The sequence below is a fragment of the Micromonospora sp. WMMD736 genome (assembly GCF_049179015.1).
Taxonomy (GTDB): domain Bacteria; phylum Actinomycetota; class Actinomycetes; order Mycobacteriales; family Micromonosporaceae; genus Micromonospora.
This window is the reverse complement of record NZ_JBMHMI010000001.1, coordinates 6,897,051-6,954,485: the sequence shown is the minus strand read 5'-3', so window position 1 is coordinate 6,954,485 and position 57,435 is coordinate 6,897,051. Positions and strand designations below refer to the sequence as shown.

General features: G+C 72.8%; 53 protein-coding genes and 1 riboswitch (2 of these 54 running past the window's edge). Of the genes, 6 read left to right on the top strand and 47 right to left on the bottom strand.

Annotation, left to right across the window (positions count from 1 at the left end; genetic code table 11):
• A protein-coding gene (locus ACN269_RS31620; RefSeq protein WP_421476001.1) for an amino acid ABC transporter ATP-binding protein crosses the window boundary here: on the top strand, positions 1-719 show its 3' portion. It extends 25 nt beyond the left edge of the window; 719 of the gene's 744 nt are visible here — the last part of the coding sequence; its start codon lies off the left edge, out of view; its stop codon occupies positions 717-719.
• A gap of 88 nt (positions 720-807) precedes the next feature.
• On the opposite strand, the gene ribH is transcribed toward ACN269_RS31620, so the two are convergent.
• The 7 genes from ribH to rpe all read right to left on the bottom strand — a co-directional run bounded on the left by ribH (position 808) and on the right by rpe (position 6,980).
• On the bottom strand, positions 808-1,308 hold the full coding sequence (ribH, locus tag ACN269_RS31615; protein WP_421476684.1) for a 6,7-dimethyl-8-ribityllumazine synthase: 501 nt from the start codon (positions 1,306-1,308) through the stop codon (positions 808-810).
• Between the two features lie 2 nt (positions 1,309-1,310).
• On the bottom strand, positions 1,311-2,567 hold the full coding sequence (locus tag ACN269_RS31610) for a bifunctional 3,4-dihydroxy-2-butanone-4-phosphate synthase/GTP cyclohydrolase II (RefSeq protein ID WP_421475999.1): 1,257 nt from the start codon (positions 2,565-2,567) through the stop codon (positions 1,311-1,313).
• Positions 2,564-3,253: a nicotinamide riboside transporter PnuC gene (gene pnuC, locus ACN269_RS31605; RefSeq protein ID WP_421475998.1), complete on the bottom strand. Its 690-nt coding sequence runs from the start codon at positions 3,251-3,253 to the stop codon at positions 2,564-2,566. Before pnuC ends, ACN269_RS31610 begins: the two co-directional genes overlap by 4 nt.
• Positions 3,253-3,870: a riboflavin synthase gene (locus ACN269_RS31600; RefSeq protein WP_421475997.1), complete on the bottom strand. Its 618-nt coding sequence runs from the start codon at positions 3,868-3,870 to the stop codon at positions 3,253-3,255. Before ACN269_RS31600 ends, pnuC begins: the two co-directional genes overlap by 1 nt.
• Position 3,871: 1 nt before the next feature.
• Positions 3,872-4,933 (bottom strand): bifunctional diaminohydroxyphosphoribosylaminopyrimidine deaminase/5-amino-6-(5-phosphoribosylamino)uracil reductase RibD, encoded by a 1,062-nt coding sequence (gene ribD, locus ACN269_RS31595; protein ID WP_421475995.1) that lies wholly within the window; start codon positions 4,931-4,933, stop codon positions 3,872-3,874.
• 159 nt (positions 4,934-5,092) lie between these two features.
• Positions 5,093-5,263: riboswitch (FMN riboswitch) on the bottom strand.
• 78 nt (positions 5,264-5,341) lie between these two features.
• Entirely contained in the window at positions 5,342-6,298 is a 957-nt protein-coding gene (locus ACN269_RS31590) for a GGDEF domain-containing response regulator (RefSeq protein ID WP_421475993.1), read from the bottom strand.
• Position 6,299: 1 nt separating this feature from the next.
• Entirely contained in the window at positions 6,300-6,980 is a 681-nt protein-coding gene (gene rpe / locus ACN269_RS31585; RefSeq protein WP_421475991.1) for a ribulose-phosphate 3-epimerase, read from the bottom strand.
• A gap of 254 nt (positions 6,981-7,234) precedes the next feature.
• On the opposite strand from rpe, the gene ACN269_RS31580 reads away from it, so the two are divergent.
• Complete coding sequence (locus tag ACN269_RS31580) at positions 7,235-8,125, top strand: septum formation family protein (protein WP_421475989.1); 891 nt, start codon at positions 7,235-7,237, stop codon at positions 8,123-8,125.
• An 84-nt stretch (positions 8,126-8,209) separates the two neighbouring features.
• A complete protein-coding gene (locus ACN269_RS31575; protein WP_421475987.1) occupies positions 8,210-9,100 on the top strand; it encodes a septum formation family protein in 891 nt (296 codons plus the stop codon).
• Between the two features lie 54 nt (positions 9,101-9,154).
• On the opposite strand, the gene ACN269_RS31570 is transcribed toward ACN269_RS31575, so the two are convergent.
• The 5 genes from ACN269_RS31570 to ACN269_RS31550 all read right to left on the bottom strand — a co-directional run bounded on the left by ACN269_RS31570 (position 9,155) and on the right by ACN269_RS31550 (position 15,958).
• Positions 9,155-10,633, bottom strand: a complete 1,479-nt coding sequence (locus ACN269_RS31570) for an RsmB/NOP family class I SAM-dependent RNA methyltransferase (protein ID WP_421476682.1) — start codon at positions 10,631-10,633, stop codon at positions 9,155-9,157.
• Entirely contained in the window at positions 10,588-11,514 is a 927-nt protein-coding gene (gene fmt, locus ACN269_RS31565) for a methionyl-tRNA formyltransferase (protein WP_421475985.1), read from the bottom strand. The genes ACN269_RS31570 and fmt overlap by 46 nt, the downstream gene beginning before the upstream one ends.
• A gap of 5 nt (positions 11,515-11,519) precedes the next feature.
• Positions 11,520-12,080: a peptide deformylase gene (def, locus tag ACN269_RS31560; RefSeq protein ID WP_421475984.1), complete on the bottom strand. Its 561-nt coding sequence runs from the start codon at positions 12,078-12,080 to the stop codon at positions 11,520-11,522.
• A gap of 46 nt (positions 12,081-12,126) precedes the next feature.
• On the bottom strand, positions 12,127-13,395 hold the full coding sequence (locus tag ACN269_RS31555; protein WP_421475983.1) for a cytochrome P450: 1,269 nt from the start codon (positions 13,393-13,395) through the stop codon (positions 12,127-12,129).
• Between the two features lie 79 nt (positions 13,396-13,474).
• Positions 13,475-15,958 carry an ATP-binding protein gene (locus ACN269_RS31550; RefSeq protein ID WP_421475981.1) on the bottom strand — a complete coding sequence of 828 codons (2,484 nt, stop codon included), beginning with the start codon at positions 15,956-15,958 and terminating at the stop codon, positions 13,475-13,477.
• A 244-nt stretch (positions 15,959-16,202) separates the two neighbouring features.
• Between ACN269_RS31550 and ACN269_RS31545 the strand changes: the two genes are divergently transcribed.
• Complete coding sequence (locus ACN269_RS31545; RefSeq protein ID WP_421475979.1) at positions 16,203-17,483, top strand: hypothetical protein; 1,281 nt, start codon at positions 16,203-16,205, stop codon at positions 17,481-17,483.
• A gap of 85 nt (positions 17,484-17,568) precedes the next feature.
• Here the strand turns inward: ACN269_RS31545 and ACN269_RS31540 are convergent, their stop codons facing one another.
• From ACN269_RS31540 to pyrR, 15 genes are all read right to left on the bottom strand, one after another.
• Positions 17,569-18,552, bottom strand: a complete 984-nt coding sequence (locus ACN269_RS31540; protein ID WP_421475978.1) for an AAA family ATPase — start codon at positions 18,550-18,552, stop codon at positions 17,569-17,571.
• Positions 18,553-18,700: 148 nt separating this feature from the next.
• A complete protein-coding gene (locus tag ACN269_RS31535) occupies positions 18,701-20,614 on the bottom strand; it encodes a primosomal protein N' (protein ID WP_421475976.1) in 1,914 nt (637 codons plus the stop codon).
• Between the two features lie 59 nt (positions 20,615-20,673).
• Positions 20,674-21,867 (bottom strand): methionine adenosyltransferase, encoded by a 1,194-nt coding sequence (gene metK / locus ACN269_RS31530; RefSeq protein WP_355624166.1) that lies wholly within the window; start codon positions 21,865-21,867, stop codon positions 20,674-20,676.
• 87 nt (positions 21,868-21,954) lie between these two features.
• Complete coding sequence (gene coaBC / locus ACN269_RS31525) at positions 21,955-23,163, bottom strand: bifunctional phosphopantothenoylcysteine decarboxylase/phosphopantothenate--cysteine ligase CoaBC (protein ID WP_421475975.1); 1,209 nt, start codon at positions 23,161-23,163, stop codon at positions 21,955-21,957.
• 14 nt (positions 23,164-23,177) lie between these two features.
• Entirely contained in the window at positions 23,178-23,441 is a 264-nt protein-coding gene (rpoZ, locus tag ACN269_RS31520; protein ID WP_074318577.1) for a DNA-directed RNA polymerase subunit omega, read from the bottom strand.
• A 64-nt stretch (positions 23,442-23,505) separates the two neighbouring features.
• Entirely contained in the window at positions 23,506-24,039 is a 534-nt protein-coding gene (locus tag ACN269_RS31515) for a guanylate kinase (RefSeq protein ID WP_421475972.1), read from the bottom strand.
• Positions 24,040-24,064: 25 nt separating this feature from the next.
• The gene (gene mihF, locus ACN269_RS31510; protein WP_007458370.1) at positions 24,065-24,382 is read right to left on the bottom strand and encodes an integration host factor, actinobacterial type; all 318 of its coding nucleotides are present in this window, start codon (positions 24,380-24,382) and stop codon (positions 24,065-24,067) included.
• Between the two features lie 178 nt (positions 24,383-24,560).
• Positions 24,561-25,397 carry an orotidine-5'-phosphate decarboxylase gene (pyrF, locus tag ACN269_RS31505; RefSeq protein ID WP_421475971.1) on the bottom strand — a complete coding sequence of 279 codons (837 nt, stop codon included), beginning with the start codon at positions 25,395-25,397 and terminating at the stop codon, positions 24,561-24,563.
• Positions 25,398-25,462: 65 nt separating this feature from the next.
• A complete protein-coding gene (locus ACN269_RS31500) occupies positions 25,463-26,737 on the bottom strand; it encodes an adenosylmethionine--8-amino-7-oxononanoate transaminase (protein WP_421475969.1) in 1,275 nt (424 codons plus the stop codon).
• Positions 26,738-27,029: 292 nt separating this feature from the next.
• The gene (locus ACN269_RS31495; protein ID WP_421475967.1) at positions 27,030-28,076 is read right to left on the bottom strand and encodes a quinone-dependent dihydroorotate dehydrogenase; all 1,047 of its coding nucleotides are present in this window, start codon (positions 28,074-28,076) and stop codon (positions 27,030-27,032) included.
• Positions 28,073-31,420 carry a carbamoyl-phosphate synthase large subunit gene (carB, locus tag ACN269_RS31490; RefSeq protein WP_421475966.1) on the bottom strand — a complete coding sequence of 1,116 codons (3,348 nt, stop codon included), beginning with the start codon at positions 31,418-31,420 and terminating at the stop codon, positions 28,073-28,075. Before carB ends, ACN269_RS31495 begins: the two co-directional genes overlap by 4 nt.
• Complete coding sequence (carA, locus tag ACN269_RS31485; RefSeq protein WP_421475964.1) at positions 31,413-32,552, bottom strand: glutamine-hydrolyzing carbamoyl-phosphate synthase small subunit; 1,140 nt, start codon at positions 32,550-32,552, stop codon at positions 31,413-31,415. Before carA ends, carB begins: the two co-directional genes overlap by 8 nt.
• The gene (locus tag ACN269_RS31480) at positions 32,549-33,826 is read right to left on the bottom strand and encodes a dihydroorotase (RefSeq protein WP_421475962.1); all 1,278 of its coding nucleotides are present in this window, start codon (positions 33,824-33,826) and stop codon (positions 32,549-32,551) included. Before ACN269_RS31480 ends, carA begins: the two co-directional genes overlap by 4 nt.
• The gene (locus tag ACN269_RS31475) at positions 33,823-34,749 is read right to left on the bottom strand and encodes an aspartate carbamoyltransferase catalytic subunit (RefSeq protein ID WP_421475960.1); all 927 of its coding nucleotides are present in this window, start codon (positions 34,747-34,749) and stop codon (positions 33,823-33,825) included. The genes ACN269_RS31480 and ACN269_RS31475 overlap by 4 nt, the downstream gene beginning before the upstream one ends.
• Positions 34,746-35,330: a bifunctional pyr operon transcriptional regulator/uracil phosphoribosyltransferase PyrR gene (pyrR, locus tag ACN269_RS31470; protein WP_421475958.1), complete on the bottom strand. Its 585-nt coding sequence runs from the start codon at positions 35,328-35,330 to the stop codon at positions 34,746-34,748. The genes ACN269_RS31475 and pyrR overlap by 4 nt, the downstream gene beginning before the upstream one ends.
• A gap of 287 nt (positions 35,331-35,617) precedes the next feature.
• On the opposite strand from pyrR, the gene ACN269_RS31465 reads away from it, so the two are divergent.
• Positions 35,618-36,106: a transcriptional regulator gene (locus tag ACN269_RS31465; RefSeq protein ID WP_007458348.1), complete on the top strand. Its 489-nt coding sequence runs from the start codon at positions 35,618-35,620 to the stop codon at positions 36,104-36,106.
• A gap of 86 nt (positions 36,107-36,192) precedes the next feature.
• Here ACN269_RS31465 and nusB read toward each other — a convergent pair whose 3' ends face one another.
• From nusB to ACN269_RS31440, 5 genes are all read right to left on the bottom strand, one after another.
• The gene (gene nusB, locus ACN269_RS31460; protein ID WP_421476680.1) at positions 36,193-36,603 is read right to left on the bottom strand and encodes a transcription antitermination factor NusB; all 411 of its coding nucleotides are present in this window, start codon (positions 36,601-36,603) and stop codon (positions 36,193-36,195) included.
• 23 nt (positions 36,604-36,626) lie between these two features.
• Positions 36,627-37,184, bottom strand: a complete 558-nt coding sequence (efp, locus tag ACN269_RS31455) for an elongation factor P (RefSeq protein WP_355053076.1) — start codon at positions 37,182-37,184, stop codon at positions 36,627-36,629.
• A gap of 400 nt (positions 37,185-37,584) precedes the next feature.
• Positions 37,585-38,016, bottom strand: coding sequence for a type II 3-dehydroquinate dehydratase (gene aroQ, locus ACN269_RS31450; protein ID WP_421475956.1), 432 nt, complete (start codon positions 38,014-38,016; stop codon positions 37,585-37,587).
• A complete protein-coding gene (gene aroB, locus ACN269_RS31445; RefSeq protein WP_421475954.1) occupies positions 38,013-39,092 on the bottom strand; it encodes a 3-dehydroquinate synthase in 1,080 nt (359 codons plus the stop codon). The genes aroQ and aroB overlap by 4 nt, the downstream gene beginning before the upstream one ends.
• A 10-nt stretch (positions 39,093-39,102) precedes the next feature.
• Positions 39,103-40,101 (bottom strand): helix-turn-helix transcriptional regulator, encoded by a 999-nt coding sequence (locus ACN269_RS31440; RefSeq protein WP_421475952.1) that lies wholly within the window; start codon positions 40,099-40,101, stop codon positions 39,103-39,105.
• A gap of 80 nt (positions 40,102-40,181) precedes the next feature.
• On the opposite strand from ACN269_RS31440, the gene ACN269_RS31435 reads away from it, so the two are divergent.
• On the top strand, positions 40,182-40,910 hold the full coding sequence (locus ACN269_RS31435) for an alpha/beta fold hydrolase (protein WP_421475950.1): 729 nt from the start codon (positions 40,182-40,184) through the stop codon (positions 40,908-40,910).
• Positions 40,911-41,008: 98 nt separating this feature from the next.
• Here ACN269_RS31435 and ACN269_RS31430 read toward each other — a convergent pair whose 3' ends face one another.
• The 15 genes from ACN269_RS31430 to ACN269_RS31360 all read right to left on the bottom strand — a co-directional run.
• On the bottom strand, positions 41,009-41,512 hold the full coding sequence (locus ACN269_RS31430) for a shikimate kinase (RefSeq protein WP_421475948.1): 504 nt from the start codon (positions 41,510-41,512) through the stop codon (positions 41,009-41,011).
• Complete coding sequence (gene aroC, locus ACN269_RS31425; RefSeq protein WP_421475946.1) at positions 41,512-42,690, bottom strand: chorismate synthase; 1,179 nt, start codon at positions 42,688-42,690, stop codon at positions 41,512-41,514. The genes ACN269_RS31430 and aroC overlap by 1 nt, the downstream gene beginning before the upstream one ends.
• A 95-nt stretch (positions 42,691-42,785) precedes the next feature.
• Complete coding sequence (locus ACN269_RS31420) at positions 42,786-43,706, bottom strand: glycosyltransferase family 2 protein (protein WP_421475944.1); 921 nt, start codon at positions 43,704-43,706, stop codon at positions 42,786-42,788.
• Positions 43,703-44,311, bottom strand: a complete 609-nt coding sequence (locus tag ACN269_RS31415) for a glycosyltransferase (protein ID WP_421476678.1) — start codon at positions 44,309-44,311, stop codon at positions 43,703-43,705. The genes ACN269_RS31420 and ACN269_RS31415 overlap by 4 nt, the downstream gene beginning before the upstream one ends.
• A gap of 65 nt (positions 44,312-44,376) precedes the next feature.
• The gene (locus ACN269_RS31410; RefSeq protein ID WP_421475942.1) at positions 44,377-44,853 is read right to left on the bottom strand and encodes a UDP-N-acetylglucosamine--LPS N-acetylglucosamine transferase; all 477 of its coding nucleotides are present in this window, start codon (positions 44,851-44,853) and stop codon (positions 44,377-44,379) included.
• Positions 44,854-45,068: 215 nt separating this feature from the next.
• Positions 45,069-46,331 (bottom strand): hypothetical protein, encoded by a 1,263-nt coding sequence (locus ACN269_RS31405; RefSeq protein ID WP_421475940.1) that lies wholly within the window; start codon positions 46,329-46,331, stop codon positions 45,069-45,071.
• Entirely contained in the window at positions 46,328-47,230 is a 903-nt protein-coding gene (locus ACN269_RS31400) for a sulfotransferase domain-containing protein (protein WP_421476676.1), read from the bottom strand. The genes ACN269_RS31405 and ACN269_RS31400 overlap by 4 nt, the downstream gene beginning before the upstream one ends.
• An 8-nt stretch (positions 47,231-47,238) precedes the next feature.
• Positions 47,239-48,846 (bottom strand): lipopolysaccharide biosynthesis protein, encoded by a 1,608-nt coding sequence (locus ACN269_RS31395; protein ID WP_421475938.1) that lies wholly within the window; start codon positions 48,844-48,846, stop codon positions 47,239-47,241.
• On the bottom strand, positions 48,843-50,087 hold the full coding sequence (locus tag ACN269_RS31390; protein ID WP_421476674.1) for an O-antigen ligase family protein: 1,245 nt from the start codon (positions 50,085-50,087) through the stop codon (positions 48,843-48,845). Before ACN269_RS31390 ends, ACN269_RS31395 begins: the two co-directional genes overlap by 4 nt.
• A 120-nt stretch (positions 50,088-50,207) precedes the next feature.
• A complete protein-coding gene (locus ACN269_RS31385) occupies positions 50,208-51,809 on the bottom strand; it encodes a lipopolysaccharide biosynthesis protein (RefSeq protein WP_421475936.1) in 1,602 nt (533 codons plus the stop codon).
• Positions 51,802-52,353, bottom strand: coding sequence for an acyltransferase (locus ACN269_RS31380; RefSeq protein ID WP_421475934.1), 552 nt, complete (start codon positions 52,351-52,353; stop codon positions 51,802-51,804). The genes ACN269_RS31385 and ACN269_RS31380 overlap by 8 nt, the downstream gene beginning before the upstream one ends.
• Positions 52,354-52,447: 94 nt before the next feature.
• The gene (locus tag ACN269_RS31375) at positions 52,448-54,397 is read right to left on the bottom strand and encodes a hypothetical protein (RefSeq protein ID WP_421476672.1); all 1,950 of its coding nucleotides are present in this window, start codon (positions 54,395-54,397) and stop codon (positions 52,448-52,450) included.
• Between the two features lie 213 nt (positions 54,398-54,610).
• Entirely contained in the window at positions 54,611-56,311 is a 1,701-nt protein-coding gene (locus tag ACN269_RS31370; RefSeq protein ID WP_421475933.1) for a glycosyl hydrolase, read from the bottom strand.
• Positions 56,312-56,542: 231 nt separating this feature from the next.
• Positions 56,543-56,884, bottom strand: coding sequence for a hypothetical protein (locus ACN269_RS31365; RefSeq protein ID WP_421475931.1), 342 nt, complete (start codon positions 56,882-56,884; stop codon positions 56,543-56,545).
• A 24-nt stretch (positions 56,885-56,908) separates the two neighbouring features.
• Positions 56,909-57,435 carry the final stretch of an RHS repeat-associated core domain-containing protein gene (locus ACN269_RS31360; RefSeq protein ID WP_421475929.1) on the bottom strand. It continues 4,195 nt past the right edge of the window, so 527 of the gene's 4,722 nt are visible here — the last part of the coding sequence; its start codon lies off the right edge, out of view; it ends in the stop codon at positions 56,909-56,911.

Here is a 57,435-nt window from a genome sequence, read left to right as displayed (position 1 = left end):
TGCGCAAGGAGTTCGCCGGCCACGTCGTGCTGGACGGACTCGACCTGGCGGTCGCCGAGCACCGGGTGGTGGCGCTGATCGGGGCGTCCGGGTCGGGCAAGTCCACCCTCCTGCGGTGCGTGAACCTCCTCGACGAGCTGGACGACGGCACGATCGAGCTGGACGGGGAGGAGATTTCCGACCCCCGGGTCGACGCCGACCGGGTACGCCGGCGGATCGGCATGGTGTTCCAGGCGTACAACCTGTTTCCGCACCTGAGCGTGCTGGACAACATCACCCTCGCGCCCCGGCGCGTACATCGGCGGGCCCGTGCCCAGGCCGAGGCCGAGGCTCGCGACCTGCTCGACCGGGTGGGGCTGGGCGCGAAGGCGCACGCCTACCCGGACGCGCTCTCCGGCGGGCAGCAGCAGCGGGTGGCGATCGTCCGGGCGCTGGCGAACTCGCCCCGGCTGATGCTGCTCGACGAGGTCACCTCGGCGCTGGACCCGGAACTCGTCGGCGAGGTGTTGACGATGATCCGTGACCTGAAGGCCGACGGGATGACCATGGTGCTGGCCACCCACGAGATGGGCTTCGCCCGGGAGGTCGCCGACGAGCTGTGCTTCCTGGACGCGGGGCGCGTCGTCGAGAGCGGCCCGCCGGAGCAGGTGCTCGGCGAGCCGACGCAGCCGCGTACCCGACAGTTCCTCCGCCGGATCATCGAGGCCGGCCGGCTCTGAGACCGGCCGGCATCGGAGTCGGCCAGCACCGAGGCCGCGCAGGCCCGGCGCCGGCCGACACCGGAGCGGCGCGGCGTCGGAGGCGGCGTCAGCCGCCGAAGCCGACCCGCTGGCCGTTGCCGGCGGCGACGGTCCGCACGGCGAGCGCGGCGTCGAGCGCCGCGACGGTCGCCGCCCAGCCCTTGTCCTCCGCCGAGCCGGGCAGTCCGGCCCGGTCCCGGGCCTGCTCGATGGTCTCCACGGTGAGCACACCGTGCGCGACCGGCTTGCCCTCGTCCAGCGCCACCCGCGTCAGCCCGTCGGTGACCGACCGGCACACGTAGTCGAAGTGGGCGGTCGCGCCCCGGACGACCACGCCGAGCGCGACCACCACATCGCAGCGGCGGGCGAGGGCCTGGGCGACGACGGGCAGCTCGACCGAGCCGGCGACGCGGGCGACCACGGATCGCGCGCCGCACGCCTCGGCGGCGGCGACCGCGCGCTCCAGCATGTGGTCGGTCAGGTCGCCGTGCCACCGCGCGGCCACCACGCCGACGGTCAGCCCCGCGGCGTCCACCGCGTCGACTCCCGGCTCACCGAATCCCGCCATCGTCATGCTCCGATCTCGTCGTTGGCGACGGGACGCCCCAGCGGCGCCTCGTCCAACTCGTCCAGCAGGTGACCCATCCGGTCGCGCTTGGTACGCAGGTAGCGCAGGTTCTCCGGGTGCGCGCCGGCCGGCAGGCTCTCGCGGCCGGTGATGGTGAGCCCGTACCCCTCCAGCCCGGCCCGCTTGGCGGGGTTGTTGGTGAGCAGCCGCATCGAGCGCACGCCCAGGTCGTAGAGGATCTGCGCGCCGGTGCCGTAGTCGCGGGCGTCCGCCGGCAGACCCAGGTCGAGGTTGGCGTCCACGGTGTCGCGGCCCTGGTCCTGCAACTGGTACGCCTGGAGCTTGTGCAGCAGCCCGATGCCACGCCCCTCGTGCCCGCGCACGTAGAGCACGACACCCCGGCCCTCGCGGGCGACCCGGGCCAGCGCGGCGTCCAACTGCGGCCCGCAGTCGCAGCGCAGCGAGCCGAACACGTCGCCGGTTAGGCACTCGGAGTGCACCCGGACCAGCACGTCCCGACCGTCGCCGAGGTCTCCGATGACCATGGCGACGTGCTCGGCCGGGTCGTGCTCGGCGCGGTAACCCAGCGCGCGGAACACCCCGTGCCGGGTGGGCATCCGGGCCTCGGCCACCATCTCGACCTGCTTCTCGGTCCGCCGCCGGTAGGCGATCAGGTCGGCGATGGTGATCAGCACGAGACCGTGTTCGGCGGCGAACTTCTCCAGGTCCGGCAACCGCATCATGGTGCCGTCGTCGTTGACCAGCTCGCAGAGCACACCCGCCGGACGCAGCCCGGCGAGCCGGGTGAGGTCGATGGCCGCCTCGGTGTGCCCGGATCGGCGCAGCACCCCACCCTCGCGGGCGCGCAGCGGCACCACGTGCCCGGGGCGCGCAAGGTCGGTCGGGTCGGTGGCCGCGTCGGCGAGCAGTCGGATGGTGTGCGCGCGATCGGCCGCCGAGATACCGGTGGTGACCCCCTCCCGGGCGTCGACGGTCACCGTGTACGCGGTGCCACGCCGGTCCTGGTTGGTGTGGTGCATGGGCGGCAGGTCGAGCCGGTCGGCCTCACTCTCGGTCAACGGCACGCAGACGTACCCCGAGGTGTAGCGCACCATGAACGCCATCAGCTCCGGCGTGGCCAGCTCGGCCGCGAAGATCAGGTCGCCCTCGTTCTCCCGGTCGGCGTCGTCGACCACGACGACCGGCCGTCCGGCCGCGATCTCGGCGATCGCCTCGTCGATACTCCCGAAACTGGTCATGCGACGGCCTCCGTGTAGGTGGGCGGGAGCGCGGCGGCCGGACGGGTGGCGCGCGACGTGTGCCACCAGGCGGCGAAGCCCCAGGCGCACAGGGCGCCGTAGATCAGGTACATGGCCGCCGACGGGTAGAACCCGCCGCGCAGCAGCAGCGGCACGCCCACGGCGTCCACCGCGATCCACACCAGCCAGAACTCGACCCAACCGCGGGCCATGCCGTAGGTGGCGAGCAGACTGCCGGTGAGGATCCAGGCGTCCGCCAGCGGACCCCAGGAGCCCAACGCCTTGAGCAGCGGGTACGCCGCGGCGGTGCCGACGACGGCGGCCAGCAGCAGGGCGAGCCGTTCCCGTCCGGTGGCCCAGCGCGGCAGCACGGCGGCGTGTTGCGCGTCGGCCCGGCGGTTGCGCTGCCAACGCCACCAGCCGTAGACGCTCACCGCGAAGAAGAAGACCTGCCGCCCGGCCTGCCCGTACAGGTCGTGGGCCTGCGGGGTGGCGAACACCCCGCCGAGGAAGACGGTGAACAGCAGCGCGTTGCCGATCATGCCGACCGGCCAGGCCCAGACCAGCCGGCGCAGCCCGAGCAGCGCCGAGATCAGGCCGAACGCGTTGCCGACGATCTCCCGGACCAGCACCGGCGAGCCAGCCACCTGCACCTGGGCGTCGAGGAACCAGCCGAGGGCGCCCATCAGGCCACCTCGCCGGTCTCGGCGAGCCGACTGCCGAGCAGCCGCTCGACGTACTTGGCCACCACGTCGACCTCGAGGTTGACCGGGTCACCGACGCCCTTCGCGCCGAGGGTGGTCAGCTTCAGGGTGGTCGGGATCAGCCCGACGGCGAACTCGTCGACGCCGACGGCTGCCACGGTCAGCGACACGCCGTCGATGGTGATCGAGCCCTTCTCCACCACGTACCGCGACAGGTCGGCGGGGAGCCGGAACCGCACGGTCTCCCACTGCTCGGCCGGTTCGCGGGAGATCAGCTCGCCGACGCCGTCGACGTGACCCTGCACGAGGTGCCCACCGAGGCGGCTGCCCAGCGCGGCGGCCCGTTCCAGGTTGACCGGGTCACCCGCGCGCAGCGCGCCCAGCGCGGAGCGGCGCAGGGTCTCGCCCATGACGTCGGCGGTGAAGGCGCCGTCCGCCGTGTCCACGACGGTCAGGCAGACACCGTTGACGGCGATGGAGTCACCGTGGCGGGCGTCGGAGGTGACCAACGGGCCACGCACGGCGATCAGTGCCGAATCGCCCGCCGTGGCCGTGACGCGCACGATCTCGCCCAATTCCTCGACAATGCCGGTGAACATGTCAGCCCTCCCTCTTTCGGGGCAAAGCGGTGATCCGGAGATCCGGACCGACCTGCGTAACGTCGACGAACTCCAGATCGATGGCCTCAGCGATGGTCGTCACTCCCGCGTCGACCAGCGCGGTCGGGCCGGCGCCGAGCAGCCGCGGCGCGACGTACCCGACGATCTTGTCCACCAGGCCGGCGGCCAGGAACGCGCCGGCCAGCCGGGGCCCACCCTCCAGCAGCACCGCGCGGACGCCGCGTTGGTGCAGCGCCGCGAGCAGCGCCGGCAGGTCGACCCGGCCGTCCGGGCCCGCGCCGACCTCGGCGGCGGTCGCGATCCACGTCCGCGCTGCGCCGTCGCGGACCCGGGCGTCGCCGGGGGTACGCCCCGAGCTGTCCACCACGACCCGCAGCGGCTGCCGGATGGCCAGGCTGCCGTCGCGCAGGTTACGGGCGGTCAGCCGCGGATCGTCGGCGAGCACGGTGCCTACCCCGGCGATGACCGCGTCGACAGTGCCCCGCAGCGCGTGCACGTCGATCCGGGCCGCCTCCGAAGTGATCCACATGCTGGTGCCGTCCGCCGCGGCGGACCGGCCGTCGAGGGTGGCGGCGTACTTCCAGATGACGTACGGCCAGCCCCGGCGCATCGAGGTCAGCCAGGCCACGTTGCCGGCCTCGGCCTCCTCGCCGCGTACCCCCAGATCGACCTGGACCCCGGCGGAGCGCAACGTGGCGGCGCCGCCGGAGGCCACCGGATTCGGGTCCGGTACGGCGATGACCACCCGGGCCACGCCCGCCTGCACCAGCGCGGTGCTACAGGGGCCGGTGCGGCCGGTGTGGTCGCAGGGCTCCAGAGTGACCACCGCCGTGCCGCCCTTGGCGCGCCGGCCGGCCTGGGCCAGCGCGACGATCTCGGCGTGCGGTCCGCCCGCGTACGCGTGGAAGCCCTCGCCCACGACCTGGCCGTCCGCGTCGAGCAGCACGCAGCCGACCACCGGGTTGGGGCTGGTGGTGCCCAGACCGCGCGCCGCCAGCTCGATCGCACGCCGCATCGCCTCGTCGACGGAGACGCTGGCCATCGCCCTGTCCTGCCCTCTCACTCGCCTCATCGCGCGGGCGGTCAGGGAGGCGGCATCGGACCGCGGGCAGGCGGCGGCGGATTCCGGGTACGGCACAGCCGCCCCGGGAGGGCGGCACGGCACGCTGACGCCAGCGGCCGGCTCGGACCCGTCCGTCCCGCGCGCTGTCTCCCATCCGGACTGTCTGGGCGCGGACGAGCCGCCCCCAACCGTCGGCCCCGGATTTTCACCAGGTCCACCGGGCGGCAGAGCCGTCCGGGTCGCGGGCTGACCACGGTTGGACCGTGGATCACCGCCGGTTCGGAATTTCACCGAGTCCCGCCAGCGCGTGGTGGGTACTCCGCAGTCTTACACGCCGAACCCGGCGTGTCGTCATGCAGGCGAGCTACTTCACAGCGGGATCACGCGTCAGGTGACACCGCGCCGCCGGTCCACGGCGACGTACGACCCCGGTTGGCTCTTGGCGACCGTCTTCATCTCCGAGGCCACCGCGATCGCCTCGAGCGGGTCGGTGAACCGCTTGCCGGCGTCGGAGAGCGAGACGCCGATCGAGAGTGTGACCAGGGCCGCGCGGCGGATGTTGCCGCGCCGGTCCTTCAGCTCGACGAAGCCGCGCTCACGGTCGGTCGCGTCGTAGAGGGTGTCGGCGGACTTCTCGAAGTCGACCACCGCGCGGGAGGTGAGCGGGCGGACCTGGTCGGGCGCGCAGACGATCACGAAGTCGTCGCCACCGACGTGACCGAGGAAGGCCGGCGGCAGCCCCACCGCCACCACGGCCCGGTGCAGGCTGCGGGCCAGGGCGGAGATGAAGTCGTCGCCCCGGACGAAGCCGTACCGGTCGTTGACGCTCTTGAACCGGTCGATGTCGATGTAGCCGACCGCGTAGTCCACGCCCTGCCGGACCCGGTCGCTGATCTCCCGCCGGATGCGGCTGTTGCCGGGCAACCCGGTGAGCGGGGAGACCTCCCGGAACTCCTTGTTGCGCCGCAGCGTCGAGGAGACCCGGGCCACCAGCTCGGCGGTGTCGAACGGCTTGACCAGGTAGTCGTCCGCGCCCGCGCTGAGGCCGTGGACCTTGTCCACGGTCATCCCCTTGGCCGTCAGCATGATCACCGGCAGCGCGGAGGTCATCGGGTCGGCGCGCAGCCGCCGGGTCAGCTCCAGGCCGTCGATGCGGGGCATCATGAGGTCGACCACCGCCAGGTCCGGCCGCTGGCGCTCGATCACCTCCAGGGCCTCCTGGCCGTCGCTGGCGTGGATCACGTCGAAGCCGTGCAACCGCAGGTTGAACTCGACGAACCGGGCGATGTCCTCGTCGTCGTCGACGACGAGGATGACGTCCTTGCGGTCGGCGTCGGGCTCCACGTCAGGCCTCGGGCGCCGCGCGTTCCGCCAGCGCCCGCAGGTGCCGTACCGCCTCCGCCGGGTCGGCGGCGCCGTAGACGGCGGTGCCGGCCACGAACGCGTCGGCGCCGGCCGCGGCGGCCTGCTCGATGGTGTCGGCGGCGATCCCGCCGTCCACCTCGATGCGCAGCTCCAGGTGCCCGGCGTTCACGTGCCGGCGGGCCGCGCGGACCTTGTCCAGCAACTGCGGGATGAACCGCTGCCCGCCGAAGCCCGCCTTGATCGTCATGATCAACAGGGTGTCGAAGCTGGGCAGCAGGTCCAGGTACGGCTCGATCGGGGTGTCCCGGTCGATGGCCAGTCCGGCCTTCGCGCCGGCCGACCGCAGGTCCTTGGCCAGGGCCACCGGGTCGTCGGCCGCCTCGACGTGGAACGTGACGTTGTACGCCCCGGCGTCGGCGTACCCGGTGGCCCACCGGCGCGGGTCGGAGATCATCAGGTGCACGTCGAACGGCATCGTGGTGGCGGCCCGCAGGCTCTGCACCACGGGCAGCCCGATGGTCAGGTTGGGCACGAAATGGTTGTCCATCACGTCCACGTGCAACCAGTCCGCGGCGTCCTCGACGGCACGGACCTCTTCGGCGAGGCGAGCGAAATCGGCGGCCAGGATGCTCGGCGCGACGATCGGCGGCGGTACGGTCACGGGGCCAGTGTACGAACGCGGCCACCCTCCGCCCGCAGCACGGCACCAACTCCGACACGCTGTGATCCAGCAGTGACCACTAGTGCAGAATAAGCCGGCCCGGACCCTCGAATCCGGACGAACAGACATCAGCGACTGGCCGAAAGACCCAAACGCGACGACACTCCAAGCGGGACGGTGCCGTAGGCTGCACGCCCGCCGGGGTCGCGCCGCGGGGCGCGGCGACCGGTCGCCAGCTCCCGGGAGGGCGGACGATGCGACGGTGGCTTGCAGCGCTGGCGCTGGTCGGCGTCACGACGATGCTGCTGTCCGGCTGCGCGCCGGCACGCGGCGCGGACGGTGATCTCACCGACGACTGGCCGGAACTGCGGGATCCCCGACCCTTCACTCCGGCCACCGACACCTGCCTGCCCCGGATCACCGCGGTCGTGCAGGCCAGCACGTACGAGACCGTGGACTGCGCCCGCAGCCACCTCGCCGAGGCGATCCACGTCGGCACGTTCACCGGGCCGGCCACGCGGGCCGGCGCCCGGCCGGGCCCGGGTTCGACCGCGCTGCGCGCGGCCCGCGCCGAGTGCGACCAGCGGGCCCGCGACGTGCTCGGCGGCGACTGGCACACGGCCCGGCTCACCCTGACGCTGTCGCTGCCCACGGCGCCGGCGTGGACCGGCGGCGCACGCTGGTTCCGCTGCGACCTCAGCGAGACCGACAGCATCGACAACACCCGCCCGGTGAACCGCGTCGGCAGCCTGCGTGGCGCGTTGATCGGCGACAGCCCACTGACCCACCGCTGTTTCGACCCCAAGCTGATCGGCGACAACCTCAACTACATGGCCCCGGTGCTCTGCACCGAGCCGCACCGCGCCGAGTTCGTCGGCGTCTACGAGGAGAAGGACATGAGCTGGGCGTCCTTCACCCGGGCGGGCGAACTGGCCCACCGGCGCTGCATGGCGCTGATCGCCGCGTACGTGGCCGTGCCCAACAACAGCGAGCTGCCGTACCGGGCCGGTTCCATCTACTACCCACCGTCGCAACGGGAGTGGGAGGAGGGTGACCGCGGGGTGCGCTGTTTCCTGTGGAGCGACGACCGCAAACTCACCCGGTCGATGCGCGGCGCCGGCCCCGAAGGACTACCGGCGATCTGAGCTACGGTGCCGTATGCTGCTGCGCCGTGGCTTCACCGGCCGGCTGGAGGTCGACCGGGGGTCACCGGCGGCGGGAGGTCGAAGATGCGACGGTGGTTGACGGCGATTGCCGGGGGCGCGGCGGTGGCCCTGGCCCTCACCGCCTGTAGCGCGCCGGCCGGAGTGGACCGGGACCTCACCGACGACTGGCCGGCGCCCGTGGCGGCGCAGCAGTTCGTCCCCGAATCGGGAGTCTGCCACCACTCCTCCCAGCAGGTCGGTTTCCTCAGCGGCTACAACCCGATGGAGTGCAGCGAGGCGCACCGGGTGGAGACCATGCACGTCGGCACGCTCACCGGTGCCAGCGCCCAGCGCAGCACCACCCCGCTTCCCGGCTCGGAGTCGATGCGGGCCGCGCAGGCCGGCTGCGAGAAGGAGGTCACCAAGGCGGTCGGTGGCGACTGGCGCTCCGGACGCCTCGGACTGACCGTCGTGCTGCCGTCGCCACCCGCCTGGGCCGGCGGTGCCCGCTGGTACCGCTGCGACGTCACCGAGATCGCCAGCATCGACGACACCGCCGTCGACCTGCGCACCGGCAGTCTGCGGGGCGCACTGAGCGGCGCGGCCCCGCTGGCCTACCGCTGCTTCAACCCGAAGCTGGTCAAGGACGACATCGAGGCGATGGTGCCGGTGTCCTGCACGGCGAAGCACCACGCCGAGTTCGTCGGGATCTGGCAGGCCCCGGACATCAGCTACGCGGAGTTCAACCGCACCACCAAGCGCACCCACCGGGCGTGCCAGTCGGTCACCGCGAAGTACGCCAAGGTGCCGGACGACTCCAAGCTCGACTTCCGTGCCGGGACGATCTACTACCAGCCGTACGAGCAGGAGTGGAAGAACGGCAACCGTGGGGTGCAGTGCTTCCTGTGGATCAGCGACCGGAACCTGACCCGCTCGATGCGCAACGCCGGCGACAAGGGCCTCCCGGTCACCTGACCCCTCGCCGCCCCGGCCGCTCGACATTCCGAGCGGCCGGACAACGGTGTGCGGTCAGCCCTTGCGCAGGACGGCGAGGAACATCGCGTCGGTGCCGTGCCGGTGCGGCCACAGCTGCACGGTGGGGCCGTCACCCAGGCCGGGCATGCCGGCCGGCAGCAGCGGCCGGGCGTCGACGAAGTCCACCGCCACACCGCTGCGGCGGGCCGCCTCGGTGACCGTCACGTGGGTCTCCACGGTGTGCGGCGAGCAGGTCACGTAGGCCACCAACCCGCCCGGCCGGACCGCCCGCAGCGCGGCACCCAGCAGCTCACGTTGCAGCCGGGTCAGCGGCGGCAGATCCGACGGCTGCCGCCGCCAGCGCGACTCGGGACGCCGACGCAGCGAGCCCAGCCCGGTGCACGGCGCGTCCACCAGCACCCGGTCGAAGTGCCCCTCCGGCAGCTTCGGGTCCGCGCCGACCTCACGGCCGTCGGTGGCCAGCACGGTCACCGGCAGGCCCCGGGTCGCCTGGGACACCAGCCGGGCCCGGTGCTCGGCCACCTCAACGGCGGTCAGGCGGGCGCCCCGCTGCGCGGCCAGCGCGCCCAGCAGCCCGGCCTTTCCGCCGGGGCCCGCGCACAGGTCCAGCCAGCGCCCGTCCGGGCCGTCCAGCGGAGCGTCGGCGAGCGCGGCGGCCACCAGTTGGGAGCCCTCGTCCTGGACGTGGGCGCGACCGTCGGCCACCGCCGGCACGTCGCCGGGGGCGCCGCCAGGCAGGTAGACCGCGTACGGGGAGAAGGCGCCGGGCGCCCCGCCGACCGCGTCGGCCAGCTCGACCGGGTCGATCAACCCGGGTCGGGCGCACAGGTGCACCGGGGGACGCTCGTTGTCCTCGATCAGGAGCCGGGCCGTCTCGCCCAGGTCACCGCCGAGTGCCTCGGAGAAGGCCCGGACGATCCACTGCGGGTGGCTGTAGGCCAACGCCAGGTGCCCGACCGGGTCGGTCTCCATCGGCGGCGCGAGCTTGGCCACCCAGGCGTCGATGTCACGGGTCGACACCTCGCGCAGCACCGCGTTGGCGAACCCGGCCGCGCCCGGCGCGACCGAGCGGACCAGGTCCACGGTCGATGACACGGCCGCGTGCGGGGGCACCCGCGTGTGCAGGAGCTGGTACGCCCCGATCCGCAGCGCGTCGCGTGCCGGCGGGTCGATCCGGGCCACGTCCCGGCCGGCCGCGTCGCTGAGGATCGCATCCAGCGTGCCCAGGTGACGCAGCGTGCCGTAGGTCAACTCGGTGGCGAACGCGGCGTCCCGGCCGTACAGCCCCTCCTCGCGCAGGATGGTGGGCAACACCAGGTTCGCGAAGGCGTCGTCGCGGTGCACGGCGGCGACCGCCTCGTACGCCGCGCGTCGCGGCCGGTCCAGCGGCGGCCGGGCCGGGCGACGGTCGCCACCACGGCCGGTCGACGGACCGCCCCGGTACGGGCGCGTACCCTCCGGGGCCGTCACGCGAGGCCCTCGCCGGCACCGACGCGGACGCCCCGCGCCCAGTCGGTGGCCGCCATGGCCCGCTTGCCCGCGGCCCGGACCTCGCCCAGGCGCACCGGTCCGGTGGCCGTACCGGCCAACACCCGGGTCTTCTCCACCAGCAACTCCCCCGGTTTCAGGTCCGGGCCGTCGGGCACCGGTGCGACCGGACCGAGCTTCACCCGCTCGTCCCGGAAGGTCGTCCACGCGCCGGGCGCCGGGGTGCAGGCGCGGATGCGCCGGTCCACCGCGAAGGCCGGGTCGCCCCAGCGGACCCGGGCGTCCTCCACGGTCAGCTTCGGTGCCAGGGAGACCCCGTCGGCGGGCTGCGGCTCGGCGCGGGCGGTGCCGTCGGCGATCGCGTCGAGCACGGCCACGAGCAGCCCCGCGCCACTGTCGGCGAGACGTTCCAGCAGGTCGCCGGAGGTGTCACCGGGACGGATCTCGTCGGTCAGGGTGCCGTAGACGGGCCCGGTGTCCAGGCCCTGCTCCAACTCGAAGACGCTGGCCCCGGTCACCTCGTCGCCGTGCAGCACCGCGTGTTGCACGGGCGCGGCCCCCCGCCAGGCGGGAAGCAGCGAGAAGTGCAGGTTGATCCAGCCGTGGCGGGGGATCTCCAGCGCGGACGGCGGCACCAGCGCGCCGTAGGCCACCACCGGCACGCAGTCCGGGGAGAGCGCACGCAGCCGGTCGAGGAACTCCGGGTCGCGGGGACGGGCCGGCGTGAGCACCTCCACGCCGTGCTCGTCGGCCCACACCCCGACCGGGGAGCGGGACAGGCCCCTCCCCCGTCCGGCGGGCGCGTCGGGCCGGGTGACCACGGCGACCAGCTCGTGCCGGGAGGCCGCGACGGCGGCCAGGGCGGGTACGGCCACCGCCGGCGTACCAGCGAAGATCACACGCATCCGGGTCACCGCCCCAGGCCGAAGGGGCTGCCACCGGCGTGCGGGTTGACCTTGACCACCGGCGGGGCGGCCGGGTCGTACCACTCGGCCTGGCGGATCGCCTTCATGGCCTCCTTGCGACCGGCGGAGTCGAGCCGGTCGAGGAAGAGCACCCCGTCGAGGTGGTCGGTCTCGTGCTGCACGCAGCGGGCCATCAGCCCGGTGCCGACGATCTGCAGCGGGTCGCCGTAGCCGTTGAAGCCCTTGGCGACGACGTTCTGCCGACGCTTGGTGTCGAAGTAGAGCCCGGGGATGGACAGGCAGCCCTCGGGGCCGTCCTGCTCCTCCTCGTCGGGGAACTCCAGCACCGGGTTGACCAGGTGCCCGAGCACGTCGTCGACGTCGAAGGTGAACACCCGCAGGCTCACGCCGAGCTGCGGCGCGGCCAGGCCGGCGCCGTTCTGCCCCCGCATGGTGTCGGTGAGGTCGGCGATGAGCCTACGCAGCTCGACATCGAAGTCGACCACCGGATCGGCCGGCGTGCGCAGCACCGGGTCCCCAAACAGACGGATGGGCTGGACGGTCACGCGGGACGGCTCCTTCGGCAGGCGGGGCGAGCGGTGTCGTACCAGTCTACGGAGTGCCCGGGTGGGACCCGGCCGGCGTACCTCGATCGGCCGCGGCCGGTGTGCCCAGCGTCACCAGCAGGCTCTCGTAGCCGCGCAGGGTCAGCCGGGTCCGGTGCCGGGGCGGCGCGGCCAGGGCCAGCTCGGGCAACCGGCGCAGCAGCAGCGGGAACGCCAGCTGCGCCTCGAGCCGGGCGAGGCCGGCGCCGAGGCAGTAGTGCGGACCGGCACCGAAGGACAGCGGGTGCGTCTGCGCACGGGTGGGGTCGAAACGCTCCGGGTCGGTGAAGCGGCGGGGGTCGCGGTTGGCCGCGCCGAGCAGCAGCAGCGCCGTGCTGCCGGCCGGCAGGTCGAGCCCGCCGCAACGCACCGACGCCGTGCTGGTCCGGGTGGTCAGCTGCACCGGGGAGTCGTAGCGCAACAGCTCCTCGACGTACGCCGGGACGAGCCCGGGGTCGGCCCGCAGCGCGTCGGCGGCCTCGGGGTGGCGCAGCAGCACGACGAGGCCGTTGCCGAGCAGATTGGTGGTGGTCTCGAAGCCGGCCACCAGCAGCACCACCAGGTTGGCCAGCAGTTCGTCGCCGGTGAGCCGCTCGCCGTCGGCGTCGTGGACCTGGACCAGCGCGGTGGTCAGGTCGTCGGCCGGTTCCCGGCGCCGGGCGACGATCAGCTCGACGAAGTAGTCGCGCAGCTCGGCGGCGCCCGCGTCGGCGACGGCCAGTTCCGCGGTGGTGATCTCCGGCTCCAGCACGCCGGTCAGGTCGCCGGCCCAGCGGCGGAACAGCGGCCGGTCCTGCGCCGGCACGCCCAGCAGCGCGCAGATCACCCCGACCGGGAGCGGGTACGCGAAGTCGGCCAGCACGTCGACCGGCCGGCCGTCCTCGGCGCGCTCGATCATCGCGTCGAGCAACTCCTCGGCCTGTGCCCGCACCACGTCACGCATCCCGGCGATCCGGCGCGGACTGAACGCCCCGGCGGCGAGCCGACGCATCCGGCTGTGGTCGGGCGGGTTGGTCCGCAGCATGGACCGGGCGATCGACTTCATCGCCGGGCTCTGCCGCCAGTTCGGCCACACCTGGTCCCGCAGCGCGTCGTCGAGCACCCCGAGCCGGGGGTCGCGCAGCAACTCGTCGGCCTCCGGGTAGCCGGTCACCACGTACAGGCCGGGCAACGCCTCGACCACCGGACCGTGCGAGCGCAGCCGCTCGTACGTCGGGTACGGATCGACGCGTCCCTGCGGCGACATGAGCAGTGTGAGCGCCTCGGCAGCCTCCATGGCCGGCCTCCCCGTCGATGCGTGCGAGGCTCCATCATCCCGGTGCCGCCGCCGGACGGCAGCCCCTGCCCGGCACCCGTCAGCCCCGGGCGGTCGCCGCCGTGGCCAGCAGTGCGCGGACCCGGTCGCCGTCGGGATGGCCGAGGTTGTCGAGGATGCGCAGGGCACGCCGCCAGGTCCGCACCGCGCCGACGGTGTCCCCCGCCGCCTGCCGGCTCTCGCCGAGCCGGGACAGGGTGTCCGCCTCGTCGTAACGGTCGCTGATCCGCCGGTAGAGCCGCAGCGCGCGCCCGTAACACCGGATCGCCTCGGCGTGGTCACCCAGGCGGGCGTGGATGAAGCCGAGGCTGTCCCAGGTGTTCGCCTCACCGTGCCGGTCACCGGTGCGACGCAGCAGTGTCAACGCCTGCCCGCAGTGCGTGAGCGCCGGGGCGTACTGGCCGAGCTGGGCGTACGCCCAGCCCACCGCGTTGCGGGCGCTCGCCTCCCCGGCGAGGTGACCGGCGTCGCGGTACAGCGCCAGCGCCCGCTGCCCGTGCTCCAGCGCCTCGGCGTGCCGGCCGAGGCCGTCGAGCATCGCCCCGAACGCCCGGTGGGTACGCGCCTGCCCGGTGTGGTCACCCAACACCCCGAAGATCGCCAGCGCCTGCCGGTAGTTGGTCGCCGCCTCGTCCACCCGGCCCAGCCGGGACAGCACCCGGGCCAGGTCCCGGTGGGCGTTCGCCTGCCCGAGCCGGTCGCCCGCGCAGCGGGCCCCGGCCAGGGCGGTCCGCTGGGCGGCGGCGAGGTCCGGCCACCGCCCTCGTCGTTGCAGGAAGTCCACCAACGTCCACGCCAGCTGCCAGGCATGGCCGTCGAACCCGACGTGCCTGGCGTGCGCGACCGCCGCCAGGAGCACCGGATACTCGGTGGTGAACCAGGCGAGCGCCCGCCCGTGGTCGACGATCTCCTCGGGCAGCACACCGGGTGCGACCGGGGCCAGGGTGACCGGATCCCGGCCCGGTTGCAGCAGCAGCGCGGCCGCGTGCGCGGTGTGCAGGTAGTGGTCCAGTCCACGCCGGATCGCGGCCCGTCGGGCGCCGGCCGGCTCGAACCGCTCGGCCTGCTGAAGGGCGTACGCCCGGAGCAGGTCGTGCGCGCCGAACCGCCCAGGGGCGTGCTCGGTGACGAGGTGCGCGTGGGCCAGCTCCGCCAGCAGTCGGGGCGCCTGCTCCCGGGGCACGCCGGCCAGGCTGGCCGCCGCCGCCACACCGATGTCCGGGCCCGGGTGGCAGCCGAACAGGCGGAACAGTCGTGCGGCCGGGGGCGTCAGGCTCCGGTAGGACCAGGAGAACACGGCCTGCACGTCGGTGCCGGCATCACCGGCGTCGAACGATTCCAACGGGCGGGGCGCCTCGCGCAGCTCGGCCGCCAGGCTGGCCAGGGGGAACCCGGGATTCGCCGCGCCCCGCGCGGCGAGTACCGCCAGCGCCAGCGGCAGCCGCGCGCACCGCTCGATGATCTCGTCCACCGCCCGTGGCTCGACGGTCAGCCGGTCCGCGCCGAGGCGGCGGGCCAGCAACTGCCACGCCTCGGCGGCGCTGAGCAGTTCCACGCCCAGCGGCCGGGCGCCCTCGGCGGCGACCAGACTGGCCAGGCGGTTGCGGCTGGTGACCAGGACCAGGCAGGTCGGGCTGCCGGCCAGCAACGGCCGGACGTGCTCGGCGTCGCGGGCGTTGTCCAGCAGCACCAGCATCCGACGGCCGGCGAGCAGGCTGCGGTACAGACCCACCTGCGCGCTCAGATGGGTGGGGATCCGTTCGGGCGGCACCTCGAGGGCCTCGAGGAACCCCCGGATCGCCTCGACCGGCGTCACCACCGTTCCGGTGGAGTCGAATCCCCGCAGGTCGACGTAGAGCTGACCGTCCGGGAAGCGGTCGGCGACCCGATGCGCCCAGTGCACGGCCAGGGTGGTCTTGCCGACTCCGGCCGTACCGGACAGGGTCACCACCCGGGCGGGTGCCATGCCGCCGTCGTCGGCGGCGTCCGGACCGGCACAGGCGGCGTCGAGCTGCGCGAGCTGGGCGGTACGTCCGACGAATCCGGGCAGTGCCGGGGGCAGCTGACGGGGTACGGGGAGGCGGTTCGACGTCGCGGCGACCCGCTTGCCGCCGCCGCGGGAGCGGACGGCTTCGTCGGCTGCCCGCACGTCGGTCGCGTGGTCACCGGTCGGGCGTCTGCGTCGCTCCTCGATCCGGTCCCGCGCGGTGGCCAGCAACCCCTGCTCGGTGGGGCTCGCGCCGAGCAACCGGATGAGCGCGTCGAACCGCTCCGGCGGGGGCAGGACGTTACCGGCGAAGTACTCCCCGATGATGCCGCGTGACCAGCCGGTCTTCGCCGCCAACTGCCGGTACGTCAGCCGGGTCTCGCCCTGCTGCCGTGCTTCGCGACGGCGTAGTTGGCGCAGCAGAGCGGCCAGATCCGGCAGGGTCTGCGCCGCGACGGCCCGGCGTCCCACGTCGCCCGCCCCGGGCGACTCCTGCGCCCCGGCACGAACGCCGGGAGGAATCCACTGGTCGGACATGCGGCCCCCACCCCCTTGCGGTCACCCGGCCGCCCCGGATGCCGACACGGGCAGGCTAGACGCGGCCACCCGCAGTGAGATAGGAGATCGCCGATGTCTGACAGTTCACATCGGACCTTTCGCCGTCCGATGGTGTCCGACCGTGTCCAATCCCGTCCAGGATCGCGCTCCGGAACGGGCGTCGCGTGCCACCGTCCTGGGGGCGGGCCGAGCCCGCGCCACGAACCCTGGGGAAGGGGTACAGATGATCCGTCCACACCCGACCGCCCGCCGGTCCGCGTCGATGCTGCGTCGCATCGCCGTGACCGCCTGCGGCCTCACGCTGCTCGTCGCGGGCGTGAGCGCCGCGCCGGCAGCCGCCGCGCCGAAGGGCAAGGCCACCACCACCGGATCGTTCGTCGACAGCACCGCGGTGCCCGGCGGCTTCGCCTCCTGGTCCGAGCTGCTGACGTTGCAGGAGCGGATGAACACCGCCGCAGCCCAGATCACCAACGCCGCGCAGCGCAGCGCGAACTCCGGCTTCGCCGGGATCGTCGCCGATCCCACCACCCGCCACCTCCAGGTCTACTGGAAGGGCGAGCCGCCGGCCCGCCTGGTGGCCAACGCCCGGGCCACCGTCGCGACGACGGTGCTGCCCGCAGCGTACTCGCAGCGGGAACTGATGGTCGCGGCCGACAAGCTGCGCGCCTCGGCCGGCGACAAGATCACGACGGTGGGGCCGCGCGCCGACGGCGCCGGCCTGCTCGTCGGTACGCAGAGCGGACTGCTCGGCGCGGCGGCTCTCGCCGGCGTGCCGGTGACCGTGCAGACGGGTGTCGCCGCCGCGCCCGCGACCCGGTGGGACGACTCGCCGCCCTGGTGGGGTGGTGCCGCGTGGCGTAACACCTCCACCGGCGGCGGTTGCTCGACCGGCTTCGGCGTCTGGGCGGGCGGGGTGTCGCGGGTGCTCTCCGCCGCGCACTGCGCCAACCTCAACGTCGTCGCGGCCGACCCGACCGGGCAGACCATCGGCACCGTCATCAGCCGCAACGTCAGCAGCGACACGCTGCTCATCGCGGGCTCCGGCGGCGGCCGGGTCTTCAACAACAGCACCGACGCGAACGGCGCGGTGGTCAGCGAGTTCAGCAACCAGGTGATCGGCGCGCAGGCCAGCCAGGTCGGCAACTGGGTGTGCAGTTCCGGCGCGTACTCCGGCACCCGGTGCTCGATCCAGGTGAAGGCCCGCAACCTGTGCATCAACGTGCGCAACTTCGGCACGGTCTGCGGCCAGGTCCAGGCCGAGAACACCGCCCGCACCAACGCCGTCGGCCAGGGCGACAGCGGCGGTCCCGTGGAGATCGTGAACCCGGCGAACACCCTCCAGGTGTGGGCGACCGGCACCAACACCGCCATCGACGACACCAACACGACGACGGCGTGTACCGGCTACGTGCCCACCGGGCGGACGTGCGCCTGGCGGTTCTACTACGAGGACATCTTCTCCGGCATGGCCGGCGTGGGCGCCTCCGGAGTCGTCCTGGGCTGACGCCTCCGCACGACCATCGTCCGATCCGACAGTCGGGCCGGTGCGCATCCCGCGCGCCGGCCCGGCGTCGCGCTGGGCGCCGCCCCTAAGCGCCGACGCCCGTGTCCGCGGCGAGCACGGCGTCGCCGCCGAGCAGCGACGGCTCCGGCAACGGCAGGTGGATCTTGTGGGCCGCCTCCCAGTCGTAGACCAGGCCGGGTCGCACCTGTGCGGCGAAGTAGTCCACCGCGCTCATCCCGCCCACCACCGGCTCGTCGACCTCGGCGACCAACTGGGCCGGGACCAGGGTGAAGCCGTTCTGCAGGGCGGCGCTGAGCCGACGGTGCCCGTCGACGACGAAGAAGTACTCCCCGGTGAAGCCGATCTTCAGCGGCTCCAACGACTCGTCACCGGCCTCGGCCACGTCGCCGACGAACTCGCTGTCCCAGAGGCCGCGCAGGGTGGCGATGTCCTCGGTCGGGTAGATGCGCGACGGGTCCAGCAGCAGCAGCGGCGGGCCGTCGCGCAGCACGTCGGCGCCGAGTGTGCCCTCGTACGCGGCGATGATGTGCTCGACCACCTCGGCGGCCGAGGCCCGCGTGGTGTCGCAGATCAGGTCGTAGTTGCGCAACCGCGCCTTGTCCACCCCGTAGCGGACGATGAACCGGCTGCGCTCGCTGGCGCTGCGCTCGCGGAGCTTGGCCTTGGCCTCCTCGTGCGAGGTGTAGCTCTCCGCCGGGCCGGAGGGACGGGCCAGCACCCGGCGGGCCGCCTCACCCGGCTCGGTGATCATGTGCACCTTGAGCGCGTCGGTGAAGAAGTGCCAGGCCAGCCGCGAATCCATGATCAGGTGCTCGCCGGAGGCGGCGATGTCGCGCTGGAGCTGGTCGACGTAGCCGTCGACGGCCTGGTCCAGCTCAGCGTGCAGGTTGAGCTGCAGAGCGGTCATCTGCCGCTGCTGCGCCATCTCCCGGTAGAGGTCACCCACGCTGACCCGGCGCATCCCGAGCCGCTTGGCGATCTCCACCGACACGGTGCTCTTACCGCTGCCGAGGTCGCCGTTGAAGACGATAGATTGTCGAACGGTCACGACTGGTCCACCCCTGATAACCGGCTTCCTGACATCATCGGCATCGTCCGAGCATGACGGGCGATGCTACCACCTCGTCACCTGCGCCCCGCCGGACGCGGTGTGCGGGCACCGGTCGCCGCGCCCACCCGCCACCCTCGTGAAACGGTCAGAACAGGCTCAGCGGATCGACCTGGAGACGAACCGGGTCGGCGGCCTTGCGGGCCGCGCGCAGCCCGGCGGCCGAGTGCAGGGCCTCGGCGAGCGCGGCGGCCCGCGCCCGGGGCACCCGCAGGAGCATCCGCTCGCGCCCCTCGTCGGCCGGCACCGGCCCGAGCACCTCGGCGTCGGCGGGGAGGTGGGCCGCGGCGAGCAGGTCGGCCACCGCCTCGGCCCCGCCGGTGACGCTCGCCATCCGGACTGCCGGTGGGAAGCCCAACTCGCGGCGCTCGGCCAACTCCCGGCCGGCGAACCAGGCGGCGTCCCAGCGCAGCAGCGCCTGCACCGGGGCGAGCGCGCCGTCGGCGACGACCACCACGCGGCCGGCCGGCGCCGGGCGGGCCAGGGCCGCCGCGGCCAGCCAGCGGCGCAGCGCCTCCTCGCCGGCACGCAGGTCGGCCCGGGTCAGCAGGGCCCACGAGTCGAGCAGCAGCACCGCGCCGTAGCCGCCCGCCGCGACCGGTTCGGCGCCGGGCGTGGCGACGACCAGGGCGGCCGTGCCGGGCACGTCGGTCAGCACCTCCTCGCGTCCCGAGGTCCGCACCGGCACGTCGGGAAACGCCCGGCCCAGCTCCTCGGCGGTACGCCGGGCGCCGGTGACCGCCGCGCGCAGCCGCCGCCCGCCGCACTGGGGACAGGCGTACGCGGCGGCGACCCGGGCACACCACCGGCAGGCGGGGGTGCCACCGGCCGACGGCAGGGCGAGCGGGCCGGCGCAGTGCGCGCAGCGGGCCGGGGTGCGGCAGTCGGCGCAGGAGACCGACGGCAGGTAGCCGCGCCGGGGCACCTGTACGAGCACCGGCAGGCCCGCCCGGAGCGCGTCGCGGGCGGCCGTCCAGGCCAGGCTGGGCAGCCGGGCGGTGGCCGCACCGGGGTCACGGGCGAGCTGCGGGTCGTCGCCGGTCGGCGCGATGGCCGGTATCCGCGCCCGCACCGTCGCCCGGTCGGCGACCACCTCGCGGGCCCAGCCGGTCTCCAGCAGCAACTGCGCCTCGGCCGTCCGCGCGTACCCACCGACCAGCGCCGCGGCGTCACCGAGCCGCGCCCGGGTGAGCAACACGTCCCGGGCGTGCGGATAGGGCGCGCGGGGTTCGGAGTGCAGGTCGTCCCCGTCGTCCCAGACGGCGACGAGGCCGAGCCGGCGTACCGGGGCGAACATCGCCGCCCGGGTGCCGATGACCACCGGCACCTGCCCTCGCCGGGCGGCGAGGAATGCCCGGTAGCGCCGCGCCGGCCCGAGGGCGGCGGAGAGAGCGACGTGCCGCCCCGGGCCCAGCACCGCGGTCAGCGCGGCGTCGAGACGGTCGAGATCGCGTGCGTCCGGCACGACGACCACCGCGCCGCGCCCACCGGCGACGGTGGCGGCCACGGCGTCGGCGTAGCGGGCGGCCCAGTCCTCGCCGGGCAGCGCCGACCAGACCGCGCGGGCGGGCCGGCCGTCGGTGAGCGCCCGCAACAGCGCCGGGCCGGCCGGGTAGTCCCGCCACCCCCTCGGGTCGACCGGCTGCCCCGGCGCGGCCTCCGAGGTGGACTCCTCGTCGTGGGGCTCCTTCTCGACGCGGGCGTGTCGGGGTGGCACGGCGAGCCGGAGGACGTCGGCGAGGTTGCCCGCGTACCGGTCGGCGACCGCGCGGGCCAGGCGGGCGACCTCGGGGGTCAGCACCGGCTCCGGCGAGACGACCTTCTCCAGGTAGGCGAGCCGACCGGTGTGCCCGGAGTCGTCCGCCCGGGACAGCAGCCAACCGTCGACCAGCTGGCCCGCGAAACGCACCTTGATTCGGGTGCCGGGCACCGCGACGTCGTCCAGCTCGGCCGGCACGAGGTAGTCGAACGGGCGATCCAGGTGCGCCAGCGGCACGTCCACGCAGACGCGCGCGACCGGCGACCCGTCAGCGGGTCGCCGGTCGCTACGCCTGGTGGCGGTCAGGCTCCCGCGGCCGACTTGAGGTCGGCGGCCCGGTCGGTGCTCTCCCAGGTCAGGTCCGGCAGCTCCCGGCCGAAGTGGCCGTACGCGGCGGTCTGCTGGTAGATCGGGCGGAGCAGGTTGAGGTCCCGGATGATCGCGGCCGGGCGCAGGTCGAACACCTCGGAGACGGCGCTCTCGATCGAGGCGACCGGCACGGTCTCGGTGCCGAACGTCTCGATGAAGAGGCTCACCGGGTGCGCCTTGCCGATGGCGTAGGCGACCTGCGCCTCGCACCGCTCGGCGAGGCCGGCGGCGACCACGTTCTTGGCCACCCAGCGCATCGCGTACGCGGCCGACCGGTCCACCTTGGACGGATCCTTGCCGGAGAACGCGCCACCACCGTGCCGGGCGTACCCGCCGTAGGTGTCGACGATGATCTTGCGACCGGTCAGTCCGGCGTCACCCATCGGGCCACCGATCTCGAACCGGCCGGTCGGGTTGACCAGCAGCCGGTAACCGTCGGTGTCCAGGCCGAGGCTCTCCAGCTCGGGCGCGATGACGGAGTCCCGCACGTCGGGGGTGAGCAGCGACTCCAGCGAGATGTCCGCGGCGTGCTGGCTGGACACCACGACGGTGTTCAGCCGGACCGGGCGCAGCCCCTCGTACTCGATGGTGACCTGGGTCTTGCCGTCCGGCCGCAGGTACGGGATCGTGCCGTCCTTGCGGACCGCGGCGAGCCGACGCGCCAGCCGGTGGGCCAAGGCGATCGGCAGCGGCATCAGCTCCGGCGTCTCCGAGCAGGCGAAGCCGAACATCATGCCCTGGTCGCCGGCGCCCTGGGCGTCCAGCGCGCTCTCCGACGCCCCGGTCCGCAGCTCGAAGGCGTTGTCGACGCCCTGCGCGATGTCCTCGGACTGCGCGCCGATCGAGACGCTGACCCCGCAGGAGGCGCCGTCGAAACCCTTCTTCGACGAGTCGTAGCCGATGTCGAGGATGGTCCGACGGACGATGGTCGGGATGTCGGCGTACGCCTTGGTGGTGACCTCGCCGGCGATGTGCACCTGGCCGGTGGTGATCATGGTCTCGACCGCGACCCGGCTGTGCGGGTCCTCGGCGAGCAGCGCGTCGAGGATGCCGTCGCTGATCTGGTCGGCGATCTTGTCCGGGTGGCCTTCCGTGACCGATTCGGACGTGAAGAGGCGGCGTGTCACGGCACTCCTAAGCGTGTGATGTCGTTCCGCGGCAGTCTAGTCACCGCTGCGGCCGGTGTCGGGATCGGTCGCGCTCTGTTCCACCCGTCAGGAGCGGCTGGCCAGCCGCGCCACGACGAGGTCCCACACGGTGTCGGCCACCGCCTCCTTGGCCTGCTCCGGCAGACGGCTCACCGAGCCGTCCGCGCCGATGACCGTCACCGTGTTGGTGTCGGCGCCGAAGACCCGGTCCGCACCGACCTCGTTGATCACGATGAGGTCGGCCCGCTTGCGGGCCAGCTTCGCCCGGCCGTTGGCCTCCGCGTCGCCGGTCTCGGCGGCGAACACCACCAGCACCTGCTCCGGTCGCTTGAGCTGGCCGAGCTCCGCCGCGATGTCCGAGTTCGTGACGAGCTCGATGGTGGGAGCGACACCGTCGTCCGACTTCTTGATTTTGCCAGGCGCGTACGTCGCCGGTCGGAAATCGGCCGGAGCCGCCGCCATCACGACCGCGTCGGCCTCGGCGGCGGCCTTCAGGGTCGCCTCGCGCAGCTCGGCGGTCGTGCCCACCCGGACCAGGTCGACCCCGGCGGGGTCGGCGAGCGAGACGTTGGCCGCGATCAGCGTGACCCGGGCGCCCCGGGCGACCGCCGAACGCGCGAAGGCGTAGCCCTGTTTGCCCGAGGAGCGGTTGCCGAGGAAGCGGACGGGGTCCAGCGGCTCGCGGGTGCCCCCGGCGGTGACCACCAACCGGCGACCGGTCAGGTCCGCCGGGGCGGCGGCGCCCCGGGCGAGGACCTGGCGGGCGACGGCGAAGATCTCCGCCGGGTCGGGCAGTCGACCCTTGCCGGTGTCGGCTCCGGTGAGCCGCCCGACGGCCGGCTCGATGACCCGGACGCCCCGGGAACGCAGCGTGGCGACGTTGGCGACGGTGGCCGGGTGTTCCCACATCTCGGTGTGCATGGCCGGGGCCAGCACCACCGGGCAACGGGCGGTCAGCAACGTGTTGGTCAGCAGGTCGTCGGCGAGCCCGTGGGCGGCCTTGGCGAGCAGGTCGGTCGTGGTCGGCGCGACCACCACCAGGTCGGCCTGCTTGCCGAGGCGGACGTGCGGCACCTCGTGCACGTCGGACCAGACGTCGTCGGCGACCGGCTGGCCGGAGAGCGCCGCCCAGGTCGGCGCACCGACGAATCTCAGCGCCGACGCGGTCGGCACGACACGGACCCGGTGGCCCGACTCGGTGAAGAGTCGCAGCAGCTCACATGCCTTGTAGGCAGCGATTCCGCCGCCGACCCCGAGGACGATCGAGGCGGACATCGACGGGGACGGACCTACGGCTGGTCGGTCGGCTCGGCGGTGAGCAGGCCGCCGTTGATCTCGCGCATGGCGATGGAGAGCGGCTTCTCCTGGGGGGTGGTCTCGACGAGCGGGCCGACGTACTCCAGGAGGCCCTCACCGAGCTGGCTGTAGTAGGCGTTGACCTGGCGCGCACGCTTGGCGGCGAAGATGACCAACGCGTACTTCGACGTCGTCTTCTCGAGGAGCTCGTCGATCGGCGGGTTGGTGATGCCTTCGGGGTTGGCGATGGATCCCACGAATTAACCTCTGCGTCTTTCGAACCGCGCGGACGCGGTGCTGAGTCCCGACGGCGGCCGGCCGTCAGCCGCGCAGGCGCGACCAGGCCGGATCCGGATAAGTTGAACCGAGTAAGCCTACCAGTTCGTCCGCCACCCGATCGGTGAGGTCGTGCGTGAGGGTGTCCGCGAAGGCGGCCGCGACGGCGGCGTCGGGCCAGCGTCCGGGCGGGATCAGCAGCACCAGACGCGCGTCGGGCAGTCGTTTCCCCACCAGCCGGGCCCCGGTCACGTCGAGCGGAAGCAGGACCTGCTGCCCGGCGTCGAGCCGGGCGCGCAGCGGCGGGTGCAGGGTCCCCCGGCGGTACGCGCCGATCCGGGACCACTCCAGCAGCTCGCCGGCGGCGACCCGGCGCTCGAACTCGGCCGGGGCCATAAAGAGCCGCTGCTCGCCGTCCACCTCCGGGTCCCGGCGCGGCCTGGTCGTTGCCGGCACCGGGATCCACACGGACGGGAAACGCGCCCGGACCAGCTCGACGACACTCTCCCTGCCGGAACCCGAAGGTCCAGCCAGGACAGTGAGCCGAGCCGCCGGGCGCGCCTCGTCATCCGTGCTCACTGCTTGTTTCTACACGCTGCCAGGTTCAGTTGGCGGCGAACTCTCCAAGCAGTGCCTTGCGCTGCTGCTCGCCGAGGCCGCGCAGACGACGGCTGTCGGCGATCTTGAGCTTCTCCATGATCTGGGTAGCCCGGATCTTGCCAATGCCCGGCATCGCCTGCAGGACGGCCGAAACCTTGAGCTTGCCCACGACGTCGTCGCTCTCGGCGCGCTCGAGGACGGCGCCAAGGGTGGTCTTGCCCTGCTTGAGCTGCTCCTTCAGCTCGGCACGGGCCTTGCGGATCTCCGCGGCCTTCTCGAGCGCGGCAGCGCGCTGTTCGGGGGTCAGTGACGGGAGCGGCACCAGTTCTCCTCAGGTCCCTATCGCGGCGGGCGGGGCGCACCGCCGCATCTGTGAAACGTGGTGTCGCTGTGAACCAAGGGGTCCATGGTTCCCAGCGCGGGGAAAACTAGCGGTCAACGGAGCTTTCGGCAACGTGGGCGCGCGATGATCACCGCAAAGTGACCGAGCCGTCAGTCAGTCACCGGGCAGCCAGAACGGCCCGACACTCACCCAGCACCCGCTCCGCGGCGGCCCGCAGGGCGTCGACGTGCGGTCCCGCCGACAGGACCTCGCGGGAGTACGACGGCAGCACCGCGGCGAGGCTGGAGCCGAAGACGGTACGCAGATCGGCGGCGCCCGCACCCTGCGCGCCGAGCCCCGGAGCGAGCAGCGGACCCCCCACGGTGGAGAGGTCATGACCGGTGTCACCGATGGTCGCCCCGACCACCAGACCGAAGCTGCCGAGGGGGTTCGCACCGCTGTTGAGCTGGGAAATCTCGTCGATCACGGTCTGCGCGACGGTGCGTCCGTCGGACGTACGGGCCCGCTGCACGGCCGCGCCCTCGGGGTTGGAGGTGAGCGCCAGCACGAAGACACCACCGCCGTGTTCGGCGGCCAACTCGAACATCGGCGCCAACGAACCTACTCCCAGGTAGGGACTGGCCGTGACCGCGTCGACATACAGGGGGCTGGATGGATCCAGGTACGCGGAGGCGTACGCGCTGACCGTTGAGCCGATGTCGCCCCGCTTGACGTCGAGCAGAACGAGCGATCCGGCTTCTCGTAACTGTCGGATAGTTGACTCAAGAATCGCCACACCGCGGGATCCGAATCGCTCGAAAAAGGCCGACTGAGGCTTGACAACCGCAACCCGGTCACCGAGCGCATCCACCACGGTTCGGGTGAACCGGTCCAGACCGTCGACGTCGTCGGCGAGGCCCCACCGGGCCAGCAGGCCGGGATGCGGGTCGATGCCCACACAGAGCGGTCCGCGCTCGGTCACGGCCCGGTGCAGCCGGGTACCGAAGCTCTCCATCGGCGTACTTCCCCTCTTGTCGTCCGGGCGGCGGACCGCCTCCCGGGATGCTTGTCGGTTCCCGCTCAGCCGGCCGCCACGGCCGCCGCCACCCCGGCCGCGATCCGGGCCAGGTCGGCGTCGTCGGTGACGTACGGCGGCATCGTGTAGATCAGGTCGCGGAAGGGCCGCAGCCAGACGCCTTGGTCGGCGGCGGCCGTGGTGGCCGCGCCCAGGTCGACGTCGTGGTCGAGCTGGACCACACCGATCGCCCCGAGCACCCGCACGTCGGCCACGCCCGGCGCGGCGCGCAGCGGCTCCAGGCCGGCGCGCAGGCCCGCGGCGATCCGGGACACCTGTGCCGCCCAGTCGCCCTCCTGTAGCAGGCCGATGGAGGCGTTGGCGACCGCGCAGGCCAGCGGGTTGCCCATGAACGTCGGACCGTGCGCCAGGACGCCGTCAGCGGAGATCCCACGGGCGATCTCCGGAGTGCACAGCGCCGCGGCCAGGGTCAGGTAGCCGCCCGTCAGTGCCTTGCCCACGCACATCACGTCCGGGGACACCCCGGCGTGCTCGGCGGCGAACATCGTGCCGGTACGGCCGAACCCCGTGGCGATCTCGTCAAAGACCAGCAGCACCCCGTGCGCGCGGGTCACCTCACGCAGCACCCGCAGGTAGCCGGGGTGGTGGAAACGCATCCCGCCCGCGCCCTGCACCACCGGTTCCACGATGACCGCGGCCAGTTCGTGGGCGTGCCGCTCGACGGCGTCCACCAACGCCGCCACGTACGCCTCGTCCGGCGGATCGGTGAACCCGCCCGGCGGCACCGGCGCGAAGACCTGCCGGGGCAGCACGTCACCCCAGAGGTGGTGCATCCCGCCCTCGGGGTCGCAGACGCTCATCGGATGGAACGTGTCGCCGTGGTACCCGCCCCGCCAGGTGGCCAGCCGCCGCCGTTCCGGCCGTCCGACGGCCCGCTGGTACTGCAGGCACATCTTCACGGCCACCTCGACGCTGACCGACCCGGAGTCGGCCAGGAACACGTGCTCCAACCCGTCCGGGGCCAGCTCGACGAGCGTCCGCGCGAGCCGTACGGCGGGCTCGTGGGTGAGTCCGCCGAACATCACGTGGCTCATCCGCCCGAGCTGGTCGGTGACGGCCGCGTCCAGCACCGGGTGCCGGTAGCCGTGGACCGCCGCCCACCAGGACGACATCCCGTCCACCAGCTCCCGGCCGTCGGCCAACCTCAGCCGTACCCCCTCGGCGCTGCGGACCACGAACGGCGCGTTGGTCGGCGGCAGCGTGGCGTACGGATGCCAGACGTGCGCCCGGTCGACGGCCAGGATCTCCTCGGGTGTCACGCGTACTCCTTCCAAGCGCCAGCGGCCCGGGCGCCAGCGGCCCGGGCGGCGGTCGTCAGGCCGCCGGTCGGGCCGTTCCTTCTCATCCTTTGCTCTGCTTCAACGGAGGCAACGTTCGGTGTCCGGATATCGGACGCCGGCCGTTGCGCGGGTTGAAGCAGAGCAAAGGAGCCGATGGCTGCCGGCAGCGCAGCACCTCGCCGATGAACGGCCGGGCGCTGCAGGGGCGAATTCCTGGCGTAGAGCCGGCGCGGCGCGGCGCGTGGCAGGGCCAGCAGCGGACCCGGGCCGGTCACCGCCCGGCGACCGGGTCCGGCGCCGCCGCTGTGGTCGCCGCGCGGGCCGCGGCGCGGACCAGGGCCGGGCCCCGGTAGATGAAGCCCGTGTAGAGCTGCACCAGGGCGGCGCCGGCGTCGAACATCCGGGTGGCGTCGTCCGCATCGAGCACCCCACCGACGCCGATGATCGGCAGTCGGCCGCCGGTCTCGCGGTGCACGAAGGCCACCACGTCCCGGGCCCGGCCGGTCAGCGGCCGGCCGGACAGACCACCGGCCTCGGCGCCGCGCGCGGTGTCCACCGCGGCCAGCCCGTCGCGGGACAGGGTGGTGTTGGTGGCGATCACCCCGGCGGCTCCCCGGGCCAGGCAGACCTCCAGCAGCTCGGCGATGGCCGCCTCGGTCAGGTCGGGTGCGATCTTGACCAGCACCGGCTTCTCCCCCACCAGCGCGCCGAGCAGCGCGTCGAGGTGGGCACGGTCCTGCAACGACCGCAGGCCCGGGGTGTTCGGCGAGGACACGTTGACCGCGAAGTAGTCGCCGTGCCCCCGCAGCGCCCGGTACGAGGTGAGGTAGTCCTCGACCGCCTCGTCGAGCGGGGTCACCTTGGACTTGCCCAGCGAGATGCCCAACGGCACCCCGATCGGGCGCGGTAGCGCCGCCAGCCGGGCGGCCAGCGCGGCGGCCCCGGCGTTGTTGAAGCCCATCCGGTTGACGATGGCCTCGCTGGCCGGCAGCCGGAACAGCCGGGGCCGGGGATTGCCCGGCTGGGCGTGCGCGGTGACCGTGCCGACCTCCACGAAGCCGAAGCCGAGCGAGGGCCACGCCGGCAGCGCCGCGCCGTCCTTGTCCATGCCCGCGGCCAGCCCGACCGGGTTGGGGAACCGCACGCCGAAGACCGTGCGCGGCGCCTCGACCGCGTACCGGGCCCGCAGCGCGGCCAGGGCGGCGGGACGCCGCGACAGCGCGGCCAACCGCCGCAGCGTCCACTCGTGCGCCGTCTCGGCGTCCCCGCCGCCGAGCCGGAACAACCCTGGCCGGACGACCCGCTCGAACACCGTCACTGCGCCGCCCGCAGGGTGGCGTGCAGATCCTGGAGCGGGCGCACCCGCATGTCACCCCGGATCCGGGCCTCGATCCCCATCACGGCCGCGGCGGCGCCGGGAACCGTGGTGATACAGGGGATGTCGGCGGTGACGGCCGCGCTGCGGATCTCGTAGCCGTCCGAGCGGGCGCTCGCGCCCGAGCCCTGCGGCGTGTTGATCACCAGTGCGACGTCGCCACGGAGGATCAGCGACACCGCGTCGTCGCCCTCGCCGGCCTGGTAGTGCTTGCGGATCTGCTCGCAGGCGATGCCGTGCCGGCGCAGCACCTCGGCGGTACCGGCGGTCGCCACGATCTCGAAGCCCAGGTCGGCCAGCCGCTTGATCGGGAAGATCATGCCGCGCTTGTCCCGGTTGGCCACCGACACGAAGATCTTCCCGGCGGTCGGCAACGAGCCGTACGCGGCCGACTGGCTCTTGGCGAAGGCGTGCCCGAAGTTGGTGTCGATGCCCATCACCTCACCCGTCGACTTCATCTCCGGGCCGAGCAGCGAGTCGATCCCCTTGCCCGCACGGGTCCGGAAGCGCTTGAACGGCAGCACCGCCTCCTTGACCGCGATCGGCGCGTCGGCGGGCATCGTCCCGCCGTCCCCGGTCGCCGGGAGCAGACCCTCGGCACGCAGCTCGGCGATGGTCGCGCCCAGCGCGATCCGGGCCGCCGCCTTGGCCAGCGGCACCGCCGTCGCCTTCGAGACGAACGGAACCGTCCGCGACGCGCGCGGGTTCGCCTCCAGCACGTAGAGCACGTCGTCCTTGAGGGCGTACTGCACGTTGAGCAGACCGCGGACGCCGACACCCCGGGCGATGGCCTCGGTGTACCGGCGGACCTCGGCCAGGTGCGAGCCGGCGAGGGTGATCGGCGGCAGCGCGCAGGACGAGTCTCCGGAGTGGATACCGGCCTCTTCGATGTGCTCCATCACGCCACCGATGTAGACCTCGCCGTCGGCGTCGCACAGGGCGTCCACGTCGATCTCGATGGCGTCGTCCAGGAACCGGTCCACGAGCACCGGGTGGTCGCCGGAGATGTCGGTGGCCCGGCCGATGTAGTCGCGCAGCGTCGGGTCGTCGTACACGATCTCCATGCCGCGCCCACCGAGCACGTAGGACGGACGGACCAGCACCGGGTAGCCGATCTCGTCGGCGATCGTCTTGGCCTCGTCGAACGAGGTGGCCATGCCGTGTGCCGGCGCGCGCAGCCCGGCGCGGGCCAGGACGGCGCCGAACGCGCCCCGCTCCTCGGCCAGGTGAATCGACTCCGGCGAGGTGCCGACCACCGGCACGCCCGCGTCCTTGAGCCGCTGCGCCAACCCCAGCGGGGTCTGCCCGCCGAGCTGCACGACCACACCGACCACGCCCGGGCCTCCGGCCGCCCGGCCGGAGGAGTCCTCCGCGTGCCAGGCCTCCAGGACGTCCTCGAAGGTCAGCGGCTCGAAGTAGAGCCGGTCGGCGGTGTCGTAGTCGGTCGACACCGTCTCGGGGTTGCAGTTGACCATCACGGTCTCGTAGCCGGCCGCCCGCAGCGCCTGCACGGCGTGCACGCACGAGTAGTCGAACTCGATGCCCTGACCGATCCGGTTCGGGCCGGAGCCCAGGATGAGCACCTTCGGCCGGTCCGACGGCACGACCTCGGTCTCCGAGTCGTACGACGAGTAGTGGTAGGGCGTGCTGGCCTCGAACTCGGCCGCGCAGGTGTCGACGGTCTTGTAGACCGGGCGGACGTCGAGGCGGTGCCGCAGGGCGCGTACGCCGTCCTCGGCCGCCAGCTCCGGGCGCAGCGCGGCGAGCTGCCGGTCGGAGAGGCCGGCCCGCTTGGCGCGACGCAGCAGGTCGGCGTCGAGCACCGGCGCGTCGACGATCTCGGTCCGCAGCTCGATCAGCGCGGCGATCTGGTCCAGGAACCAGGGGTCGATGCCGCCGGACGCCTCGCTCACCTCGCTGATCGACGCGCCGAGACGCAGCGCCCGCTCCACGGTGTAGAGCCGGCCGTCGTGCGGGACGCGCAGCGCGGCCAGGGTGTCCGCGAGAGTGACGCCCGCTGGGTCGGGCTGGGTCCAGAAGCCGACCGCCTTGGTTTCCATCGACCGCATGGCCTTGTTCAGCGCCTCGGTGAAGTTGCGCCCGAGACTCATGGCCTCGCCCACCGACTTCATGGTGGTGGTCAGCTCCGGATCCGCGCCGGGGAACTTCTCGAACGCGAACCGGGGGATCTTCACCACCACGTAGTCCAGGGTCGGCTCGAACGCCGCCGGGGTCTTCAACGTGATGTCGTTGGGGATCTCGTCGAGCGTGTAGCCGATGGCCAGCTTCGCGGCGATCTTCGCGATCGGGAAACCGGTCGCCTTGGAGGCCAGCGCCGAGGAACGCGACACCCGAGGGTTCATCTCGATCACGACGATCCGGCCGTCGACCGGGTTGACCGCGAACTGGATGTTGCAGCCGCCGGTGTCCACCCCGACCTCGCGCAGCACGGCGATGCCCAGGTCACGAAGGTGCTGGTACTCCCGGTCGGTGAGCGTCATGGCCGGTGCCACGGTGACGCTGTCGCCGGTGTGCACGCCCATCGGGTCGATGTTCTCGATGGAGCAGACCACCACCACGTTGTCGTGCCGGTCGCGCATCAGCTCGAGCTCGTACTCCTTCCAGCCGAGCACGCTCTCCTCGATGAGCACCTCGTGCACCGGGCTGGCCGCCAGGCCGTCACCGGCGATGCGGGCCAGGTCCTCCGGGGTGTGCGCCATGCCGGAGCCCAGGCCGCCCATCGTGAACGACGGCCGGATCACCACCGGCAGACCCAGCTCGGCGACGGTCGCCTCGACCTCGTCCATGGAGTGGCACACCCGGGAGCGGGGCACCAGCGTGGCCGGGTCCTCGACGCCGAGGCGTACGCCGGCCTTCGCGACGATCTCCTTGAAGAGCTGGCGGTCCTCGCCCCGGTTGATGGCGTCGATGTTCGCGCCGATCAGCTCGACGCCGTACTTTTCCAGGACGCCGTTGTGGTGCAGGGCGACGGCGGTGTTCAGCGCGGTCTGCCCGCCGAGGGTCGGCAGGATCGCGTCCGGGCGCTCCTTGGCGATTACCAGCTCGACGAACTCCGGGGTGATCGGCTCGACGTAGGTCGCGTCGGCGAACTCGGGGTCGGTCATGATCGTGGCAGGGTTGGAGTTGACCAGGCTGACCCGGATCCCCTCGCTGCGCAGCACCCGGCAGGCCTGGGTGCCGGAGTAGTCGAACTCGCAGGCCTGCCCGATGACGATCGGCCCGGAGCCGATCACCAGGATGTGCTTGAGATCGGTCCGCTTAGGCATTCTTACCGCCTTCGATCAGCTCGGCGAAACGGTCGAAGAGGTAGTCGGCGTCGTGCGGGCCGGCTGCCGCCTCCGGGTGGTACTGGACGGTGAAGGCGGGCACGTCCACGGCCCGCAGCCCTTCGACCACGTTGTCGTTGAGGCAGACGTGCGACACCCGCACGCCACCGAAGTCGGTGTCGATCACCTGGTCCGGGACGACGGCGCCGACGCCCGGCACCTGGACGGCGAAGCCGTGGTTGTGGCTGGTCACCTCGACCTTGCCGGTGGCCCGGTCGAGCACCGGCTGGTTGATCCCCCGGTGCCCGTAGCCCAGCTTGTAGGTGCCGAAGCCGAGCGCCCGACCGAGGATCTGGCTGCCGAAGCAGATGCCGAACAGCGGCACCTGCCGCCGCAGCGCCTCCCGGGCCACCGCCACCGGACCGTCGGCCGTGGCCGGGTCGCCGGGTCCGGGCGACAGGAAGATCGCGTCGGCGCCGGTGGCGAGCAGGTCCTCGATGCTCGACGAGGCCGGCAGCACGTGGGTGGTCACCCCACGCGCGGCCAGCCGGCGCGGCACATTTCGCTTGATGCCCAGGTCGAGCGCGGCCACCGTGAACCGGTGCTCGCCGATCGCGTCGACGACGTACGGCTCGGGGGTAGTCACCTCGGCGGACAGGTCCGCGCCGACCATCTGCGGTGACTGCCGGACCCGGGCCAGCAGGCTCTGCGGGTCCTTCTCGACGCTGGAGATGCCCACCCGCATGGCGCCCCGCTCGCGCAGGTGCCGGGTCAGCGCCCGGGTGTCCACCCCGCTGATGCCCACCACGCCCTCGGTGGCGAGCCGGTCCTCGAGACCGCCGGTGGCCCGCCAGTTCGAGCCGATCCGGGCCGGGTCGCGCACGACGTACCCGGCCACCCAGATCCGGCCGGACTCGTCGTCCTCGCCGTTGACGCCGGTGTTGCCGATGTGCGGGGCGGTCTGCACGACCACCTGGCGGTGGTAGGACGGGTCGGTAAGCGTCTCCTGGTAACCGGTCATCCCGGTGGTGAAGACCGCCTCGCCGAAGGTCTCCCCCACGCTGCCGTACGCCTCACCGGGGAACGTGCGCCCGTCCTCGAGCACGAGGATCGCGGAACGTCTACGCGTCACTTGATTGCCTTTCCGTCCAGGACCGTCGGCTCGCCGCGCAGGAAGGTCGCCACGATGCGACCCGGAAGCGTCATGCGGGCGTACGGGGTGTTGCGACTGCGGCTGGCCAGCTCTGCCGGCTCGATGGTGCGGCGGGCGGCCGGGTCGACCAGGGTCAGGGTGGCCGGGACGCCCGGGGCGGGATCGACACCGTGCCCGGTCAGTCCCGCGATCCGGGCGGGGACGCGGGACATCCGCTCGGCGATCAGGTCCCACTCGGGACCGAGCACGTCGAGCGCGATGGACAGCGCCGTCTCCAGGCCGAGCATGCCCGGCCGGGCGTACGCCCACTCGCACTCCTTGTCCTCCACGGCGTGCGGGGCGTGGTCGGTGGCGATGATGTCGATCACGCCCTCGGCGAGCGCGGCGCGCAGCGCGGCGACGTCGGCGGCGGTCCGCAACGGCGGGTTGACCTTGAAGACCGGGTCGTAGCTCTCCGCACGCTCGTCGGTGAGCAGCAGGTGGTGCGGGGTGACCTCGGCGGTGACGCGTACGCCGCGTGCCTTCGCCTGGCGCAGCACCTCGACGCTGCCGGCGGTGGAGACGTGGCAGACGTGCAGTCGGCTGCCCACGTGCTCGGCGAGCAGCACGTCCCGGGCGATGATCGCCTCCTCGGCGACCGCCGGCCAGCCGATCAGCCCGAGGCGGGTGGAGACCTCACCCTCGTGCATCTGGGCGCCCTCGGTGAGGCGGGGCTCCTCGGCGTGCTGGGCGATGATCCCGTCGAACGCCTTGACGTACTCCAGGGCCCGACGCATCAGCAACGGGTCGGCGACGCAGTGCCCGTCGTCGGAGAAGATCCGTACCCGGGCGGCGGAGTCGGCCATCGCCCCCAGCTCGGCGAGGCGCTCGCCGGCCAACCCGACGGTGACCGCCCCGATCGGCTGCACGTCGACCATCCCGGCCTCCCGGCCGAGTCGCCAGACCTGCTCGACCACACCGGCGGTGTCCGCGACCGGCGACGTGTTGGCCATCGCGCAGACCGCCGTGTAACCGCCCAGCGCCGCCGCCCGGGACCCGGACTCGACGGTCTCGGCGTCCTCCCGGCCGGGCTCGCGCAGGTGGGTGTGCAGGTCGACCAGGCCGGGCAGGGCCACCAGGCCGGTTCCGTCGATGACGGTGGCGTCCGGCGCGGACAGCCCCGGACCGACCTCGGCGACGACGCCGTCGCGGATCAGCAGGTCGGTCGGCGCGGCGCCGACGATGCTCACGCTGGTGATGAGGTACGCGGTCACCGGTTGTTCCCTCCGAGCAGCAGGTACAGGACGGCCATCCGGACGGAGACCCCGTTGGTGACCTGTTCGACGATGGTGGAGCGGGGTGAGTCGGCGACCTCGGGGGTGATCTCCATCCCGCGGTTCATCGGACCGGGGTGCATGACGATCGCGTGCTCGGGCAGGCGACGCATCCGAGGACCGTCCAGCCCGTAGCGGCGGGCGTACTCGCGGGCGGAGGGGAAGTAGGAATCCCGCATCCGCTCCCGCTGCACGCGCAGCATCATCACCGCGTCCACGTTCGGCAGCACCGCGTCGAGGTCGTACGACACGTCGATGCCCGGGGCGAGCGCTCCGGCGATGTCGACGGGGATGAGGGTGGGCGGCCCGACCAGGGTGACCTTCGCGCCGAGGGTGGACAGGAGCAGCACGTTGGAGCGGGCCACCCGGGAGTGCAGCACGTCCCCGACCACCGCGACCGACAGGCCGGCGAGCCGGCCCAGCCGGGCCCGCATCGTGTACGCGTCGAGCAGCGCCTGGGTGGGGTGCTCGTGGGTGCCGTCGCCGGCGTTCACGACCGACCCGTCCACCCAGTTGGCCAGCCGGTGCGGGGCACCGGAGGCGGGGTGCCGTACGACGACCGCGTCCGCGCCCATCGCCTGCAGGGTCAGCGCGGTGTCCTTCAGGCTCTCGCCCTTGGTGACGCTGGACCCCTTGGCGGAAAAGTTGATCACGTCGGCGCTCAGTCGCTTCGCCGCCGCCTCGAACGAGATCCGGGTCCGGGTGGAGTCCTCGTAGAAGAGGTTCACCACCGTGCGGCCGCGCAGCGCGGGCAGCTTCTTGATCTCCCGGCCGGCGACGGTGGCCATCTCGGCGGCGGTGTCCAGGATCTCGGTGGCGGTGGCGGCGTCCAGGTCCGCGCCGGAGAGCAGGTGCTTGATCATGAGTGAGCTCCCCCGTAGAGCTTGACCTCGTCCGTTCCGTCGGTCTCGGCGAGCGTGACCTTGACGCTCTCGGCGAGCGCGGTGGGGATGTTCTTGCCGACGTAGTCGGCGCGGATCGGCAACTCGCGGTGGCCGCGGTCGACCAGCACGGCGAGTTGCACGGACGCCGGGCGGCCGACGTCGTTGAGCGCGTCGAGCGCGGCCCGCACGGTGCGGCCGGAGAAGAGCACGTCGTCGACGAGGATCACCCTCTTGCCGTCGATGCCGCCGCTGGGCACCTGGGTGGGGCCGATCGCGCGGGTGGCGTGCCGGCGCAGGTCGTCGCGGTAGAGCGTGATGTCGAGCACACCGACCGGGACGACCACGTCCTCGAAGGTGCTGATCCGGGCGGCGAGCCGCCGCGCGAGGGGCACACCCCGGGTGGGAATCCCGAGAAGTACGGTGTCGGCCGCGCCCTGGGTCTTCTCCAGGATCTGGTGGGCGATACGGTCGACCACCCGCTGCACGTCGGCGCTGGCGAGGATCACCTTCACCGAGGGTTGTCGCAGTGGTGACGGGCGGGCAGCCGGTGGGGACGCCACGGCGGACCTCCTTCCCCGCCTCACGGGACGGGTCGTTAAAGGATGTCGGGCACCTCCGGCCGGGGAGCGCGAGCCGCCCTGGCCGGGGCTTCACGCCACGTTACCAGTGGTCACCGCGCCGGCCGACAGCGGCCGCTGATCACCGGATCAGATCCACGAAACACCGGTGGCCCCCTCGGCGCTCCCCAACGGTAAGGTCACGACCACTTGACCAGGTGTCCCATTCCCCGTACCGTCACGCTCCGTAGCGATCGACGGGAGAACCCCGAGCAGCACTGGGAGTGTCAATGCCCTCTGAATACGCCAAATCTCTGGGCGCCCGCCTGCGCTCCATCCGCCAGCAGCAGGGCCTCTCCCTGCAGGGTGTGGAGGAGAAGTCGAACGGGCGGTGGAAGGCCGTGGTGGTCGGCTCGTACGAGCGTGGCGACCGGGCCGTGACGGTGTCCCGTCTGGCCGAGCTGGCCGAGTTCTACCGTGTCCCCGTCTCGGAGCTGCTGCCCGACGGCAGCGGTGTCCGGCACGAGCCCACCAGCAAGATCGTCCTGGACCTGGAGCGGCTCTACGACGAGGCCTCCGAGGACCTGGCCTACGTCGCCCGCTACGCCCGCGCGATCCAGCAGCAGCGCGGTGACTACAACGGCCGGGTGCTCTCCATCCGCGCCGACGACCTCCGGGCGCTCGCCATCGTCTACGACGCCTCACCGTCGGGTCTGATCGAGCGGCTCACCGAGCACGGCGTGCTGGTGGCCGACCCCCGGGCGTTCTTCGCCTCCTGAGCTGTCGCTTCACCTGATCTGCCGTTCGACGAGAAGGGCCCGTGCCGGTGGCACGGGCCCTTCTCGTTCGCGGTGCTCGCGTCGGCTCAGCGGGTGGCGTATTCGGCGATGCGGCCGAGCACACCGTTGAGGAAGCGCGGCGAGTCGTCGGTCGACATCTGCCGGGCCAGCTCGACCGCCTCGCTGATCGCCACCGCGTCGTCGATCTCGTCGACGTAGAGCAGCTCGTAGACGGCGATCCGGGCCAGGTTGCGGTCGACCACCGGCATCCGGTCGAGGGTCCAGCCCTCGGCGTAGCTGGCGACCAGCTCGTCGATCCGATCCAGGTGCTCGGCGACCCCCTCGACCAGCCCCACGGTGTAGCCCAGGTGCTCCGGGCGGGGCTGTTCGATGCGCTGGAGGTAACCGGCCAGGACCTCGACGGGCGGACGATCCCGCAGGTCGGCCTCGTACAGGACGTCCAGCGCCCGCTTGCGCGCCTTGCGGCGCGCCGGCATCTGCTGCTTGGGACCCTCAGCCATCAGGCGCGGCCGAGGTAACGGCCGTCGCGGGTGTCGACCTTGATCTTCTCACCGGTGGTGATGAACAGCGGAACCGGCACGGTGGCGCCGGTCTCGACGGTCGCCGGCTTGGTGCCGCCGGTCGAGCGGTCACCCTGCAGACCCGGCTCGGTGTAGGTGACCTCGAGCACGACGCTGGTGGGCAGCTCGATGTAGAGCGGCACGTCCTCGTGGGTGGCGACAGTCGCCTCCGCCTCGGGCAGCAGGTAGTTGGCTGCCTCCCCGACGGTGCCGCCGGGCACGGTGATCTGGTCGAAGGTCTCCAGATCCATGAAGACGAAGTCCTCGCCGTCGGCGTACAGGTACTGCATCGTGCGCTTGTCCACGGTCGCGGTCTCGACCTTGGTGCCCGCGTTGAAGGTCTTGTCGACCACCTTCCCGGACAGCACGTTCTTCAGCGTGGTGCGGACAAACGCACCACCCTTACCAGGCTTGACGTGCTGGAACTCGACGACGGACCAGAGCTCGCCGTCAAGGTTGAGTACCAGGCCGTTTTTGAGGTCGTTGGTGGAGGCCATTTCCTGCCTTGATCATCAATTGGCGGACAGACCCGGCAAGTCTACAAGCTGCGCCGAGACGCTTTACCCGCCGTGGTCGCCAGCCGCGCAAACCGACGTCTGATGCGCACCGGCCATCACTCCCCGTCACCATGGACTTGCTGTCGCGCGCACGTCCTTGACCCTTTGCTCTGCTTCAACGGACGCAACAGTCACGGTCCGTGCCACACCATGATCGGCACCCCACCCCGACCCAACGCAGAGATTGGCAGCTCAGGAGAGGTGTTGCCTCCGTTGAAGCAGAGCAAAGGAGGCGAAGCAGCAGGACGCTCCCCTTCAGCGGGCAACGAGGCGACCACCAGCAGTGACACCGTTGAGCGTCGGCGATATCACTGTGGGTGAAACTGCGGGATGGGGTGGTTCAGTCGACGCCGACGGCCAGGTGGTGCAGGGCGAGACGGTAGCCGTCGATGCCCAGGCCGCAGATAACCCCGGTCGCCACCGCGGAGATCACCGAATGGTGCCGGAACTCCTCGCGGGTGTGGATGTTCGAGATGTGCACCTCGACCAGGGGCCCCCGCAGCATCGCGCAGGCGTCGCGCACCGCGTACGAGTAGTGCGACCAGGCGGCCGGGTTGAGCACCACGGCGGCCCCCTCGTCGGCGGCGTCGTGCAGCCAGCCGAGCAGTTCATGCTCCGCGTCGGTCTGCCGGACCGTGACGTCGAGTCCCAGCTCCCGACCGGTGGCCTCGCAGAGCGCCACCAGGTCGGCGTAGCTGGTCGAGCCGTACACGGTCGGCTCCCGGGTGCCCAGCCGACCCAGGTTCGGCCCGTTCAGCACGTACACCCTCATGGAGTGGCCAGCTCGCGGTAGGCGGCTTCGAGCAGGGCGTCGTCCGGGCCCTCCAGCATCGCCGGGCGGGCCAGCCCGTCCAGCACCACGAACCGCAGCCGGGCGCCCCGGGCCTTCTTGTCGACCCGCATCGTGGCCAGCAACCGCGGCCAGGCCTCGGCCGGGTAGCTCACCGGCAGGCCGAGCGCCGTCAGGGCGCTCCGGTGCCGGTCGGCGGTCGGGGCGTCCAGTCGGCCGGCGAGCCGGGCCAGCGTGGCGGCGTACACCAGGCCGACCGCGACCGCGTGGCCGTGTCGCCAGCGGTAGCCCTCGTGCTGCTCGATCGCGTGCGCCAGGGTGTGACCGTAGTTGAGCACCTCCCGCAGGCCCGACTCCCGCAGGTCGCCGGCGACCACCTCAGCCTTGACCCGGATGGCCCGCTCGATCAGCTCCCGGGTCACCGGCCCGCGCGGGTCGGTCGCCGCCACGGGGTCGCGCTCGACGAGATCCAGGATCACCGGGTCGGCGATGAACCCGCACTTGACCACCTCGGCCAGCCCGGCCGCGAGGTCGACGGCGGGCAGGCTGTCGAGGGTGGCCAGGTCGGCGAGCACACCGACCGGCGGATGGAACGCGCCCACCAGGTTCTTGCCGGCGGCGGTGTTGATCCCCGTCTTGCCACCCACGGCCGCGTCCACCATGCCCAGCAGGGAGGTCGCGACCGGCACCCAGCGCACCCCGCGCAGCCAGCAGGCCGCGACGAACCCGGCCAGGTCGGTCACCGCGCCGCCACCGACCCCGACCACCGCGTCGGTACGGGTGAAACCCGCCGCGCCGAGGCGGTCCCAACAGGCCGCCGCCACGTCGATCTGCTTGCCCGACTCCGCGTCGGGCACCTCGATCGGCAGCGGGTCGACCCCCGCCGCGCGCAGCCGCTCACCGAGCGCGTCGGCCAGAGCCTTGAGCGGGGGCGTGTGCAGCACCGCCGCCCGGGTCGCGCCGGGCAGCAGCCCCGGCAGCGCGCCCAGCAGGTCGCGTCCGACCAGCACGTCGTACGGTCGTTCGCCGCCGACCGGAATCCGGGTCACCTCGTCCATCGCCGGCAGCCTAGTCGAGCGGAGCACGCGGTGCGGGCGGCTGTCCACCTGCTGGCCGGGCGGACCAGTCCGCCAGGCGACGGGCGTGCGCGGCCACCTCGGCGCGCAACGCCTCCGGATGCCGCACGGTGAAGGGGCAGCCCAGACCGGCGAGCAGCACGGCCATCCCGGGCAGGCTCTCCGCCCGGGCGCGCAACAGCACCCCGTCGGCACCGGCGGTCAACTCCGCGACGGTGGGCGGGATGCGGCGACGCACGGCGTCCAGATCGGTTTCCAGCAGCACCTCCACCTCGTGGGCGTACGGCACCCCGGCCAGCGACCGGGTCACCCAGGCGACCGCGTCGAAGTCGTCCGGCACCCGGAAGGTCGCCGGGCGGGGGGTCACGGCGCCGATCCGGTCCAACCGGAAGGTGCGTACCTCACCCCGGCGGTGGTCGTGACCGGCGACGTACCAGCGGCCGGCGTGGACGACCAGCCCGTACGGGTCGAGTTCCCGGTGTGACCGCTCGCCGCGCCAGGAGCGGTAGTCCAGCGCCACCCGCTGCCCGCGACGGGCGGCCGAGGCGAGGGCGAGCAGAGTGCCCGGGGCCGGACCGTGGTCCCGCCCGGCACGCGGCAGGGTGAAGCCCAGGTGTTCCTGCACGGCGGCCAGCCGGTCGGCGAGCGCCGCCGGGAGCACCCGCCGGATCTTCGCCAGCGCGGTGGCGGTGGCCGGTTGCTCGGTGGCGATCCCGACCCGTTCCGCGACGACCAGGCCGAGCAGCACAGCCACCGCCTCGTCGTCGGTGAGCATCAGCGGCGGCAGCTTGTAGCCGGGACGCAGCCGGTAGCCGCCGTGGCGGCCCCGGTCGGCGGTGACCGGGATGCCCAGGTCGAGCAGCGTGGCGGCGTACCGGCGCACGGTCCGTTCGTCCACGCCGAGGCGGGCGGCGAGTTCGCCGGCGGTGGCCCGGTGCCGGGTCTGCAGGAGTTCGAGCAGGGCCAGCACCCGAGCGGCGGGTCGTGACACGGGCCACTCCTTCAAACCGGGCGGATACTGTCCGGATTCGATCGTACGGTCAACCGGTAAACCGAGCGAAGGAGCGATCGATGGCGACTTTTGTGCTGGTACCGGGCTTCTGGTTGGGCGCCTGGGCGTGGCGGGACGTGACCCTGACCCTGCGCGCGCAGGGCCACGAGGTGTACCCGATGACGCTCACCGGCCTGGCCGAACGCGACCACCTGGCCGGGCCGGAGGTGAACCTTGAGACGCACACCACCGACATCGTGCGGCTGATCGAGGTCGAGGACCTGCGCGACGTCCTGCTGGTCGGACACTCCGGCGGCGGCATGCCGGTCGCCCAGGCGGCGGACCGGATCCCGGACCGAATCGCCCGGGTGGTCTACGTGGAGAGCGGACCCCTGCCGGACGGGACCGCGCAGTTCGACACCGTGCCGCCGGAGGAGCAGCAGCGACTGCGCGCCATGATCGGTGACGGTCACCTGCTGCCGCCGCCGGCCTGGGATCCGGCGGCCGACCCGACGAACCTGGCCGGCCTGGACGAGCCGACACTGACGTTGTTGCGCGCCCGGAGCACCCCCCAGCCGTTGCGCACGTCCACCGACCCGGTACGGCGTACCGGTGGCCGCCCGGTGCCGACCGCCCTGGTCGCCAGCACCTTTCCGCTGAGCGTGGTGGAGCAGATGATCGCCCAGCGGCACCCGCTCTTCACCGGCCTGACCGGCGGCCGGCTGTTCGAGCTGCCCACCGGGCACTGGCCGATGCTCAGCGAGCCGAAGGCGCTGGCCGACGTGCTCGACCTGATCGCCCGAGCCTGACACCGCGCCGATCTTGCGGTTGCGGTGGTCGAGACACCGGGAATGCCCCGGTACGTCGGCGCAGCAACTGCAAGATCGACGCGGAGGGCGGGGCGGGGTCAGCGCGGGAGCAGCGCGGCTACCTCGGCGACTACCTGCGCCGGGGTGCGGCCATCGGTGATCACCGTGTCGGTCGCCACCTCGGCGTACAGCGGTTTGCGCTGGTCCATGAGGTGTTTGAGGGTGGCGCGCGGGTTGATCGCCAGCAGCGGCCGGCCCGCGCCGAGCCCCACCCGCTTCACCGCGTCGGGCAACTCCACCGACAGGTGCACGACCCGGTGCCCCACCAGGGCGGCCCGGGTCTCCTCGGCCAGTACGGCGCCGCCACCCAGGGCGAGCACACCCGTGCCGGCCGCGAGTGCCGCCGCCACTGCGGCCCGTTCCAGGGCCCGGAAGTGCTCCTCGCCCTCGTCGATGAAGATCTCCGGGATGGTCTTGCCGGCCATCTGCTCGATGTCGGCGTCGGTGTCCCGGAACTCCACGCCGAGGGAGTTCGCGAGCGCCTGCCCCACGGTGGTCTTGCCGCAGCCGGGCACCCCGACCAGGACGACGACCGGCGCCATCAGCGGATGACCAACGCGTCGAGGTAGCCCGCCAGGTTGCGGCGGATCTCGGTGACCGAGTCGCCGCCAAACTTCTCGGTGGCCGCCTCGGCCAGCACGAGGGCCACCATCGCCTCGGCGACGACGGCGGCGGCGGGCACCGCGCAGACGTCGGAGCGCTGGTTGATGGCGGTCGCCGGCTCACCGGTGACGACGTCCACGGTGGCCAGCGCCCGGTTGAGCGACGAGATCGGCTTCATGGCGGCGCGGACCCGCAGCGGCTCGCCGGTGGTGATGCCACCCTCGAGCCCGCCGGCCCGGTCGGTGACGCGGCGGACGCCGGTGGCCGACGGAATGATCTCGTCGTGCGCCTCGGAGCCACGGGAGCGGGCCTGCTGCCACCCGTCACCGATCTCGACGCCCTTGATCGCCTGGATGGACATCAGCGCGGTGGCCAGTCGGGCGTCGAGCTTGCGGTCCCACTGCACGTGGCTGCCCAGGCCCGGCGGCACCCCGTAGGCCAGCACCTCCACCACGCCGCCGAGCGTGTCGGCGGCCTTCTTCGCGGCGTCGACCTCGGCGACCATCAGAGCGCTGGCCTCCGGGTCGAGGCAGCGCAGCGGGTCGGCGTCGATGCGGTCGGCGTCCTGCGGGGTCGGCCGCAGCCCGGGCTTCGCGGCCACCGGACCCAACTCGACCACGTGCGAGACGATCTCGATGCCGAGCGCCTGCCGGATCAACGCCTTGGCGACCGTGCCGACGGCCACCCGGGCGGCCGTCTCCCGGGCGCTGGCGCGCTCCAGGATCGGACGTGCGTCGGTGTGGCCGTACTTCTGCATGCCGGCCAGGTCGGCGTGGCCCGGCCGGGGACGGGTCAGGGGCGCGTTGCGGGCCTGCCGGGCCAGCTCCTCGGGGTCGACGGGATCGGCGGCCATCACCGTCTGCCACTTGGGCCACTCGGAGTTGCCGACCCGGATCGCCACCGGGCTGCCCAGCGTGACGCCGTGCCGCAGCCCGCCGATCACCTCGACCTCGTCCTGCTCGAACGACATCCGGGCGCCACGGCCATAGCCCAGCCGGCGGCGGGCCAGCTCGCCCGCGATCTCGGCGGTGCTCACCTCGATGCCGGCCGGTACCCCCTCCAGCAGCGCGACGAGGGCGGGGCCGTGCGATTCACCTGCAGTCAACCAGCGCAACACAGCGGTCAGTCTGTCACGGCGCGCGACGGGCACGTCGCGCTGCCCGCCGCGTCCCGCCCTGCGGACGGCGAGGACCGTCCGCAGGGCGGAACGGATCAGATGCCCCGACCGCGCTTGTGCAGGGTGCGCAGCACCGAGTCGGCCCGGACCACCCGGCCGGCGACCGCCAGCGCCAGGTAGGCGCGTGGCTCGCGCGGATTGCGGCGCAGCGTGTGCCGGGCCCAGCGCAGGGCCCCCCGCCGGTCGCCGGAGGCGGCCCGCGCGAAGGCGATCTGCCCGGTGACCCGGGCCTCGCCGGCCGGTTGCCCGGCGAACTCCGGGTAGCGGTGCAGCAGCCACTGCAACGCCTCGGAGATCGTGTCCCAGCGCTGCGCGAAGTACGACCGCTTGTGCCAGCGCACCAGCACCGACGGCGTCCGCAGGTTGATCAGCGGCGCGCTGCGGGCGGCGCGCAGCAGGAACTCGTAGTCCTCCGCGTAGCTGCCCGGGATCTCCTCGTCCACCAGGCCGAAGCCGTCGCGCAGCGCCGCCGCCCGGATCAGGAAGGTGGACGGGTGCAGCTCCGTCAGCCGGTCCCGCAGGAGATCGTCCAGGGTGATCCGGTCCTTGTCGAGCACCCGGTCGACGGTGTGCCCGTCGTAGCTGACCCGGATGCCGCAGCAGACGAACTCGGCGCCCGGGTCGGCGGCCAACGCCTCGACCTGGGCGGCCAGCTTGCCGGGCAGCCACTCGTCGTCGTCGTCGCAGAACGCGATCAGGTCCCCCTCGGCGGCGAGGGTGCCGCTGTTGCGCGCGCCGGCCAGCCCGGGCGCGCGCCCGTTCGCGATCACCCGGACCGTCCGCCCCGGACCGCCCAGGACGGTCAGCGACTCGTCCGGCGTGGACTGGTCGAACACGACCACGGCCTCGATCGTGCCCGGGTACTCCTGGGCGAGGATCGCGGTGAGGGCCGCGCGCAGCAGCTCGGGGCGGTCCCGGGTGGGCACCACCACGCTGACGCTCGGCTGCTCGGTCATCGGGTCTCCTTCGTCGGATGGCCGGTGCGGGGCCAGGCCCGCCAGCGGGATCGGCGCGGCTTCGAACGCGCCACCAGGTCGTCCACGATCTGCCCGACCCGGGCCACGGCCGCGCGGCGGGCCTCGTGCGCGGCCGGGTCGGCCCGGACCGCGTACCGGGAGGGGTCGGCCTGTCCGACGGCGAGCGCGTCGTGCAGTTCCTCGCGGGTCTCGCAGAGCACCACCAGACCGGCCGCGCCGAGACGGCGCGCGAAGAGCTGCTGGTGGTCGTCGACGTGCTCGCCGCGCGCCGGGTCCCGGGGCACCACGATGGGCAGGTGGCCGTGCCGGCGGGCCTCCAGGATCGTCGCCGGGCCACCGTGACACACCACCAGGTCGGCGTCGGCCATCGCCTGTTGCAGGGCGTCGTGCCCGAGGAAGGGCACCGCGCCGGGCAGGGGCGGGGCCACGGTGTGCCCGTGCTGCACGGTCAGCCCGACCGGGCCGGCCTGCGCGTGCCACTGCGCCAGCCAGTCCACCAGCCGGTCGAAGGGATGCTTGTCGGTGCCGACGGCGACGAGCAGCAGGGGCCGCTCGACAGCCGTCGTGTCGCGCTGGCGCGGCAGCCGGGACGAGTCGGCCGCGGCGTCGGGCCGGGACGACTGGGTGCGGGCGACGTCCGCCTCCCCGCTCACAGCAGCGTCCCCACGACGGTGGCCTCCGGGTACTGCCGGCGCTGCTCGTCCCACTGCACGAGCATCGCGGACAGGAAGGGCCGGCAGAGCCGCGCGGTCATTGTCGGAGTGTCGATCCGGTCGTACACCTCGATGTAGACCGTCGGGATGCGACGCAGGCGGGCCAGCACCACGAACGGCACGGCCACGCCCGCGCCGGTGGTGACCACGGCGGCGACCCGCCGACGTCGCAGCACCCGCCAGGCCAGCCCCGCGTTGCGCAGCAGGTTCGGTACGTTCCGGGTGGTCGGATGGTGCGCCGGCACCAGGTCCTCACCGGTCAGCAGCGACACCGCCTCCGGCGTGTCGAAGGTGACCCAGCAGCGCCGCCACCGTTCGTACCAGGGCCGCAGGGCGAGAAGTTGGGCCAGGTGACCGCCGCTGGATCCGACCAGCAGCAGCACCGGCGACTCGTCGTCGATGTTCGTGTCCACGCGACTCCCCACAAGTTCGCTTGGAATTCCGATTTACGCAAGGCAGCAGCAGATCACAGGTTTTCCGGTCGTTGAATAGCGCGACCGGACGAGGCGACGATCTCCCCCGTGGGTGCTCAGGCCCCCTGTCACGCCCACACCCCATCGACCACCGTCACGACCTGCCATTATGTGGTCACGCTATGACGCGCCCCCGGCGTCGGGAATTCTCCTGTTCACTCGCTATGTCGTTTCTCGATGACGTCCAACAGTGCGGGATGCAGCGCGGGGTTCCACCCGGCGCCGGCGTCGGCGAGCCGCCACGTCCGCAGCCACATCTCCAGCAGGTACGCGTCGGCCACCAGCGCGCACCGCGCCGGGTCGAGGCCGAGTCGTCCACCGTGTCGTGCCAGCCACACGTCCACCGCCGCGGCGGCCACCGCCGCCGGCTCGCCGCGCAGCACCAGCGACCGCTGGAACGCGTCGTGCGCCAGGTCGAAGCCGACCGGCACGTCCGGGCCACTGTGCTCCCAGTCCCAGGCGACCAGGCGGCCGTCGTGCGTGCCCAGGTTCCACGGCACCCAGTCGCCGTGCCAGTGACCGAACTCGACGGTCGTGTCGCCGTGCCGGCGGGCCAGCGCGGCGACGGCCGGCACCGCCCGCGCCCCGGCGGACCCGGCCACGGCGGCCCGCTCCGCCTGGGCGACCAGGCGCTTAAGGAACGTCGACGAGGCCAACGGGCGCGGCACACCGGGCGCACCGCCCCGGCGGGCGACCGCGAGCAACGCCGCGATCCGCGGCGGGTCGTCGGCCGGCACCCCACGTACGTCTGGCGGCAGCGGCTCGATCACCGCGACCACCTGACCGGCCCACGCCGTCTCGGTGAGCAGCCCCGGCGGCACCGGATGGTCGGGCACACCGGTCACGGCGCGCAGCGCGCGCAGCGCGGCGGCCTCGGCGGTGACCAGGGACCGGGTGGCGTCGTTCCAGCCAATCTTCGCGTAGCCCCGGGGACGACCGTCGAGGGTGAACAGTTGCAGCGTGGGTTTGACGTTCGGGTCCGGCGGACGAACGCCGCACGCGGCCAGCAGGGGCGCACCGCCCAACGCGGCGGCGAGCCGCTCGGTCAGCACCAGCTCGGCCACGGGCGCCCCCACCGGCACCGACACGGTCAACGTCGGAAACGGTGCCAGGCCCGCCCCGCCCAATCGGGCCAGCCCACCGAGCGCCGCCCGGAACGCCCGCACCTTCGGCGGCCGCAACGCGTTGTACGCCAGCAGCGACGCCGCGCCGGCCCGGGGTGCGCCCAGCGGTACCAGGAACCGTGCCCGCGCCACCGACGGCACCACCGCGTACCGGGCGACCGCCCGCTGCCCGGCCGGCACCGTGCCGCCCAGGGTCAGGTGGACCTGCTCGTCCGGGAACACCGCACGACTCACCCAGCCCAGCCCGTCCACCCGCGAACGGGGGTCCGTGGCCGGGGTGACCCCGGTCGTCACGCCGCCCGGTCCGCCCAGTCGAGGTCCAACCCGAGCCGCTCGCGCAACGCGTCGTTGTACGGGCGGTAGTAGTCGGTCAGCTCGGCGCGGACCGCCGGCTCCAGCGGGGCCGAGCGCCGGTCGTTGTAGACCTTGAAGTTGGGCAGGTCGTACGGGGGCAGCCCGAGGAAGTCGAGGGTGCGACGGTAGGTGGCGCGGGAGTCGCGGTACAGGTCCTCGCTGGGCAGGAAGAGCATCTGGGCGGGGTCGAAGCGGTCCAGCCACGGCTCCAGGTGCTCCAGGTAACGCCCGCGCGCCCGGTAGGTGTACCAGTCGTACGCCTCGCTGAACGCCTCCGGCTCGGCGATGAGCCGCTCCCGCTCCCCCGCCGTACGCTCCGGCTCGGCGGCCAGCGCGGCCGCGAAGTCCAGCGGCTCGATGCCGTGGGTACGGCGCTCCTTCCAGTGCGAGTACGCCCGCTCGACCGGATCACGCAGCAGCACGATCAGCTTCACGGTCGGCATCAGCGCGGCGACCCGCTGCGCGGCGAGCGGGTGGAACATGTAGAGCGGCGCGGCCTCGCCGACGCGGACCGGCCCGCCGTGCCGCTTCGCGAGGGCCTCGCGCTGCCGTTCGGTCGGGAAGTGCGAGCGGTACCACGCCTCACCGCGACCCCAGTGCTCCTCGAAGTAGTGCGCCGACTTGGTGTTCCACGCCGGAAAGAGCCGGGGCACCAGCGGATGCTGGATCAGGTAGTTCCACAGCGAGGTGGTGCCACCCCGTTTGGTGCCGATGATCAGGAAGTCCGGCAGGGGCCGCCGGTCACTGGTGCGCACCCCGTAGTCGACCAGGGACTCCTTCACCCGGGTGGTCACCTGGGTCGGCACCAACTGCTTGACCCGGTCACGGATGGACGCCACGACGGCCCTCACCTACCTCTCGTCGATGCCGGGGCCGGCCCGGCGGCCGTGGCCGCCTCGTCGGACCCACGGATCTGCCTCATGGTCACCCGGATGCCGGCGCGCACCCGGGGCAACGTCAACAAGCCGACGCAGCCGGCCACCAGCACGGCGAGCGCCACCGCCAGGCCGGGCAGGCCACGCCCCGCGGCGAGCACGCCGACCGCCGCCGCGACGCCCACACCGCCGACCGTGGCCGCCGCCGCGCGCAGCGTCGCCCCGCCGACAAGCGGTTCGCCGACCACCCAGCGGGCGAAGCCGGCGGCGGTGAGGTTCTCGGTGGCGATGCCGGCGGCCCACGCCAGCGCCGCTCCCGTCGCGCCGTGCCCGGGGATCAGCCAGAGTCCGAGCGAGACGGTCACGGTGAGCCCGGCCAGGGTGGAGACCAGGTGCAGGCCGCTGCGTCCGCCCATCAGCAGCAGGCTCTGCACGTTGCCCACGCCGGTGTTCACCAGCATCGCCAGCGCCAGCACCGTCATCGCCGGCACGCCGGCGGTGAACTCCCGGCCGAACAGCTGCAGGAACGCGAGCGCGAACACCGCCAGCAGCAGGTACACCGGCCAGGACAGCACCAGCCCCCAGATGGTCAACTGCCGGTGCACGGCCGCCGCGGCGGCCCGCTCACCGCGCCCGAGCAGCCGGGACAGCTGCGGTGACACCGCCACCCGCAGGCCCTGCATGGCGAGCTGACCGGCCAGCACGTAGCGGCCGACCGCGCCGAACACGCCCGCTTCGGCCGGTCCGGCCAGCACCGACGTCAGCAGCACCCCCACCCACATGCTGCCCGCGTCGATGGCCGCCGAGGCGGCCCGGGGCAGCGCGAAGCGCCAGAACGTCGACCAGTCGGACCCGGTCGGCCGTAAAACCGCGCCCCGCCCCACCCCGAGCGGGCCGGCCACCAGCACCAGGCACACCAGCAACGCCAGCGCCGCCGGCACCAGCCAGCCGGTCATGCCGGCGAGCAGCCCACCACCTGCCAGCGCGGCGGCACCGACCAGGGCCGGGCGGGCGACCGGCAGCAGGAGGAACTGGACGCCGACGTACGCGCGGATGGGTCGTACGCAGCGCAGCGCGGCCAGCAGCAAGGTCATCACCACCACCACCGGCACGGCGGCGAAGGTCAACGTCAGCAACCCGTGCGCCGCGTCGCCCGAGCCGCGCAGCAGTCGGGGGGCGAGCGCGTCGGCGCTCAGCGCTCCCGCGACGGCGACGGCGAGCCCGGCCAGCAGCGGTGGGATCAGCGCCACCGGAAGCACCCGTGCCGCGTCACCCCGGACGCCGAGACGCCGCCGGGGCACCGCCCACATGATGCCGGTCTCCGCGCCGAGCGTGCAGACCGCGGTGGCCACGGTGACCACGCCGATCGCGGCGAAGAACGCACCCGCGCCGGCCGTCCCGTACCCCCGGGTGATCACCACGGCCAGCACGAACCCGAACAGGCCGCTGACGGCCGCACCGAGCAAGCCGGCCACCCCGCTACGGGCGCTGCGGCGCGTCTCGACCGCGCCGGTGTCCGGGGCCGCGCGCTGCGGGCCGTCCCGGCCGGCGTCGGCCGGCGGTCGGGTGGCGGCGGTCATGCCGGTACCGCCGTGCTGGCGGCGAGCGGTGGCTGCCACCGCTGCGGGCGGGGCGCGCGTTCGCGTTCGGTGAGCGCCATGGCGAAGCCGACCGCGAAGAACGCGACGGCCAGGTTCTGGTTGGCCATGCCGTAGAACGGGATCTGCACGAGGCAGACCACCGGCACCACGGCCAACCACTGACCGGCCGCCGACGTCGCCCGCGCGCAGACGACCGCGGCGGCCACGAACCAGCCCAGGAAACAGACCAGCGCCGGTACGCCGTGGCTGAACAGCACCATCCACAGTTGCCCCTGCGTGCCGATCGGCGCGTCCGCGGAGACGGTGTCCACGTTCACCGGAGCGCCGTAGCCCAGCCACGGCGAGTCCTGCACGCGGCGGATCACCTCCGTGTAGAGCGACAACCGGTCGGTGTTGGTGTCGCTGGAGTCGACCCGATTGTTGATCAACTCGGTGATCGGGATGAAGAGCGTCGCCACCGCTCCGGTCACGACCACGCCGACGATGGACGCGGCAACGCGGACGTTCCCCCGCAGGCTGGCCCGCACCCCGAGCACGGCCAGCCCCGCGCCGAGGCTCAGGAACATCGCCCGGTTCAGGGTGAGGAACGCGGGGGCCAGCGACAGCGGCAACGACGCCAGCAGCGCCCACCGCAGCAGCCCGCGACGGCGCAACATGGTGTACGCCACGACGCAGGGCAAGGTCATCGCGTACGCGCTGCCGTAGTTGTTGGTGTACGCGAACGGCGCCGCGGGCCGGTAGATCGGGTTGAGCGAGCGAGGGCTGTACTCCGCGGTGGTCAGGTGCACCATGTCCTGGATGAACGGGGTACGGGCGACGCCGGCGGGCAGCAGCACCTCCATCGGCGTGGCCAGCGCGAACCGGGGCACGAGCACCCCGAGCCAGCCCAGCACCACCAGCGCGAACCAGAAGGCGCAGAGCGGGGTGAGCACCGCCACCAGGTCGGCGCGTTCCCGGGCGGCGGCGTACACGTAGACGCCGACCACCAGCGCGGTCAGATAGAAGGCCAGGCGCAGGGCGAACGTCAGCAGCGACGCCGGTGAGGACAGCTGGGTGGCGCTCACGACCACGATCGCCAGGAACAACAGCCAGACGCCGGCCACCGGGGGCAGCGGCACCCGCCCCCGGGTGAGCAGCACCGCCAGCAGCAGCGCGCCGAGCAACGACCAGCCCAGGTAGAACGCGCCGAGCGCCCACCAGAGCGGCACGAAGCCGAACATCAACGCCAGCGGCCACAGTGGCAGCCGGGCGGGTGGCGGTGTCGGCGGCGTCAGCGCGGCGGCGGCCGGTGTGTCGCCGGGTGGCGGCTCGGTCGCCGGGGCGCGGGTGACCGACACCGATCAGGCCCGGCCGTTGCGGGTGAGGACGAAGCCCAGCGGGGTGACCCCGGCGGCGCGCAGCCGCTCCACGAGCCGCCGCAGGTCGCTCTGGCGGCTGCGGTCCCGCTCGATCACGACCACCGCGCTGCCCTGTCGGGCGACCGCGACGCCGCGCTCGTCGGACTCGGCCGGCGGCGCGTTGAACAACACCAGACCGTGGTCGGCCCCCTGCCGCCAGGTGCCGAAGCGGACGCTGCCCACCCCCACGGTCACCTCGTCCGCCGACGCCGGACGACCGTTGTCGGTCCGGGCGGACGCCACCCGGGGCAGGGTGAGCGTCGCGTCCGGGTCGGTGGACGGGCGACTGCCGGGCGGGTGCGGGGAGGGCCGCCGGGTCACCGGCGTGTCGGCGGAAGCACCGCTCGCCGCCGCCGGCGTTCCGGCCGGACGCGGCTTGGGCACCAGCGGTCGGGACGGGTCGACGGGCAGCCGCCCACGGTCGGCGAGGACTGCGGCACGCAGGCGCTCGACACGGCCGCTGTCGTCGGCGACGAAGACCTCCCGGCCGTCGGCGGCCAACGCCACGGCCAGCCCGGCGGTGAGTGCCGTGACGTCCTCGCGGGCGGTGACCAGCGCGACCCGGGCCGGCTGACGTACCCGCTCGGCGACCGCCATCGCCACGTAGCGGATGTCCGCGTCGACCGCCCGGGGACTCCCCCGGAACGGCGGTCGGCGTACCGTGCCGAGCAGCGGGAGGCCGGTGGCGTCCCGGCCGTCGGTGACCGAGCGGACCCGCCGGTCCGCCGACTCCCACGCGTACGCCAGCACGACGCCGATCAGCGCGCCGCCGAGCAGGCCGGCGACCAGGTAGAGCGGCCGGTGCCCGGCGGAGGTCACCAGCGCCCGCTCGGCGGTCTGGGTGACCCAGCCGGGGTTGACGTCGACCGCGGCGATCTCGGTGCGGGCCGCGTTGAGCTGGGTGAGCTGGTTGTTGATGCCGGACAGCTCGGCCAGCGCCGCGTCACCGGCAGCGGTGCCCTTGGCGCTGCTCGCGCGTTTCTGCACCGCCGTCTGCTGGGCGACGACCTTGGCGATGCTCGCGTCGTAGGAACGCAGCATCTCGGCGCGCTGCTGCTCGTACATGGCGCGCCGCACGTCGAGGTAGGCCCGCGCGGCGAGGTTGGCGCCCTGCACGGCCCGTTGCGCGTCGTGCGTCTGGTAGGTGAAGCGCAGGATCTGCCCGCCGGTGGGCACCTCGACCTCAAGGGCGTTGCGGACGTCGCGCGGCTCGCCACCGACGGCGTCGGCGAGCCGCTGGACCACCTCGGTGCCGGTGGCGAGGCCACTTTCCACGTTCATGTTGACGGCGCGGTCGGCGCCCGCGCCGCTGGGCGTGAAGGCGTCGGTGACCACCGGTCGGACCGCCACGACCGCGCGGGCGGTCACCGCCGCCGGGACCAGCAGCACGTAGCCGAGGGCGGCGAGCAGGCCGACCAGGGCGACCGCGACCACCAGCCGCAGCCGGTGCAACGGCACCCGCAGCAGGTCGGTGAGTGTCACCGCGCGGGTGCCGCCGGAGTTAGACGAGTCGGGTGGCCAGGGTGCGGGCGTCGCATCAGTCATGGAACTTCTTCACCGTCTGTTGAGGATTACCCACGACGACGACGCCCGGCGGCACGTCGGTACGCACCACCGAGGCCGCGCCCACGACGCTGTCCCGGCCGACCCGGACCCCCTTGAGCACCAGGGCGTGCGCGCCGACCCAGACGTTCTCCTCCAGCACGATCGGTGCGCGGGTGGCCGGGCCGGGCGGCGCGTGCCGTTGGTCGGGCGGCAGGTTGTGGAAGTCGTTGTCGAGCAGCTCGCAGTCGGACAACAGGCACCTGTCGCCGACCGTCACCGACGTCCAGGTGCCGATCCAGGTGGCGTTGAGCAGACAGTCGGCGCCGACGCGTACCTCGCCGGGGCCGGCGAAGCGGACCAGCTTGTTGATGCGGGTGCGGTCGCCGATGGTGACCCGTACGCCCCGACGCAGCCGGATCCGGCCGCGGATCTGCACGTCCCGTCCGAGGGTCAGCCGCCGATAGCGCAACCCGTACCAGGCACGTTTGAGCGCGAAGACCAGGTGGACTGCGCGTTTCGCGCGGAATCCAGCGCCGCCGACCAACGACCCCTCCCCACATCGCGGGGCCGGCGGCGGTGGTACCGCCGCCGACCCGACGTGAACAATCTACCGATCCTCCGTTACGAACGGTTGACCATCACTGCACGGAGAAGAACATTGAGGGGATAGACCACGACAACTCGGGCGTCGCGGCGGCGATGAGCGTCGTCGCGACGCCGTTGACCACCGCGGTCGGCGCGGCCGTCGGGTCGAACGGGACGCTGCGCAACCCGCCGTCAGTGGCACCGTAGACGATCCGACCGTCCACCCAGGCCATGCCACGCACGCTCGACCAGGTGACACCGCTGGTCGGCAGCGCGAACTCGGTCGCGCCGAGGTAGTTGCCGTCGATCTCGAAGTAGCGGTAGTAGAGATTGTTGGCGCCGGTACGGGTGTAGTAGAGCCGGCCGTCGAGGTAGAAGGCCCCGGTGAGGATCGCCGGGTTGAACCAGTCGTTGTAACCGGACGCCTCCCACGACGAGCCGATCGCGCCACCGTTGAACAGCGAGACGTCGATGCGGCTGCCGGTGGGCGTGCCCGCCACCGTGTGCGACCAGTAGATCCGGTCGTCCACCCGCCAGGTCGCGCCGGACGCGGTGTAGGTCGGCTGGCTGACGATGGTGGGGGTACCCAGCGTCGCGCCGTCGAACGGCACCTTCGACACCTCTCCCGCGCCGGAGCCCAGGTAGAGGTAGCCGCTGCTGTCGCTCGGCGGGTTCTTCGCCGTGAACGTGCGACCACCGGCGATCGGGAACATGCCGAGCCGCCCGTGGTACTCCTCGCCCATGCCGTCGGAGTTGTGCCCGAAGTAGAGACCGTCCGAGCCGCGCCAGAGCACCGGCACTGCCGAACCCCAGGCGGTGGTGCCGGCCGGCATCGAGGCGCTGCCACTGCGCCGCGGGTTCCAGTTCACCGGCAGACCCGTGGCCGGCGTGACCGCGCCGATGCCGAGGCGGTCGATCGCGCCCGCACCGGCGTTGTCGCTGGCGTTCGGGTTGTTCAACCAGCGGAAGTGCCCACCCAGGTAGATGATGTTGTCGGCCACCTCGACCGAGGTGATGGTGTCGTTGCCGGTGAAGTTGACCCAGGTGCCGACCTGGCCGGTGCCGCGCGCGGCGGTCTCGAACCGGACCAGCGCGTCGCAGTACGCGCTCGGCCAGCCACCGCCACCGTTGCTGCCGACCACGAACCAACTGCCGTCCTCGCCGAACTTGATGTCCTGCACGTAGTGCACGAAGGTCGTCGGGGAGGCGCACGGCGCGACGTACTTCTCGCTGCTCCAGTCCAGCACGGCCGGAGTGCCGGAGACGTCGACGAGCGCGATCTGGTTGCGCGGCAGGTCGTTGAGGAGCGTGAAGTTGCCGCCGACAGCCAGGGTGTTGCCGTCCGGGGCGACGTCGATGGTCCACACGTACGAGGTGGTGGTGTGCCGTCCGACGGTGGCGTCGACGGCGAAGGTCGGGTCGATCGCCCCGGTGGTCGCGTTCAGCCGGCCGAGCCCTGCGTGCGCGGTGCCGTTGAGCCAGTTGAACGCCCCGGCCACGTAGAGCCAGTTGCCCGACAGCGCCAGATCCCGGACGGTGCCGCCGTCGGAGCGACCCACCCAACTGTCGATGATGGCGCCGGTGCTCGGGTTCAACGCGACCAGGTTCTTGCGGGAGACCCCGTTGACGTTCTTGAAGGCGCCACCGACGATCAGCGTGCCGCCGGGCCCCGCGATCAGCGTGTTGACCGCGCCGTCGAGCACCGGCAGGAAGGTGGTGGACATGGTGCCCGTGGTGCGGTCGTACGCGAAGAGGTAGCGCTGGACGACCCACGCGGACGTGGCGGTCTGCCGGAGCTGGGTGAAGCTGCCGCCGACGAACACGGTGTTGCCGACCTGCGCGAAGGCGCGGGTCTCACCGTCGCGAGCGTGTGGGGTGGTGTCGGCGGGATTCGCCGACACCAGGGTCGCGGTCCCGGGGACCGGCACCACCGCCGCCGAGGAGGCAGTGGGGGCGCTGAGCACCGCGGCGACGACCGCCACCGCGACCACCCCCGCCCGGATACGACGTCGTCCTGACAAACGCCATGAGTGCGAGAGTGTGGGCACGCTACGCCTCCAAGATGGATGAGAACCCGAGGTAGCGTGCCTCGCCCAGCCTGGTAGGCGCATCCGCCGATTGGGCGGTGCGTGAATCTGCTAGCCGACAGAACGCGAGAAGATCAGCTGGTAGATCTCCGATGAACGGCGGCTGTGTTCACGGTGTCGTCACACGCGTCAGCGGCTCCCTCCGGTCGGCTGCCGCAGGTAGGTGTCCTTGCCGGCCTGGCTGAACCCGGCCACCGAGGCGGCATCGTGGTTCATCGTCATGTCACAGGTCGCCGTGCGGGTCGTCATGCCCGGCGAATTGAAGTAGATGGCGGCCTTGATCTTCGGGTGGGCCTTGAGGGCCGCCGGGAACTCCTGGAACCAGCGCTGCTTCGCGCCCGGGTCCTTGGCGTCGAAGTTCGTACCGAACTCGGCGAGCATCCGTGGCTTGCCGGCGCCGATGCCGTTCTGGTCGAGCCAGTCGTAGAAGCCGCCGATGGTCGTGCTCGGGCTCTTCCACACGGTGCTGCCGTTGCAGACGTGGAAGTTGTACGGGTCGTAGGCGACCCAGTCGACGTACCGGTCGCCGGGGTAGAGGCCGGCGTACCGCGAGTAGTGCCCCGACCAGCCCATCATCGTCCACACCCAGACGGCGTTGTCCGCGCCCGCCTTGGCGAACCGCTCGTACACGTACTTCCAGGCGCGGACGAAGTCGGCGTCGCTGCCCTTGCCCGGCTCGTCCTCCGGCTCGTGGTCGAAGCCCATGAACACCGGCACCTTCGCGGCCCGGATGCGACCGGCGACCGCGTCGATGGTGGCGTCCTGCCGGCCGCTGTAGACGTCGGACCACTTCAGCGTCGTACCGGCGGAGAAGTCGCGCGACTCCCAGGCGAAGAACATCAGTCGGCCCTGGCGCATCTGCTCCTGCTCGTACGCGTCGGGGAACGCCCCGTTGCTGCCGGCGTTGGAGAAGTCGTGGTAGCGGTGCACGATGTCGAACTTGCGCCCGACCTGGGCCTCCACGTCGGTGATCGCCTTACCGTGGTCCCAGCCGCTGCCGGCGTTGGCGGGTGAGTACATCCCCCACCAGGCGCCGCAGGAGGGCACGAGCGTGTCGGACACCTGGCCGCACTTGCCGGACGGCAGAGTGGGGCTCTGGGTCGGGGACGGCGTACGGGTCGGCGCGACCGTCGGCGTGGGCCGGGGTGCGGTGGTGGTCGGCGCGACCGTGGGCGTCGGCGCGGGCCGGGTGGTCGGCGCGGACGTCGGCCCGCTGCCCACGTCGTAGCTGATCACCAGACTGGGCCGCAGGTCGGTGTTGCGGTTCTCGACCGACGCCCAGTAGACGCGGGTCTCCAGGCCGGTCTGGGCCAGCGACACCGTCCAGGTGCCGTTGCCGGTGACCAGCTTGGAGACGTCCCACTCGTTGACGCCCTTGGCCACACCGGTCACCGTGTCCAACACGGCTCCGGCCTTCGCCGGGGCCGGCCGCGCCTCGCGGGCGCTCACCGACGAGGCGTGCGCGGTCACCGTCGCGGCGAACTGCTGCCAGGCGTGCATGCGCAGGGTCGCCCGGACGTTGACGGCGGTGGCGGGCAGGGTGGTCACGGCGAACTCGACGACCGCCTCCCGACCACCGCGCGGGTTGCCGTCGCAGCGCGCCGGGCAGGTCGCCAGGGTCCCCTTGGTGGAGTTGTCACCGTCCTGCGAGACGATCGTCGCGGTGGTGTCCGCCACCGCGCGGATCGACAGGTCGTCGCTGGCCAACAGGGGCATCATGGTCGCCACGATGCCGGCCACCACCGAGCCGCCGACGACGCCGATGGCGATCGCCTTGCGCCGGGGGCCGTTGCGGAACCGGGTGATGCGGTGTAGTCCGTGCCTGGTCAAGGAGAACTCCCTGTGTCTGGTGCGATAACCGTGAGCAGCGTATCGATGACCAGGGCACGTCGTGGGTAGGACAGTTTTCCGTAAGCGCGTCTTAACCGTCAGCTAAGAAAGACACCGAGGCGGTCCGCCGGGCAGACGGGTGGGTGGGACTCCGATCTCGAGCCCCACCCACCACTCCTGCGCATCACCGGACCGGGTCAGCCGGGCAACGGCGGCTGGCGGTCCCGATCGTCAGCTACGGCGTTGCCGGAGCCCCGCGATCAGGAAGGTCACGCACGGGACGAGGAGCAACGCCAGTGCGTAGAGCGGCACCGAGAGGTCGGAGGTGAGGTACAAGACCGCTCCCACCAGCCACATGGCCGTAACCAAACCGCCCAGCAGCAGATACTGCCCGCCACTTCCCTGCGGCCGCAACACACCGGAGCGGACTCTCCGCCACACCTGGACGACCACGACCACAGCCAACAGGGCCGTGACCGCCACGATGGGCCAACCGAGCGAGCCGTACCCGAGCGCGGCGATCAGCACCAGGACGCTGAGGGCACCGATGGCGAGGAGCACCAGGACCGACATCAAGACCTCCGGCGGAAGGGATCATCAGAAGAGAGCTCTCGCGCCTTTGGAGAAAACCCCGCCGATCAGCCCGCCCACGGCACCCGCGAAGCAGTTCAGCGCGACGCCACTCCATGTTGACTCGCCCTTTTGGGAGATGAGCGTACCGACTGCGCCAGCAGCACACCCTCCGATGGCCCACGCGGCTAGCACCGGCGCGCCGAGGGTTGACGCAAACCCCCCGATCGCTACACCCGCGATGGCCCCGCCGATCAGTGCGAAGGCGTCGTTGGCCTCCGCGTCGGTCGCAAGTCCCGTGGGGTCGGTGTTGTTGGCCGGGTTGCAGGACGCGTAGCTGTACGCCAGGTCCTTCCCGGACGGGTCGCGCTGGGTGAACCGGCCCAGGCCCGGGTCGTAGTAGCGGGCACCGAACTTGGTGAGACCGGTCGCGCCGTCGAGGTGCCCGGACGCGTACCGCCAGGGGTTCGACACCTGCTGCGACGCCGACAGCTGGATGCCGTACGGGTCGTAGCTGTAGGAGTTGACCTTTGCAGCGCTTCCGTTCACCAGAC

Bases quoted from the DNA above. Each gene is read 5' to 3' on its own strand.
- ribH (WP_421476684.1), bottom strand. From the start codon at position 1,308: ATGGCGGGATTCGGTGAGCCGGGAGTCGACGCGGTGGACGCCGCGGGG.
- ACN269_RS31610 (WP_421475999.1), bottom strand. From the start codon at position 2,567: ATGACCAGTTTCGGGAGTATCGACGAGGCGATCGCCGAGATCGCGGCC.
- pnuC (WP_421475998.1), bottom strand. From the start codon at position 3,253: ATGGGCGCCCTCGGCTGGTTCCTCGACGCCCAGGTGCAGGTGGCTGGC.
- ACN269_RS31600 (WP_421475997.1), bottom strand. From the start codon at position 3,870: ATGTTCACCGGCATTGTCGAGGAATTGGGCGAGATCGTGCGCGTCACG.
- ribD (WP_421475995.1), bottom strand. From the start codon at position 4,933: ATGGCCAGCGTCTCCGTCGACGAGGCGATGCGGCGTGCGATCGAGCTG.
- ACN269_RS31580 (WP_421475989.1), top strand. From the start codon at position 7,235: ATGCGACGGTGGCTTGCAGCGCTGGCGCTGGTCGGCGTCACGACGATG.
- ACN269_RS31575 (WP_421475987.1), top strand. From the start codon at position 8,210: ATGCGACGGTGGTTGACGGCGATTGCCGGGGGCGCGGCGGTGGCCCTG.
- fmt (WP_421475985.1), bottom strand. From the start codon at position 11,514: ATGCGTGTGATCTTCGCTGGTACGCCGGCGGTGGCCGTACCCGCCCTG.
- ACN269_RS31555 (WP_421475983.1), bottom strand. From the start codon at position 13,395: ATGGAGGCTGCCGAGGCGCTCACACTGCTCATGTCGCCGCAGGGACGC.
- ACN269_RS31550 (WP_421475981.1), bottom strand. From the start codon at position 15,958: ATGTCCGACCAGTGGATTCCTCCCGGCGTTCGTGCCGGGGCGCAGGAG.
- ACN269_RS31545 (WP_421475979.1), top strand. From the start codon at position 16,203: ATGATCCGTCCACACCCGACCGCCCGCCGGTCCGCGTCGATGCTGCGT.
- coaBC (WP_421475975.1), bottom strand. From the start codon at position 23,163: ATGTCCGCCTCGATCGTCCTCGGGGTCGGCGGCGGAATCGCTGCCTAC.
- pyrF (WP_421475971.1), bottom strand. From the start codon at position 25,397: ATGGAGAGCTTCGGTACCCGGCTGCACCGGGCCGTGACCGAGCGCGGA.
- carB (WP_421475966.1), bottom strand. From the start codon at position 31,420: ATGCCTAAGCGGACCGATCTCAAGCACATCCTGGTGATCGGCTCCGGG.
- ACN269_RS31475 (WP_421475960.1), bottom strand. From the start codon at position 34,749: ATGATCAAGCACCTGCTCTCCGGCGCGGACCTGGACGCCGCCACCGCC.
- ACN269_RS31465 (WP_007458348.1), top strand. From the start codon at position 35,618: ATGCCCTCTGAATACGCCAAATCTCTGGGCGCCCGCCTGCGCTCCATC.
- nusB (WP_421476680.1), bottom strand. From the start codon at position 36,603: ATGCCGGCGCGCCGCAAGGCGCGCAAGCGGGCGCTGGACGTCCTGTAC.
- efp (WP_355053076.1), bottom strand. From the start codon at position 37,184: ATGGCCTCCACCAACGACCTCAAAAACGGCCTGGTACTCAACCTTGAC.
- aroQ (WP_421475956.1), bottom strand. From the start codon at position 38,016: ATGAGGGTGTACGTGCTGAACGGGCCGAACCTGGGTCGGCTGGGCACC.
- aroB (WP_421475954.1), bottom strand. From the start codon at position 39,092: ATGGACGAGGTGACCCGGATTCCGGTCGGCGGCGAACGACCGTACGAC.
- ACN269_RS31435 (WP_421475950.1), top strand. From the start codon at position 40,182: ATGGCGACTTTTGTGCTGGTACCGGGCTTCTGGTTGGGCGCCTGGGCG.
- ACN269_RS31430 (WP_421475948.1), bottom strand. From the start codon at position 41,512: ATGGCGCCGGTCGTCGTCCTGGTCGGGGTGCCCGGCTGCGGCAAGACC.
- ACN269_RS31420 (WP_421475944.1), bottom strand. From the start codon at position 43,706: ATGACCGAGCAGCCGAGCGTCAGCGTGGTGGTGCCCACCCGGGACCGC.
- ACN269_RS31395 (WP_421475938.1), bottom strand. From the start codon at position 48,846: ATGACCGCCGCCACCCGACCGCCGGCCGACGCCGGCCGGGACGGCCCG.
- ACN269_RS31390 (WP_421476674.1), bottom strand. From the start codon at position 50,087: ATGTTCGGCTTCGTGCCGCTCTGGTGGGCGCTCGGCGCGTTCTACCTG.
- ACN269_RS31385 (WP_421475936.1), bottom strand. From the start codon at position 51,809: ATGACTGATGCGACGCCCGCACCCTGGCCACCCGACTCGTCTAACTCC.
- ACN269_RS31365 (WP_421475931.1), bottom strand. From the start codon at position 56,884: ATGTCGGTCCTGGTGCTCCTCGCCATCGGTGCCCTCAGCGTCCTGGTG.